This window comes from Pseudomonas sp. SBB6, assembly GCF_024213215.1.
In the GTDB taxonomy this organism is placed as follows: domain Bacteria; phylum Pseudomonadota; class Gammaproteobacteria; order Pseudomonadales; family Pseudomonadaceae; genus Aquipseudomonas; species Aquipseudomonas donghuensis.
The window spans coordinates 115,344-173,014 of the sequence record NZ_JANAVH010000010.1 but is presented as its reverse complement, the minus strand read 5'-3'; the positions used below and the strand labels follow the sequence as shown (position 1 = coordinate 173,014).

Below are 57,671 nucleotides of genomic sequence, written 5' to 3'. Positions count from 1 at the left end.
GACCATCGGCCAGGCGTTTGACCAGACCGTGTCGCGTTTTGCCACGCGGGAGGCACTGGTGGTGCGCCACCAGCACCAGCGTTACACCTGGCAGTCACTGGCCGCCAGCGTCGACCTGCATGCCCGGGCGCTGATGGCGCTGGGGCTGAAAACCGGCGATCGCTTAGGGATCTGGGCCCCCAACTGTGCGCAGTGGTGCATTGCCCAGTTCGCCAGTGCCAAGATCGGCGTGATCCTCGTCAACATCAACCCGGCCTACCGCACCAGCGAGCTTGAGTATGTACTCAAGCAGTCCGGCTGCCAGTGGTTGATCAGCGCCGGTGCCTTCAAAACCTCCGATTACCACGCCATGCTCGGTGAATTGCTGCCGGACCTGGCCCAACAAACACCAGGGCAACTGCGCAGTGAGCGCTTGCCGGAGCTGCGCGGGCTGATCAGCCTCGACCTGCAGCCGCCGGCAGGCTTTCTGCCCTGGGATCGTCTGGCCGGGCTTGCCAGCGAAACCGAGCCGGCCGAGTTCCAGGCCCGTCAGCAAAGCCTGCAATTCGACCAGCCGGTGAACATCCAGTACACCTCCGGCACCACCGGCTTCCCCAAGGGTGCCACGCTCAGCCACTACAACATCCTCAACAATGGCTACATGGTCGGCGAGAGCCTGGGCCTTGACGAGCACGACCGCATGGTGATCCCGGTGCCGCTGTACCATTGCTTCGGCATGGTCATGGGCAACCTCGGTTGCATCACCCATGGCAGCACCATGATCTACCCCAGCGACGCTTTCGATCCGCTGCTGACCCTCCGTTGCGTGGCTGAAGAGCAGGCCACCGCCCTGTACGGTGTGCCGACCATGTTCATCGCCATGCACGACCACCCGCAGCGGCCGGAGATGGATCTGTCGAGCCTGCGCACCGGGATCATGGCCGGCGCCACCTGCCCGATCGAGGTGATGCGCCGGGTGATCGGCGAGATGCACATGAGCGAGGTGCAGATCGCCTACGGCATGACCGAAACCAGCCCGGTGTCGATGCAGACCGGTCCCGATGACGACCTGGAACTGCGCGTGACCACGGTCGGGCGGACCCAGCCGCAACTGGAGAGCAAGATCATCGACGAACAGGGCTGCATTGTGCCGCGCGGGCAGATTGGCGAGCTGTGCACCCGCGGTTACAGCGTCATGCTCGGTTACTGGGGCAATCCGGCTGCCACCAGCGAAGCTATCGACCCGGCGGGCTGGATGCACACCGGCGACCTGGCGACCATGAACGAGGCGGGCTATGTGTGCATTGCCGGGCGCAACAAGGACATGATCATTCGCGGTGGCGAGAACATCTATCCGCGAGAGCTCGAGGAGTTCTTCTTCACTCACCCGGCGGTGGCGGATGTGCAGGTGATCGGTATTCCCGATGAGCGCTATGGTGAAGAGATCGTCGCCTGGATCAAGTTTCACCCCGGCCACAGCGCCAGCGAGATCGAACTGCAACAGTGGTGCAAGAGCCGCATTGCCCACTTCAAGACCCCGCGTTACTTCCGCTTTGTCGAGGAGTTCCCGATGACGGTGACGGGCAAGGTGCAGAAGTTTCGCATGCGTGAGATCAGCATTGCAGAGCTGATCACGCGCTGAGTCCGCGGGGCTGCGAGCGCTGGCAAGCCAGCTCCCAGAGGTGCAGCAGAGCCCTTGAGTGCTCTGAGAACCCTGTGGGCGCTGGCTTGCCCGCGATTGGCTACTACGCTTTCAGCGGTGTCGGCCGTGTCGGCTCGGGGTTTCGACCCTGGCCTTGGCCAATTGCTGTTTTTTTTTGAACCCCAAGCCGCCCCCCCGCTCGAACCTTTACCGTCACTTCATAACGGAGCAATGTTCGATGACCCGCGATGAGCCCTTCGAAACCGACCGCATGCCCTCGGCGAACGACCACCCGGACCAGGCCCTGAGCCTGTCCCAGGCCTTGCTCGAACCGCGGATTGTGATCGAGAACACCGTGCCGGTACTCGATGGCGGGCTGTTTGCGGTCAAGGCGGTGGTGGGCGAGCCGGTGCAGGTCAGCAGCAAGGTCTATGCCGATGGCCATGATGCCCTGGCGGTGATGCTCAACTGGCGCCAGGCCCATAGCCGGCGCTGGCATTGCGTGCCGATGCAGTTTGCCGGCAATGACCTGTGGCAGGCCGAATTCACCGTCAGCGAGCAGGGCCGCCACCTGTTCAGCATCGAGGCCTGGATCGACCCGTTCGCCACCTATTGCCATGACCTGGAGAAGAAGTTCAACGCCGGTGTCGCGGTGCCACTGGAGCTGCAGGAAGGGCAACTGCTGGTCGGGCACAATATCGGTCGCAGCAGCGGCCCCTTGCGCGACCAGCTGCAGGCCCTGCATCAGCAGCTGCCGGGCCTGCCCGCCGAGGAGCAAGTAGCCTTGCTGCTGCACCCGGACACCGCGCTGTTGATGGCCGAGGCCGAGCATCGTACCTACCTCAGTCGCAGCCCCGAATACCCGCTGGAGGTCGAACGCATCCAGGCGCAGTTCGCCAGTTGGTACGAGCTGTTTCCCCGTTCGATCACCGATGACCCTGAGCGACATGGCACCTTCAATGATGTGCACGAACGTCTGCCAATGCTCCGCGACATGGGCTTTGATGTGTTGTACTTCCCGCCCATTCACCCCATTGGCGTGCGTTACCGCAAGGGCCGCAACAACGCCTTGCAGGCCGAGCCGGATGACCCGGGCAGCCCTTATGCGATTGGCGGCGCCGAAGGCGGGCACGAGGCGATTCACCCGCAACTGGGCAGCCGCGAGGATTTTCGCCGGCTGGTGGCTGCCGCTGCCGAGCATGGCCTGGAAATCGCCCTGGACTTTGCCATCCAGTGCTCCCAGGACCATCCCTGGCTCAAGGAGCACCCGGGCTGGTTCTCCTGGCGCCCGGACGGCAGCATCCGCTACGCCGAGAACCCGCCGAAAAAATACCAGGACATTGTCAGCGTCGACTTCTACGCCGCCGATTCGGTACCGGCCTTGTGGCTGGCCCTGCGCGACGTGGTCGTGGGCTGGGTGAAGGAGGGGGTCAAGACCTTCCGGGTCGACAACCCGCACACCAAGCCCTTGCCGTTCTGGCACTGGCTGATCGCCAATGTGCGCAGCCAGTACCCGGAGGTGATCTTCCTCGCCGAAGCCTTCACCAAGCCTGCGATGATGGCGCGCCTGGGCAAGGTCGGCTATTCCCAGAGCTATAGCTACTTCACCTGGCGCAACACCAAGGCCGAGCTGCAAAGCTACTTCGAAGAGCTCAACCAGCCGCCGTGGCGCTACTGCTACCGGCCGAACTTCTTCGTCAACACGCCGGACATCAACCCGTACTTTCTGCATGAGTCCGGGCGCGCCGGGTTTCTCATCCGCGCCGCCCTGGCGACCATGGGCTCGGGCCTCTGGGGCATGTACTCGGGCTTCGAGCTGTGCGAGGCGACGCCGGTGCCGGGCAAGGAGGAGTACCTGGATTCGGAGAAATACCAGATCCGCCCGCGGGACTTCACCCAGCCCGGCAACATCATTGCCGAAATCGCCCAGCTCAACCGCATTCGCCGGCAGAACCCGGCCTTGCACACTCATCTGGGCGTGGCCTTTTATCACGCCTGGAACGACAACATCCTGTACTTCGGCAAGCGCACCGCCCAGCGCGACAACTTCATCCTCATCGCCGTCAGCCTCGACCCGCACAACGCCCAGGAAGCGCATTTCGAACTGCCGCTGTGGGAGCTGGGGCTGGACGACCATGCCGATACCTTCGGTGAAGACCTGATGAGCGGCCATCGCTGGACCTGGCACGGCAAGACCCAATGGATGCGCATCGAGCCCTGGCACCTGCCGTTTGGAATCTGGCGTATCGAAAAAGCCCACTAGAAAGGAGTCGAGCATGGCCAAGCGCACCCGCCCAGCCGCCTTTATCGATGATCCGCTGTGGTACAAGGACGCGATCATCTACCAGGTACATGTCAAATCCTTCTTCGATTCCAATAACGACGGCATCGGTGACTTCCCCGGCCTGATCGCCAAGCTCGACTACATCGCCGAGCTCGGGGTCAACACCCTGTGGCTGCTGCCGTTCTACCCCTCGCCACGCCGTGACGATGGCTACGACATCGCCGAGTACAAGGCGGTGCACCCCGACTACGGCACCCTGGCCGACGTCAAGCGCTTCATCGCCCAGGCGCACAAGCGCGGCTTGCGGGTGATCACGGAGCTGGTCATCAACCATACCTCCGACCAGCACCCGTGGTTTCAGAAGGCCCGGCACGCCAAGCCCGGGAGCAAGGCCCGGGACTTTTATGTGTGGTCCGACAGCGACCAGAAGTACGACGGCACGCGGATCATCTTCCTCGACAGCGAGAAATCCAACTGGACCTGGGACCCGGTGGCCGGCCAGTACTTCTGGCACCGCTTCTACTCGCACCAGCCGGACCTCAACTTCGACAACCCGCAGGTGCTCAAGGCGGTGCTTGGGGTGATGCGCTACTGGCTCGACCTGGGCGTCGACGGCCTGCGCCTGGACGCCATCCCGTACCTGATCGAGCGTGACGGCAGCAACAACGAGAACCTGCCCGAAACCCACCAGGTGCTGAAACAGATCCGCGCCGAAATCGACGCCAACTACCCCGACCGCATGCTCCTGGCCGAGGCCAATCAATGGCCGGAAGACACCCAGCTGTACTTTGGCCAAGGGCAGGGCGATGAATGCCATATGGCCTTTCACTTCCCGTTGATGCCGCGCATGTACATGGCCGTGGCCCAGGAAGACCGCTTTCCGATTACCGATATCCTGCGCCAGACCCCGGAGATTCCGAGCAACTGCCAGTGGGCGATCTTCTTGCGCAACCACGATGAGCTGACCCTGGAAATGGTCACCGACCGTGAGCGCGACTACCTGTGGAACTACTACGCCGAGGACCGCCGGGCGCGGATCAACCTCGGTATTCGCCGCCGCCTGGCGCCGCTGCTGCAACGCGACCGGCGCCGGGTCGAGCTGTTGTGCAGCCTGCTGCTGTCGATGCCCGGCACCCCGACCCTGTATTACGGCGACGAGATCGGCATGGGTGACAACATCTACCTGGGGGACCGCGACGGTGTGCGCACACCGATGCAGTGGTCGATCGACCGCAACGGCGGTTTCTCCCGCGCGGACCCGGCGCGTCTGGTGCTGCCGCCGATCATGGACCCGCTGTACGGCTTCCAGTCGGTCAACGTCGAAGCCCAGGCCCATGACCCGCACTCGCTGCTGAACTGGAACCGGCGCTTGCTGGCGGTGCGCAAGCAGCAGAAGGCCTTTGGCCGTGGCACGCTGAAGATGCTGTCGCCAAGCAACCGGCGGATTCTGGCCTATCTGCGCGAGTACACCGGCAGCGATGGCAAGACCGAGATCATCCTCTGCGTGGCCAACGTCTCGCGCGCTGCGCAGGCGGCGGAGCTTGAGCTGCAGCAGTACGCCGACAAGGTGCCGGTGGAAATGCTCGGTGGCAGTGCCTTCCCGCCAATCGGCCAGTTGCCGTTCCTGCTGACCCTGCCGCCCTATGGTTTTTACTGGTTCCTGCTGGCCGACAAGGACCAGATGCCCAGTTGGCATGTGGAACCGGCCCAGAGCCTGCCGGAGTTCACCACCCTGGTGCTGAAAAAACGCATGGAAGAGCTGCTGGAAGCGCCGTCACGGGCCACCTTGCAAGACACTGTGTTGCCGCAGTACCTGCCCAAGCGCCGTTGGTTCGCCGGCAAGGAAACCGTTATCGAGCACGTGCAGATCGCCTATGGCGTGCGCTTCGGCGCGCCCACCAGCCCGGTGTTGCTCAGCGAGATCGAGGTGCAGGGCGGCGGTCGGAGCAGTCGCTATCAACTGCCGTTCGGCCTGATTGCCGAAGAGCACCTCAACAGCCCGGCGCCGCAGCAACTGGCCCTGGCGCGGGTCCGCCGCGGTCGCCAGGTGGGCTTGATTACCGACGGTTTTGTCCTGGAAAGTTTCGTGCGCGCGGTGCTTGCCGGCTGCAAGGATGGCCTGCGCTTGCCGTGCGGCGAAGGTGAGCTGCGTTTCGAGGCCAGCGGGCAACTGGCGGCCTTGAACCTGGGTGAGGAGGCTCAAGTGCGCTACCTGAGCGCCGAGCAGTCCAACAGCTCGGTGGTGGTCGGTGGCAGCCTGGTGCTCAAGCTGATCCGCCGGGTCAACCCCGGGGTGCACCCGGAGCTGGAAATGAGCGCCTACTTGAGCGCCGCCGGCTTTGCCAACATTTCGCCGCTGCTGGCGTGGGTGAGCCGCGTGGATGATCAGGCGCAGCCGCACCTGCTGATGATCGCCCAGGGCTACCTGAGCAACCAGGGCGACGCCTGGGACTGGACCCAGAACAACCTGGAACGGGCCATTCGTGACGAGATGGAGCCTTCGAGCAAGGACCAGGACGTGCACACCGATGCCCTGCAGGACCTGGCCGATTTCGCCGCCTTGCTGGGGCAGCGCCTGGGTGAGATGCACCTGCTGCTGGCCGCGCCCAGCGCTGATCCCGCGTTCCAGCCGCGGGCCAGCAACCGGCGCGACAGCCGGGCCTGGAACAAGCACATCAGCGCCCAGCTGAGCCGCGCCCTGGACCTGCTGCAGGAACACCGCGCCAGCCTCGACAGCGACAGCCAGGCCCTGGTCGACGACCTGCAACAGCAGCGCAAGCGCCTGCTCGAGCAGATTGGCGAACTGAGCAAGCAGGTGCTGGGCGGGCTGCTGATGCGTGTGCACGGCGACCTGCACCTGGGCCAGGTGTTGGTGGTCCAGGGCGACGCCTACCTGATCGATTTCGAGGGTGAGCCGGCGCGGCCGCTGCAAGAGCGGCGGGCCAAACACAGCCCGTACAAGGATGTCAGCGGCGTGCTGCGTTCCTTCGACTATGCTGCAGCGATGGTGCTGCGCAGTGCTTCTGCTGTCGACCTTTCCGAGACTGCCCGTCAGGCCCGTCAACGCGTTGCCCGCCGTTACCTGCACCAGGCCCGGCATGCCTTCATCGAAGCCTATGGCCTGGCCAGCGCGGCCATGCCCCATGCCTGGGAGCACGGCGACGGCGAGCAGGCGGCGCTGGCGTTGTTCAGTCTCGAGAAGGCCGCCTATGAAATCCTCTACGAAGCCGAGAACCGTCCGCATTGGCTGGCCGTGCCTTTGCATGGCCTGCATGGTCTGATCAGTACCTGGGGAGAGCAGTAAATGACTCAACGCAAGCGCGAGGAAGGCGGGCTGGGGCAGCGTGATATCAACGCCCTGGTAAGCGCCGAACACGCCGACCCGTTCGCGGTGCTCGGTCCGCACCCGGATGGTGCCGGAGGCCAGTTTGTCCGCGCCTATTTGCCCAATGCCCTGAACGTGCGGGTGTTGGCTCGCGACGACAGTCGTGTCCTGGCTGTGCTGGAGCAGGGCCCGGTACCGGGGTTGTTCATCACCCATCTGGCGGAGCAACAGCCGTACCTGTTGCAAATCAACTGGGCCGGCGGTGAGCAGGTCACCGAAGACCCTTATAGTTTCGGGCCGGTGCTCGGCGACATGGACCTTTATCTGTTCGCCGAGGGCAATCATCGCGACCTGTCTGGGGCCATGGGCGCGCAACCGGTGAAGGTCGAAGGTGTCGACGGCGTGCGCTTTTCGGTGTGGGCACCGAATGCCCGGCGGGTGTCGGTGGTGGGTGATTTCAATAATTGGGACGGGCGCCGACACCCCATGCGCCTGCGCCACCCGTCCGGGGTTTGGGAGCTGTTCGTGCCGCGCCTGCAGGCCGGCGAAGCTTACAAGTATGAAGTGCTCGGGCGCGAAGGCATCCTGCCGCTCAAGGCCGACCCGCTGGCCCGCGCTACGGAACTGCCGCCAAGCACCGCCTCGAGGGTCGCAGGTCCCCTGGCCCACGACTGGCAGGACCAGGATTGGATGCAGCAGCGTGGCGAGCGCCAGGCCACCCATGCGCCGCTGTCGATCTACGAGCTGCACGCCGGCTCCTGGCAGTGCGAGCTGGACGACAACGGCGAAGTGGCGCGTTTTTACAACTGGCGTGAACTGGCCGAGCGCCTGGTGCCTTATATCCTGCAACTGGGTTTTACCCATATCGAGCTGATGCCGATCATGGAGCACCCTTTTGGCGGCTCCTGGGGCTATCAACCGCTGTCGATGTTCGCGCCCACCGCGCGCTATGGCACGGCCGAAGATTTTGCTGCCTTTATCGACGCCTGCCACCAGGCGCGCATCGGCGTGATCCTTGATTGGGTGCCGGCGCATTTCCCCACCGACAGCCACGGCCTGGTGCGTTTCGACGGCACTGCGCTGTACGAGTACGACAACCCGCTGGAGGGCTTCCATCAGGACTGGGATACCCTGATCTACAACCTCGGCCGCACCGAAGTGCACGGCTTCATGCTGGCTTCGGCGCTGCACTGGCTCAAGCACTTTCATATCGATGGCCTGCGGGTGGATGCCGTCGCCTCGATGCTCTACCGCGATTATTCACGCAAGGCCGGGGAGTGGGTGCCCAACCGCCATGGCGGGCGCGAGAACCTCGAAGCCATCGACTTTTTGCGTCACCTCAACGACGTGGTGGCGCTGGAGGCCCCCGGTGCGCTGCTGATCGCCGAAGAGTCCACGGCCTGGCCGGGCGTCAGCCAGCCGACCCAGCAGGGCGGCCTGGGCTTTGCCTACAAGTGGAACATGGGCTGGATGCACGACACCTTGCACTACATCCAGAACGACCCGATCCATCGCACCTATCACCACAACGAGATGAGCTTCGGCCTGATCTATGCCTATTCCGAGCATTTCATCCTGCCGATCTCCCATGACGAAGTGGTGCACGGCAAGCATTCGCTGATCGACAAGATGCCTGGCGATCGCTGGCAGAAGTTCGCCAACCTGCGCGCCTACCTGACCTTCATGTGGACCCATCCGGGCAAGAAGCTGCTGTTCATGGGCTGCGAGTTCGGCCAGTGGCGCGAGTGGAACCATGACAGCGAACTGGACTGGTACCTGCTCAAGTACCCCGAGCACCTGGGCGTGCAGCGCCTGGTCAGCGACCTCAACCGTTTGTACCGCGACGAGCGGGCCCTGCACGAGCAGGACTGCCTGCCGCAAGGCTTTCAGTGGCTGATCGGCGATGATGCGCACAACAGCGTCTATGCCTGGCTGCGCTGGAGCGCTGACGGCGAGCCGTTGCTGGTGGTGGCCAACTTCACCCCGGTGCCGCGCGAGGGGTATCGCATTGGTGTGCCGTTTGGCGAGCGCTGGGTCGAGGTGTTCAACAGCGATGCCGAGGGTTATGCCGGGTCCAACTACGGCAACCTTGGCGAGGTGGCCAGCCAGGCGTTGCCCAGCCATGGCCAGCCGTTGTCGCTGGGGTTGAACCTGCCGCCGCTGGGGGTGTTGATTTTGCGCCCGCAATGACGGCTTGAGCGTTCTGTACAAGCCCGGGGCCGGGTATCGGTGTCTACTGCGCTTCCAGTTTTTCATGGAAGCGCAGCCATGCCCTTGGTCTCCAGCCCACCACTCAACCGTCAGTACACACCGACCGAGTACCTTGTCAGCGAACAACGGCCGGCGGCGGTTGCGAATCTGCCCGGCACGAACCTGCAACGTGTTGCCCAGGCCCTGCGCACGGCCGCGGTTGAAGAAAACATTGCCATGACCCTGCTACCGGGGCTACTGGTGGCCAGTGGTGTGCTCGAACGCAACACCCTGGTGCTCGAGGGCGTGGATGGCCAGGTGCTGTACGGGGTCGACAGTGCCGACCCGGCTTGCCTCCTGGAACCTGGACAACTGGACGCTGTGCAGCTGGAGCAGGCTGCCAGGATCAGGCTGGAGCCTACGCGTATCGGTGCAGTAAGCCGCGGTGAATACCGTTCACTCGACCTTGAGGGCGATGCTTTCTTCAAGGTGGTGGTAGCCATGGTCAACGACTGTGATCCGCAGTTGATCACTGATCAGCAAGTAGCAGAGCTGCGCAATGAATTGGCCGAGCGGGTACTGATAGCGGATCCGCTGATGGCACGGATCTGGGCGCAGGCGCACCCCGCGGTTGAGGAGGTGAACCCGCAAGGCGCGCCGCTCAACCCGGCAAGCCTGGTGATGCGCGCTAGCGTCCTGGCTGCAATCCCCGCCAGTTTCGGGGTGTTCGGTGCCTTTGGCTTGCCGGTGGTGCTTGGCGCCTGGTATCTGGGGTTGCCGATGGTGGCAGCGGTGCAATTGGGTAACCAGTCACAGCGGGACACCCGCGAGGCGCTGGTGTTGACGCTCGCCAGGAAGCTGCCCGGGCTCGACGATGCTCAGTTGCACATCCTGCTGCAGGCACTTGACGGGAAGCTGGCCGATCTGGACCTTGAAGTCGTTGTCGACAACCTCAGGAGCCAGTTCGCACAGCGCGCCCCGAACATGACGGGCAATGAGCTGCTGGAGCGCATCAATCCCTGGGACTGGTTGCGCGATACCCGCGAAAAGGAACAGTCCAGACCCGACCAGAGCCTGAAGCCGACGCTCTTGGGGGCAGGGCTTGAGTTACTGGTAGGGCTGGGTGTGCCAGGCTTTATACCGGGTGAAAAATACTATGCCGGCAAGCCCCCTTTGAATTTGAAGCAGCTTACCCAGGTTGTTCGCGAGCAGGATGGCAGCGAGCGTGTCGTCACTCAAGCCAAGGATTCGGCAGTCGTGCATTTCCCAGCAGGATTATTCCCCGTAGCAAAGGGATATCCTCAACCTGCGGTCCAACTGCCCTGGCGTTCGGAGCCTTGGCAGGTGCCGCTGGTTGAGGCGCAAGGCAAAAGGCGACAAGCACGCGAAGCCCCCACCTCAACGTCTCAGGCCCAATTGCTAGCGGATATCCAGCGCTTGCAAAAGCACAATCAGCAATTGGAGCGTCAGGCCACGCGGCTACGCAAGCGCGCCGCAGCAGCGCCCGCCTATGCCAAGCAAGCGGTTCCTGACCTGTTGGGGTTGGTCCCGGTAAAATTCGTGCTACGGCTTAAGGCCGGAAAGTTGCAGCGCGAGGCGCTCAAGGAGGCGTTCACCATCAGCGAGCGCTACCGACAACTGCAGGGCTTGAAGCCGCCGCAGCCGAAAGACGCTGGCACGGTGGCGGGTCCCGCGCTGGACGCTTCCCAAACCACGGGGCTGGTCCTTGGCCAGGCGCAGCATATCGACGAGACCATCATCCGCTGTTTGCAACAGGATGCGCAGGCAGCAGGTATGGATCCGCGGTCCATCAACCTGGCGCTGCTGAACCAGACGCTGTCCTTTCAGCCGAAAACGCCGGTGACTTTCCTGGGCAGCGCCAGTCATTCACGCAAGGAAGTGTTCAGCGTCCGTCAGGTAGCCTTGGGTGAGCATCAACGCAACCTCGTAAACTACGTCGATCAATTGCCGTCAGCCTCACCTGGGCTACCCGCGCCGCTGCTGCCACGGGTCCTCGATGCTCAACTGCGTACTCGCGTGCAGGCCGCGGTGATGGAGGACTTTGTCCAGTTGGCGAGTGATGACGCGTTCAAGCAGCAATACCAGAGCTTTGCCCATCACCGTTTCAATGGCGTAATGACACGACTGCTGGCCACCACCAATGGCCCCTTGCGCCATGTTCTTGATCGTTGGGTTTCGGGTGATCTGGTTGCCGAGGTGGTAAAGGTCACGGACAAGGTAGTACCCAATCTACTGGCGGTGAGAGACAACGCTGGCGGCTTTCTGGTTTCACTGACCACTGGCAGTGTATATCCGTGGGTGGCCGACGATACCTCGGTTGCCCTGGAGCGGTTCATCCGCTCGCATCTGTCGGATTTTGACAACGGCGTGATCGAGCGCACCGCCATTATCGCCAAGCGCTCGCTCAGGCTGACCGATGTGACGTTTTATCAACCGCAGTTGACCTTTGGCGGTGGTGAGGTCATGCCACAGTTGCTTGCGGCTGATCTGGCGATGATCAAAAGCAACCTCAATAGCGCGGTCTTCACTGCCCAGGAAGAGAATCAGCAACGCTGGACGCAGGCTGCAGAACGCCTGATGCAGTTCGGCACGACCTTGGTCTCGATGGCGATAATGGTGCCATTCGAAGGCTTGGCGATGCCGATGGCACTTGCCTCGATGGACGTGGCACTGGCGGCGGGCACTCTGTATTTCGATGAGCGGATGCTGGACGTTGCTGATCGGGGCGATGTCTATCGCCAGGCCCAGGCGGATATTGCCCTGGGCAAGATGACGTTGGTTTTCGTCGGCGTTGGCGATCTGGCGGTCCTGGCCAGGCCTGTGGCTCGCGCGGCGTCGGCAGCGGCGCACGTGGCCGCCGACGTGCGCAACCTGGTTGCGCTGATTCGTTCATCTTCGCTAACCGAAGGCTACAGCAAGTCGCTGGACCTGTTGATCAGCCTGTCGCCGCGCCAGCGTACGCTGATGCTGGCGCAACTGAATTTGGTGCCGGCTGCCATCAGTGACGCTGCCGGCCCGCTGGAAGGCGTTCTGCATCTGCAGCAACGCGCTGGGGTGATTGATGCGCAGACGCTGCAACGGCTGGTGAGCCTGCCCGGGGCCGATGCTGTCGAGGGGTTTCTGGAGGGGAGTGGTCAACAGCTTTATTGCCTGGATGACATCAAGCGCCTGCCAGCCGGTTACCGCGTAGTGGTATTGGCAAAGGACAGCAACAAGGTGCTGCAGGCGGGTTTGAGCCTGGGCGAGGGTAAGGTCATCAGCCTCGATAACAGTGCGCTCACCTTGGGTGAATCGGTCAAAGGCTGGCATGAGCTGAACCTGGCTGATGCTCGGTGGCTGAGGTTCGAGCGACAGGCGGGCAGGCTGGCGGACGGCCGCGACGTACGGATTGTTGTCGAGCACGCTGCGCCCGAGTTCAGGGCCGAGGAGCTGCGCAGTGCACAAGCAGCCAGCCTCAGTGAGTCGCAAACATTGCTTGAGCAGGGCTTCCTCGCCGATTTGCGCAAGTATCCGAAAGTCTCGCGCTTGCTAGCCACCGGTAAGCAACGCCCAGGCCCGCTTTTGCGAACAGTCAGAGCCTACATGGCAAAGCACGGCTTCTTCGATATCAAGGTCAGGGTGGTGCACAGCTGGGACAAGGTCAACAAGGCCAGTAGCAGCCATTTCCTGTTGGTAGGTCGTCACCCGGAGCACGGTCACATGGCTTTCGACCTGATGGCTGCCCGGCGCACCCGCCTGGGCCTGGAGCCGATGGTTGTCCCCGAGCCGGTCTGGGCGGCCCGCTTTCAACAGGCTGGCGGCAACCGGCTGATGAAATACCAGGATTTCGTCGATCTACCCAGTGCCAGGACGTCGGCGCGGTTGGCACGCAGCACGGCAGCCACTGCGTATCAGGAACGGTCCGTCTTGTTGACGGCTCCGGATTTCTACAAAGTCGAGTCGGGGCGTGAATGGGTACGAACAGAAGAGCTGCACGGGGGAGGGAATTTTGCCCGTCACGAGCTCATGCCGGCAAAGGAGGTGGAGCAACGTTACGCCAAGCTGTGCAAGAACTGGCAAAACCTCAGCAACAAGAAGACGGCGTTTCAACAGGGGCTGCGGGATTACGGAATGCTTACCGTCCCCGGTGTGGAGCTGCGCGCCCGGCGTGATCTGGTGCATTTGAAACGGCTGTTCATACGTCCCGATTCGAACCTCACACCTCATCAACTTGGCGCACTGGCAGGCAGGATCAATCGCTTGGAGCTTGAGCAGCGCTGGCAGCAGGCCTTCGCCCGTGCCGGGGTTCATAGCAGAAAGCTGCGTCTGCATGGGGCGAGGAGTTACCGGCCGGCGCCGCAAATCCTGGTGACCCGCCCGGACAACGGCCGCTGTCTGCCATTGGCACGCACCATGGCTGTAGCGCTGGAAGGGGGCAGCGAAGACGCGCTGATGGACAGGATGTATCTGGTGGCGGCGGATGCCCAGAGCAGCGAAGCGGTTCTGTTCAGCAAAGCGCTTGGGGTGCTGCACGGTAGCGGTGGGGCAGCAGTGAGGGCCCTGCCAGGCAACCTTGAGCTGGAGGCAGTCATCAAGCGCCTGGCGGATGAGCGATACAACGCCTATCTGCAGATCGATGCCCCCAACCATTCCATGCTGATGGCCGTGCGTCAGGAACAAGGGCGCTCGGTATACCACTTCTATGACCCCAACATCGGCCTGATCTCGGCCGATTCCTTGTCGGGTTACAGCTCGGTACTTAAACACTACTTTTCCCAAAGACGCTTGCTCAGTGCTTATTGGCCTGCTGTGCCTGAGTCGCTGCCACATTTTCGCGTCGCGGTAATAGACCCGGCGGCCATGCAGGCGGTGCCGCTGAATCAGGGCCTGACGGTCAAGGACCTGAGTGCGGCACCGGCGCTGTACAGTCGCACGCGCTGGTAATAGCGCGCCTTTACCAGCGCACCCTGACCCCCAGGTTGCCGATCAGCCCGTTCAGATCATTGTCATCGATATTGCTGCTGTAATCGGCACTGACAAACAGCGCCACCTTTGGCGTTACCCGCGCCACCAGGCCCAAGCCCAATTCGACCGTGGCGGAATTGCGTCCGCTGCTGATCTTGTCGACCTTGTCCAGGCTCAGGGTGTCGGCGTTGGAGAAGTCATACCAGACGTTGGTGCGCACGAAGGGTTCGATTGGCATGCCGCGTACGTTGTAATGCGCAGACAACTTGGCACCGACCCGGCCGGTCCAGTTCGGTTGCTGGTCGAACGCCTCCTGGGTGTCGGTCTGGGTCTGGCTGCCCGGAAAGTACTGCTGGTTGATCAACTGTGCTTGCGGCTCGAGGGTCCAGTTGTTACCCAGGCTGATGGGGTAGCCACCTTCGACCGACAGGGTCAGGGCATGGCCGTTGCCATCCAGGCGCTGGCCGGTTTCGCTGCGGCCATTGATATCGAAGCGCGTGCCCATGGCCACGGCATCCAGGTGCCAGCCCTGATCGTGGGTCATGCTCCAGTACACACCCAGGCTTTGTCCGTCGAGGTTGAGGACGCTTTCCTTGTTGCCGACCTGGGGTTTGCGCAGGCCGTCAAAACCGCTTTGCAGGTTGCTGTGGCCGACGAAGAAACCGGCACGGTGAGTATTGCCGCCACTGGTTTCACGAATGAACAGGTCCGGGCTGATCTGCAGGCTCTGGTTCGATGTGCCGAGGTGGTCGACTTCCGGGCTCGGGGTGCGGACCGGGGTCGGGAAAAACTGCGCCCACTGGCTGGCGATAGGGTCGGTCGCGGCTGGGGTGTTGCGCTCGGCCAGGCGCTCGGAAAACGCGCCGAGGGTGCTCAGGCCCAGGCCGCTGGCGCTGACCGGGTTGAGCGAGAGTACAGGCTGAGCCTGCACCAGGTTGCTGAACAGGTCGTTATCCTCCAGGCCCAATGCATGGGTTTCCAACGGGGTTGCCAGTAGCAGCGACGTGGAAACCGCATAGAAAACATACTCAAAGCCCGTAGGATTCGGAGTTTTTTTCATAGCGGATATCCTCTGTTTTTATAGCCAGGGTTCTGGCCTGATGTCACGGGCTGTAAGGCAAAACCAGAGGGCGACCCAAACCAGCAAACCGGTCCCTGCCGCGCGCTGAAAAGCGCGCGCTAGAGGCTCGGGATGGAATCTGCAATTGCTGCATTACTTCTAGCTAAGGAGAGGAGCGGGCGGGCGTCAAGAAAGCGTGAAATAACCGTTATCAAGCTATTAGAGATTGCAATCTACTGAAATAAAACAAAAATTCACATTCGATAGCCGCAACTGCTCTTTCCAGCGTCGCGGCTATGCCGAATGATTGCTAAAGCTGCACTTCCACCGCCAATGGCAGATGATCGGAGAGGTGGCTCCAGGGCTTGTTGCCGAGGATTTGCGGGGCATGGCTATTGGCGTTGCGCAGGTAGATGCGGTCCAGGCGCAACAGCGGCAGGCGAGCGGGGTATGTGCGGGCGAGCAGGCCATGATGGCGCTCGAAGGCTTCGTGCAGGTCGCGGTGCAGGTTGAGGGTGCGATTGCCACGCAGTTGCCAATCGTTAAAGTCGCCGGCGATGATCACCGGGGCATCGGCCGGCAGCGAATCGAGCAGCCGGCGCAGCAACTGCAGCTGTTTTTGCCGATGGCTTTCGAGCAACGACAGGTGCACGCAAATGGCATGCACCTCGCTCTGCCCGGGTACATCCAGCACGCAATGGAGCAAACCGCGGCGCTCGGGGCCGGTAATCGACACGTCGAGATTACGGTGCTCGATGATCGGGTACTTGGACAACAGCGCATTGCCGTGATGGCCGTCCGGGTACACGGCGTTGCGACCGTAGGCGAAATCGCTCCACATACTGTCGGCCAGAAATTCGTACTGCGAAGTCGGCGGCCAACTGGCGTAGCGTGCGGCGTGCCGGTCGTGGGAACCGAGCACTTCCTGAAGAAACACAATGTCGGCGCGGGTACTGCGCACCGCTTCGCGCAGTTCGGGGAGGATGAAGCGGCGGTTAAAGGCGGTAAAACCCTTGTGGGTGTTGACGGTCAGCACCCGCAGGCGTTTGACCGCTGCAGCCTGGCGGGCGGTGGCTGTGTGGCGGGTGTCCGATTCAGCGCTCACGGTGACTCCTGTTCGACCCATCTATAGCATCGGACTTGCCGGGGTACGTCCAGTTCCCCGGCAGTCACGCATCGTCGTCACGGTACAGCTCGAGCAACACCAGCGAGCGACCGCTGACCTGAAACTCGCTGGCAAAGGCATGCTGCTCGCCTTTGCGCAGGTGCGGCCGGTCGGTGTCGATCAGGCAGTTCCAGTATTCGCCCTCCGGCACGTCGGGCAGGGTGAAGGCCACCGTGTCGTGATGAGCGTTGACGATCAGCAGCAAGGTGGCGTCGGCCCCCGGGCGCAGGATGCCACTGACCTGGGCGCGGCCATCCATGAGCATGCCCAGGCAGCGCCCGTGGGCGTCCTGCCATTGCTCGACGCTCATCTCGCTGGCGTCCGGCGCCAGCCACGTGACATCCTTGACCCCGATCGCCTCATTGTAGTCGCCGACCAGAAAACGCGAACGGCGCAGCACCGGGTAAGCCAGGCGCAACGTGGTCAGGCGCTTGACGAACTTGAGCAGCGCGGCGCCGTCGTCGTCCAGTTCCCAGTTGACCCAGCCGATCTCACTGTCCTGGCAATAGGCGTTGTTGTTGCCGTGCTGGGTGCGGCTGAATTCGTCACCGGCAACGATCATCGGCGTACCCTGGGCCAACAGCAGGGTGGCGAACAAGTTGCGCATCTGGCGCAGGCGCAGGGCCTTGATTTCGGGGTCGTCGGTGGGGCCCTCGACACCGTGGTTCCAGGACAGGTTGTTGTTGCTGCCATCCTGGTTGTCTTCGTCGTTGTCCTCATTGTGCTTGTCGTTGTACGACACCAGGTCGCGCAGGGTGAAACCGTCGTGGGCGGTGATGAAGTTGATCGACGCATAGGGCCTGCGTCCGCGGCGGTTGAACAGCTCGCCGGAGGCGGTCATGCGCGCGGCAAAGTCGGCCAACTGGCCTTCGTCGCCTTTCCAGAAGGCGCGCACGGTATCGCGAAAGCGGTCATTCCATTCCGCCCAGCCGGGAGCGAAGTTGCCCACCTGGTAACCGCCAGGGCCGCAATCCCAGGGCTCGGCAATCAGTTTCACCTGGCTGAGCAACGGGTCCTGACGGCAGGCGACAAGAAAGCTGTGGCGCTCGTCAAAGCCCTGGTGATAACGCCCGAGGATGGTCGCCAGGTCGAAGCGAAAGCCGTCCACGTGCATCTCCCCGGCCCAGTAGCGCAGCGAATCGGTCACCAGCTGCAGCACGCAGGGGTGGCTGAGGTCGAGGGTGTTGCCGGTGCCGGAGTCATTGACGTAGAAGCGCTTGTCGTCGGGCATCAGGCGGTAGTAGGAGGCATTGTCGATGCCGCGCATCGACAGGGTCGGGCCCAGCTCATTGCCCTCGGCCGTGTGGTTGTAGACCACGTCGAGGATCACCTCCAGGCCGGCGTCATGCAGGTGCGCGACCATCTCCTTGAATTCGGCGATCTTGCCGTTGGCCAGGTAACGCGGGTGCGGGGCAAAGAAGGCAATGCTGTTGTAGCCCCAATAATTGTTCAGGCCCTTTTGCAGCAGGTGCTGGTCGTTGACGAAGGCGTGAATCGGCAGCAATTCGATCGACGACACCCCCAGCTGTTTGATATGGCCGAGCAGTTCGTCGCACATCAGCCCGGCAAAGGTGCCGCGGTTGGCCTCGGGGACTGCCGGGTGGCGCATGCTGATGCCACGTACGTGGGCTTCGTAAAGGATCGTCCGCTCCCAGGGAACGCCTACGCGCTGGTCGCGGCCCCAGGTGTAGGCCGGGTCGATGACCTTGCACTTGGGCACGAACGGCGCGCTGTCGCGTTGATCGAAACTGAGGTCGCCATCGGGGTGGCCGATGGTGTAGCCGAACAGGGCTTCGGACCACTTCAGGCTGCCGACCAGCTGCTTGGCATAGGGGTCGATCAGCAGTTTGTTGGAGTTGAAGCGGTGGCCGTTTTCCGGGGCGTAGGGGCCGTGCACCCGGTAGCCGTAGATTTGCCCGGGGTGGGCGTCGGGCAGGTAGCCGTGGAAGATCTCGTCGGTGTATTGCGGCAGCTCGATGCGCTCGAGCTCGACCTCGCCGCTGGCATCGAACAGGCACAGCTCGACCTTGGTGGCATTGGCCGAGAACAGCGCGAAGTTGACCCCCAGCCCATCCCAGGTGGCGCCCAGGGGGAAGGGCAGGCCTTCACGGATGCGCGAGGGTTCGGGGTGAACTTCGGCGGCGGGCTTGGCTTTGCGGGTGGTCATGTGTGCTCCTTGATGAGACTGGGGCTGCTCTGCAACCCATCGCCGGCAAGCCGGCTCCCACAGGATTCGGTGCAAGCAGCCCCTGTGGGAGCTGGCTTGCCAGCGATGCTTTCAACGGCTTATGCCACCGGCGGCTTCTTGGCTGCCCTGGGCTTCTTCGGCGCCGCCGTAGCGCCGGCCGGCTTGGCCTTGCTGGTGCTGGCCGGCGGCGCCTTGGCGGGTTTGCGCGGCGTCACCTTGGGCGCCAGCGCTTCGGCTTCGGCGAGCTTGCGCGCCATGTCCCAATGGCGCTGCTCCTGGCCTTCGGGCCTGCCTTCCGATTCCCAGATCTGATAGGCGAATTCACGGATACGTTTTTCTTCGACACTCATCTCGACGCTCCTGAGGGCTTAATGATGTTCAATGAACAGATTGACCGGAAACTCCTTGAGTGCAGTGCTCAGCCACAGCTCCTGTGAGGCGGTGACTGCACCTGTGGCAAACAGTCCCGAGCAATTGGCAGGCGACAAGGCAAACGGCAGGATCAGCCGGGTATCGTCCCAGTTCTGTGCCGGGATCAGGGGGATTGGCGACTGTGCAAGCAAGCCCCAGGCCAGGCGCGGCACGACAACAATGGCGTGCTCGTCGGCGCTCACCCGGGCAAACGCCAGGACCCGCTCGGCGTGCCTGCCGCGCACTTCAACGGGCAGGTACTGACCGCGCAGGAACAACTGGGGGTACTGTTGACGCCACTCCAGCACCTGGTTGATCAGCGCCTGTTTGACCCGACCGCTGCGCCAGTCCTGCAGCAGCTGCGCCGTTGTGGTGCCGTCCCCCAGCGCCTGACGGCGGCGGGCAAAATCCACCGGCCGGCGGTTGTCCGGGTCGACCAGGCTCAAGTCCCAGAATTCGTTGCCCTGGTACAGGTCGGGCACCCCTGGCGCGGTCATGCGCAGCAGGCATTGGGCCAAACTGTTGAGGGCCCCCGGGCAGGCGATCGCTTGCGCCGCCTCGGCCAGGGAATGGCGCAACTGCTGACTGGCGCGCTCCAGCAGCAGGGTATCGATAAAGTCCAGGCAGGCCTGCTCGTAGGCCTCGTTCGGTGCGCTCCAGCTGCTGCGCAGCTTGGCTTCGCGCAGGGCTTTGCGCTGCCATTGGCGCAGGCGCTCGGCATAGGCCTCCAGGGCCAACGGGTCATTTTCGTCGAGCTCCAGCGGCCAGCTGCCGAGCAGGGTCTGATACAACAGCAGTTCATCACCGGCGCCAGGCGCCTCACCGTCGGCCAGGGTGCAACGCAAGGGGCTGGCAAGTTCGCGCCAGTGTTCGACCCGGCTGGCAAACCAGCTGCTGCGCTCGCTCAGCACCGCCAGGCGCGCGCGGGTGTCTTCGCCGCGTTTATGGTCATGGGTGGCGGTGGTGAGCAGGTTGTCCGGGAACTGTTCCAGGCGCTCGCTGCAGTGCTGATGGAAGTCCTCGATCGGGGCGCTGAAGCGCTCGGCATCAAAGCCGACATCGTTGCGCGACAGCAGCAGTGCCGAACGGTAAAACACGGTGTCTTCCACGGCCTTGGCGGCGGTGGGTGACGTCAGTTGCTGGAAGCGCACGCAGGCATGACGGCGGTGCTTGCGTGGCCGGCCTGGCGGCAACTGGCGCCAGGGTTCGCCACCGAGCCAGCGCTGCAGGTAATCGAGCACCGGCCAGTCGGCTTCGCTCAGGCACTGGCGGGCGCCACGCAGGGCCTGCTGGAAAAACGCTTCGTCTTCGCTAGGGCGCCCGCAGGCATTGATGTAGGTGCGGTACACCGGGTAGTGCTCGATCAGGGCCTGCACGGTGCGGCGAATGGCGCCGAAGGTCAGGTCGCGGCTCATCAGGTCGTCGCGGGCCACCTGCAACAATGCCTGGGCCACCGACTCGAAATCGCCGGCCAGGCTGCCATTGAGGATCTGCTGGCGGGCCAGGCGCACTTCCTCGGTAAAATCCGGGCGTTCGCTGAGTGCGCTCCACAGCGCGGCCAGTTCACCTTCGCCGTCCGGGTCATGCTGCAGCAGCGAGACCTGGTTCATGAACTCATAGCCGGTGCTGCCGTCGACGTGCCAATCGCGGTGCAATTGCTCGCCGGCGCCGAGGATCTTCTCGACATAGATCGGAAAATGCTCCAGTGCCGCCTCAACTGGGCGCTGGGCCAGCAGCCCGTCGACCCGGCGGCGCAGCTTGCGGCAGTAGCCTCGCGGGTCGGCCAGGCCGTCAATGTGGTCGATGCGCAATCCATCGACCAGCCCGCGGCCGATCAGCTCGAACACCTTGCTGTGGGTCGCTTCGAACACCGCTGCGCGCTCCACGCGCAAACCGCCCAGTTCGTTGACATCGAAGAAACGCCGCCAGTTGATGTCGTCGCCGGCGGTGCGCCAGCTGGCCAGGCGATAGGGCTGGCGCTCGAGCAGCGCGTGCAGGCGCTGCAAACCTTCTGGCGTGCGGCTGTCGAATGCACTGAGCAGAGCGTCCAGGGGCTGCTGCCTGGACAGCGCGGCCAGCTCGGCCAGCAGCGGCCGGGCGCGCACCGGCGCATCGGCAGCCGTGCGTAGGCTCGCCAAGCGAGTGCCCAGCGCCTGCAGGGCGGCGCCACCGTTGGCGAGAATCACCCCGTAGTCGGCCGGGCAGATCGGAAAGCGGTGGTGGTGATGCTGGATATGAAACTGGCCAGTAGCGGCATCGAACTGCAGAGGGATTTCGCCGCCTTGCAGCATCGCACCGTAGTCACTGGCCAGAAACGGCAGCAACAACTGGCCTTCGAGCAGCGGGTCGGGCGAGTGCCACTGGATGTCGAAGAATTCGGCATAGCGGCTGCGCCGGCCCCAGGCCAGCAGGTCCTGCCACCAGGGATTGTCGCTGCCGACCGCCATGTGGTTGGACACCATGTCGAGGATCAGGCCCATGCCGTGCAAGCGCAGCGCCGCCACCAGCCGCACCAGCGCCGCTTCGCCGCCGAGCTGCGGGCTGACCTGGCCGGGGTCGACCACATCGTAACCATGGCGCGAGCCGGGGCGGGCGCGCAGCAACGGCGAGGCATACAGGTGGCTGACCCCTAAGCGGGCGAAGTAGGGCACCAGCGCGGCGGCGTCGTCGAGGCTGAAGTCGGCATGAAACTGCAGACGCAGGGTGGCGCTCAGGGCTTTCATCGGTCACGCTCCCAGGCTTGTTCGCGGGCCTGCGCCAGCAGCTCCAGGCGCCGCGCCGCGTCCTCGTCGTCGAGCAGGGCAGTGGCCGGCAGGGCAAAGCGCCGGCGCCAGTTCGGGTGGCTGTTGGTGGTGCCCGGCAGGTTGGGTTGTTCATCGATGCCCAGCAGGTCTTCCAGCGGTACCAGCACCAGCGGCGCGTGGGTATGGCCGAGGTAGCGCATGCTGGCATCGATCAGGGCGTCGCTGTCTGCCAGGGGCTGGCCGTAGTTCTGTTCGAGGATGCGTCGCAGGCCCTGACGCTCGTGCTGGCGGGTTTCGCGCCAGTGGCGTTCGGTGATGCCGTCGATCAGGGCCAGGCGCTGGTTCCAGTCAATATCGCGGGCCTCTAGCCAGCCGGCCAGCGTCGGCAAGTCATGGGTGCTGGTGGTCGCCAGGGCGCTGTCGGGCCAGTCGAGGATGGGCTTGAAGTGGCCGGGCGGGTCCTGTTCGAACAGCAGCACGCGCATGCCGAGGATCGCCCGTGCGGCGAGTTTCTCGCGCAGCCCTTCCGGGACGGTGCCGAGGTCTTCGCCCAGCACGATTGCCTGGTGTCGCACTGACTCAAGGCTGAGCAGGCGCAGCAGGTCATCGAGCGGGTAGTGCAGGTAGGCACCCTCGGCCGGGCTTGCGCCTTGCGGGATCAGCCACAGGCGTTGCAGGCCCATGACATGATCGATGCGCAGGCCCCCGGCATGCGCGAAGTTGGCTCGCAGCATTTCGATAAAGGCGCGGTAGCCGTTGCGCCGCAGGCCTTCGGGCGAGAAGGCGCAGATGCCCCAGTTCTGCCCGGCGCGATTGAGGATGTCGGGCGGGGCACCGACGTTGAGGCCGGCCAGCAGCTCGTCCTGGCGGCTCCAGGCCTGGCTGCCGGCGCCGTCGGCCCCCACCGCCAGGTCGGCGATCAGGCCGATGCTCATGCCGTTGCTGCGCGCCGCATCCTGGGCGCGCTGCAGGCTGCGTTCGATCAGCCATTGGCAGAAGGCGTGAAATTCCACCTCCTCACTGTGCTGGCGGGCGAAGGCGCTCACCTGCGGGCTATGCGGGTCGTGCCAGGCGGCGGGCCAGCCGCGCCAGTCCTGGCCGATTTCGCGTTTGAGCGCATGTTCGAGCAGCACCTCGAAGCGACAGTGGCGCTCCAGTGCGGGCCCGGCGTGCTGGCGATAGCTGCTGAAATCGGCGAACAACGGGTGCTCAGCGGCAATGAAGTCGCGATACAGCGCGCGCAGCAGTCGCTGGCGAAACGATGCCGCCTGCGGCCAGTCGATCAGCGGCAATAGTTCCAGCTGCTCGAGCGGGTCGTGCAGCTGACAAGCCTCAATGGCCATGCGCACCGCGCGGTCCCCCAGCAGTGCTGCGGGGCTGGCATACAGGGCGTTGAGAAACAGCCGGCTGGACGGCGAGTAAGGGCTGTAGCGCTGGGTGTCGCTGGCGAACATGGCGTGCAGCGGGCTGATCGCCAGGGCATCGGCGCCACGTTCGGCGGCGCTGCGTACCAGGGCTTCGAGGGCCAGGCAGTCGCCATAGCCGCCGTCGTTGGGGCGACGCAGGCTGTACAACTGGGCGCTCAGCCCCCAGCAGCGCGGCGTTGGCGTGTCGAGGGCATCGGCAATGCTGTAGCAGCGTGCGGGCGCTACGGCCAGGGTGAAGTGCTGCTGATCGATCTGCACCTGGTGATAGCCGATAGGCAAGCCGCCGGCAAGCCTGGCCTGGTCATCCAGCTGCAGCTGTTGTTCGCTGCCATCCTCAAGCAGCACCCGGCACGGCATCGACGCCGGGAAATAGCCTGCCAGCTCCAGTGGCTGGTGTTGGTCAACGGTCAACAGCGGCGGCAGGTGGCGGGCATCGTGGGCACTGAGCAGGGCCTGGATGCTGGCTTCGATCGCCTCGACGCTATCGGCCGGATGACCAAGCCCGGCCAGCACCCGCTGCAGCGCCGGGTCGCTGACCCGCTGGGCGCGGCCGTTGGCGTCGATCCAGTCCACGGCCAGGCCCGCCAGCTCGGCCAGTTGCTGCAAGCGAGGGTCAGTCATGGGCAGGCTCCGCTGGAGTGGTCGGCATCAGGCTGACCAGGGTGGTGTAGGGCGGCAGGTGCGTGGTGCCGACGCAAGCCTCGCTGCAGGTGAACAGTCGCGCAGCGGTATCGGGCAGGTCGGCACGTTGTGAGGTCGGGCCAAGGTTCAGGTCGATACGCAGCTCGCCGCCGCTTTTCAGCTGCCAGCGCACACTCAGGGCCTGCGGCCCCAGCACCTGGGCACCGAGGGCGTGGATACCAGGCAAGTGCGGGACGATGTGCCGGGCGCGCAGGGCCAGCAGTTCACGGTATAACTGTAGCCAGGGTTGCTGGCGCGATTGGGGCGGGCGCGGCCTTGAGGCGTTGAAGGTGGTGACGGCGTTGGGGTCGGGAATCTGCGCCCGGGTCGTGGCGTCGGCAAAGGCGGCAAAACTGGCGAACTCGGCCCGCCGGCCTGCGCGCACGGCATCGGCGAGTTCGTCGTGATGATCGGTAAAAAAGACGAAAGGTTGCTCGCAGCCCCATTCATCGCCCATGAACAGCAGCGGGATCATCGGTGCCAGCAGCAACAGGGTGGTGGCGGCCCGCAAGGCGGGTAGCGGGCACAGCTGGTTGAGGCGCTCGCCGAATGCGCGATTGCCGATCTGGTCGTGGTTCTGCAGGAACAGTACAAAGGCGGTAGGCGCCAAGTGGCCGCTGGGCTCGCCGCGGGGCTGGCCGTTGCGGTCGGGCTGGCCCTGGAAGACGAAGCCCTGGCTCAGGCAGCGTGCCAGTTTGTCGATGGTCGATTCGCTGTAATCGGCGTAGTACGCCTCCTGCTCACCGGTCAGTAGCACGTGCAGGGCGTTATGGCCATCGTCGTTCCACTGCGCATCGAAGCCCTGTTCGAGCAGGTGTGACTGGTTATGTTCGTTCTCAAGGCTCAGCCACACCTGACGCCCGGGCGCGATGTCATTGCGCACCCGGCGTGCCAGCTCGGCGAGAAAATCCGGCTCATCGATGGCGTGCACGGCGTCCAGGCGCAGGCCGTCGACGCGGTAATCCTGCAGCCACATCAGTGCGTTTTCGATAAAGAAGTCGCGCACCTGGCGGCGGCGAAAATCGATCGCCGCGCCCCAGGGGGTCTGGCGATCTTCGCGGAAAAATCCGCTGGCATACTGGCCGAGATAATTGCCGTCCGGGCCGAAATGGTTGTAGACCACATCGAGCACGACCATCAGGCCATGGCCGTGGGCCTGGTCAATCAATTCGCGCAGTTGCTTCGGGGTGCCATAACTGTGCTGCGGGGCAAACGGCAGCACGCCGTCATAGCCCCAGTTGCGTTCGCCCGGAAACTGCCCGATCGGCATCAGCTCGATCGCGGTGATACCCAGTTCGGCCAGGGCCGGCAAGCGCTCGAGCACTCCGGCATAACCGCCGCACAGGCCGACGTGCAGCTCGTAGATGACCGCTTCGTGCCAGGGGCGTCCGTGCCAGTCCGGGTGCTGCCAGCGGTAGGCGGCAGGCTCCAGCAGCACGCTGGGGCCGTGCACGCCTTCGGGCTGGTAGCGCGACGCCGGGTCGGCGACGCTCAGCGTGCCGTCGATGCGATAGCGATAACGGCTACCGGCGCTACACGCGAGCCGGCCGATGAACCAACCGTCAGCCTGGGCCGGCAAAACCTCACGCCGCCCTGACGCGAACTCGACGTCTACCCGCTGCGCGTCCGGAGCCCAGAGGGCAAACCGGGCGCTGTTGCTGTCCAGCATCGCGGCCCCGTGAGTCGCGTGCTCCTGTGACCTCAAGGGCATACCTGCCACCTCGCGTTCAGCGTGGGGTTGCACGGGCGTTTTCGACCAGTTCCTCGTAGAGACGGGCATAAGGCTCGACAGCCTGGCACCAATTGAAGGGTTGGGTCATGGCCAGGCAACGCATGGCGTTGAGCAGCTTCTTTTTGCTGTACACGTAGAACGCCCGGCCCAGGGCTTCGCGGTAGCTGTCGACGGTGGACTCATCGAACAGAAAGCCGGTCACGCCATTTTCGATGGTGTCGGCCAGGCCGCCGGTATTCCGCGCCACCGGCAGTGAACCGAAACGCTGGGCGTACATCTGGCTCAGCCCGCAGGGTTCGTAGCGTGATGGCATCAAGAGGAAGTCGCTGCCGGCGAACATGCGTCGGGCATCGGTTTCATTGAAGCCAATACGCACGCCAATCTGCCCGGGATGACGCTGGGCAAGTTCGCGCATGGCCTGTTCTTCTTCCGGTTCGCCACGGCCGATGATCGCGATCTGGCCCCCTTGGCGCACGATGTATTCGGCCACCCCCAGGGTCAGGTCCAGGCCCTTTTGGTACACCAGGCGCGAAACCACGGCGAACAGCGGCCCGCTCGAAGGTTCAAGGTCGAACAGTTCGCGGACCTGCCGGGAGTTGGCGGCTTTGCCTTGCCAGTCGTTGAGGCTGAAGGGGTGGGTCAGGTGCGGATCGCTGGCCGAGTCCCAGCTTTCGTCAATGCCGTTGGGGATGCCGCTGAGCAGGCCTTGCTGGGCCTTGCTGGCAAGAAAGCCATCCAGCCCGCAGCCAAATGACGGCGTGGTGATTTCCCGGGCGTAGGTGGCGCTGACCGTGGTGATGTGGCTGGAGTAGGCGAGGCCGGCCTTGAGGAACGACAGCTTGCCATAGAACTCCATGCCTTCCTGTTGCAGGGCATGGTCGGGGATCGCCAGCTCCGGGCAGCAGGCGCGGCTGACCACGCCCTGGTAGGCCAGGTTGTGAATGGTGAACAGGGTCGGGGTCTGCAGGCCGCGCCAGTGCATATAGGCCGGGGCCAGGCCAGCTGGCCAGTCGTGGGCGTGGACCAGGTCGGGCTTCCAGTGGACCATGCCTTCACCGGCGGCGATTTCCGCGGCGGCCAGGCCCAGGCGGGCGAAGCGGATGTGGTTGTCGGGCCAGTCGCGACCGTTGTTGGCACCATAGGGTGTGCCTTCGCGCTGGTACAGCTCGGGGCAGATCAACACATAGATGACCAGGCCATCGGCCAGGTCCATGCGCCCGATCTTGCACGGCGGCAAGGCCGCATGGCCGCCCAGCTCGCCGACCAGGTGGATCGGGTTGTCGCTCTCCAGCACCTGCGGGTAACCGGGAATCAGCACCCGCACATCGTGCAAGTGGCGCATGGCCCGTGGCAGCGCCGCCGAGACATCGCCCAGGCCGCCAGTCTTGACCAGGTCGGCGATTTCCGAGGTAACGAACAACACTTTGCGTTTGTGCGATGAATGTCTGGGGTCAGCACCCAGTGCCTTGGCTGTCGGCGTGAAATCCGCTCCAAGCGACTCACGCGTATCCGGGGTGAAATGCTCTACATGAGGTTCGACAGCGGCACTGATCATACTTCTCTCCGTCCCTATGTTGTGCGAGCGTGGGCGCCCGTTGTTGTTTCTCTGCTGGTACTTCTCTCTATAAGTGGTCTTGCCTTGCATTCCATGCCCCGAAGCCAAGCGCACAAGCGCTACGCAAGCCGGCGTCCTGCCGACGGCGTGGTGACGATATGGGATGGGTGGGCCGCGTCCGTGGAAGCGGAATCGATGGCCTACTTAGTTCCTGACCTACCGCGATTCCAGAAGTTTCGACTAATTTCAGTCGAGTTTTCCGGGCGATGTCTGGCCGAATATCGAGTGTAGGAGAGATATCGTGAAATATGTGACCCGCTGGTCACTTTTGCTGGCGGGAAAACCTGCAGCACTTGTACCGCAGGTCATGGCGCAAATTCAGCCGCGCGGCAATAGCGAGGAATGGTGGCTGCTGATCAGCCACTGCTGGCCATCCCAACGATAGATGAAGGTATAGCGTGCTGCCACGCTTTCACCATTGCTGGCGAAGGTGAAGGTGTACAGACCGGAGAGCGAGGCACTGTTGCAGCCGAGCTCGACATGGTGGCTGTCCAGGCGGCTGCTGGGCTGCTTGCCCAGGAAGTACTCGAAGTAATGAATGCGCTCGGCAGTGGACAGCCGCGGGCGTTGTGACAGGGTGGGCAGCAAGATGGCGTCGCCGGTGTACAGCGCTGCAACCTGATGAGGGTCGCCGCTGCGCAGGCTGTGGTTCCAGCGCTCGAACTGCGCAACGATCTGTGCTTCGCTGGTGGCAGTGCAGGCGACTGGGGTGGCTTGGGCGGGCACCGAGGACAGCCCCAACAGGGGCACGAGTAGCGTCAGTAATTTCATGGCGGTCCTTGCGAATTGAAGACGCCTCAGGCGTCAGACGGCGCAGTCTAGAAAGGCGCCGTCAAGCAAGGGCAGAGGACAAGGCTTCCTCTGCAAGCCGCGCTGGTCGTCAGGCGCGAGCGGGCACCTGGCCATCCTGCGCTTGCTGCAGCAGCAGGTTGAGCCGGGCGACTTGTTGTTGCAGCTGGTCGCGTTCTTCTTTGAGGCGACGCAACTCGTCGCGGTGAACCGTCACGTAGAGGGTCTGGGCAGGCATTTTCGGCAGAAGGGTTCCCATTGCACACCTCGCATAGGGTGGATCGTTTTTCTAACAGCGTAGCTGCTTGATCGGCGGCGATTCTGAATTCTTTTGTCGGTCATGGGAACTTTTTTGTTTCTGGGTGTCTTGCCGTTCGTCGCTGAACCAAGTGGGCGATGGCTGGACTAACCTTGAAGGCCTGAACCGGCATTTTTCATTCCAGGGGAGCATCGCACATGCAATTGGGAATCGTGGGGCTGGGCCGCATGGGCGGCAATATTGCGCGGCGCTTGATGCGTGGCGGGCATCGCATGGTGGTGCATGACCGTGATCGCCAGGCGGTGGAAACCCTGGTCAAGGAAGGTGCCAATGGCGCCCACGACCTTGGCGCACTGGTGGGCAAGCTGGAGAAGCCACGGGCGGTGTGGGTGATGCTGCCGGCCGGTGAGTCGACCGAGCAGACCATTGCGCAACTGGCCGATCTGCTCGACGCCGACGACGTGATCATCGACGGCGGCAACACCTTCTACAAGGACGACATGCGCCGCGCCGCCGAGCTGAGCCAGCGCAACCTGCACTATATCGATGTCGGCACCTCGGGCGGGGTCTGGGGCCTGGAACGCGGCTACTGCATGATGATCGGAGGCGAAAAGGCGGTGGTCGAGCGTCTCGATCCATTGTTCGCTACCCTGGCTCCCGGGGTCGGTGACATCCCCCGTACCCGGGGCCGCCAGGGCCCGGCCGGGCGTGCCGAACAGGGCTATATCCATGCTGGGCCGGCAGGCGCCGGGCACTATGTGAAGATGATCCACAACGGCATCGAGTACGGCCTGATGCAGGCTTATGCCGAGGGCTTCGACCTGCTCAAGAGCAAAGGCAGCGATGCCTTGCCGGCCGAACAGCGCTTTGACCTGAACCTGGCCGAGATCGCCGAAGTGTGGCGCCGTGGCAGCGTGGTCACCTCCTGGCTGCTCGATCTCACCGCCGATGCCCTGGTGGCCGATCCGCAACTGGGCGGCTACAGCGGCTCGGTGGCCGACAGCGGCGAAGGACGCTGGACCATTGATGCGGCAGTCGAGCAGGCGGTGCCGGTGCCGGTGTTGTCCAGCGCCCTGTTCGCCCGCTTCCGCTCGCGCCAGCAGCAGGGCACCTACGCTGACCGCATGCTGTCGGCGATGCGCTTCGGCTTTGGTGGTCACGTCGAGAAGAACGCCGAATGAGCAAAACACAGATCGAAGCGGCCCCGCCTTGCAACCTGTTTCTGTTTGGCGCCAACGGCGACCTGGTCAAACGCCTGTTGATGCCGGCGCTGTACAACCTGAGCCGCGATGGCCTGCTCGACAAAGGCCTGCGGATCATCGGCGTCGACCACAACGCCGCCACCGACGGTGAGTTTGCCGCACGCCTGGAAGCCTTCATGCGTGAGCGTGACAAGGCCAGCCAAGGCGCCGGCAAGTGCCTGGATGACAAGCTCTGGGCGCGCCTGGCCAAGCGCATCGGCTACCTGACCGGCGACTTTCTCGACGAGGCCACCTACCAGGCCATCGCCGAGCGCATCCGCAGCAACCCTAGCGCCAACGCGGTGTTCTACCTGGCCACCTCGCCGCGTTTTTTCAGCGAAGTGGTGCAGCGCCTGGGCGCCGCCGGCCTGCTCGACGAAACCGATGGCTTTCGCCGGGTGGTGGTGGAAAAACCCTTCGGCTCGGACCTGGCCAGTGCCGAAGCGCTCAACGCCTGCCTGCTCAAGGTCATGAGCGAAAAGCAGATCTACCGTATCGACCACTACCTGGGCAAAGAGACGGTGCAGAACATCCTCGTCAGCCGCTTTTCCAACGGCCTGTTCGAAGCGTTCTGGAACAACCACTACATCGATCATGTGCAGATTACCGCTGCCGAAACCGTCGGCGTCGAAAGCCGCGGCGCCTTCTACGACAATACCGGCGCATTACGGGACATGGTGCCCAACCACTTGTTCCAGTTACTGGCCATGGTCGCCATGGAGCCGCCGGCAGCCTTTGGCGCCGATGCGGTCCGAAGCGAGAAAGCCAAGGTCATCGGCGCGATCCGGCCCTGGTCGAAAAACATGGCCCTGAAGCACTCGGTGCGCGGCCAGTACACGGCGGGCAAGCAGGGGCGCAAGAACGTGCCCGGTTACCGCGAAGAGCCGCGGGTCGAGCCCGACAGCCACACCGAAACCTTCGTCGCGCTCAAGGTGATGATCGACAACTGGCGCTGGGTCGGCGTGCCATTCTACCTGCGCACCGGCAAGCGCATGAGCGTGCGCGACACCGAGATTGCCATCTGCTTCAAGCCAGCGCCCTATGCCCAGTTTCGCGACACCGAGGTCGAGCGGCTCAAGCCCAACTACCTGAAGATCCAGATCCAGCCCAACGAAGGCATGTGGTTCGACCTGCAGGCCAAGCGCCCGGGCCCGGCCCTGGCCATGGAGAACGTCGAGTTGGGTTTTGCCTACAAGGACTTTTTCAAGATGCAGCCGTCGACTGGCTACGAGACGCTGATCTACGATTGCCTGACCGGCGACCAGACGTTGTTCCAGCGTGCCGACAACATCGAGAACGGCTGGCGCGCGGTGCAGCCGTTTCTCGATGCCTGGAAGGAGGGCGGCGAGGTGCAGCCCTATGCCGCCGGCGAAAATGGCCCGACGGCGGCGGATGAGTTGCTGGCCCGGGACCGGAGGGTCTGGCACCGCATCGGGTGAAACCCATCGCGGGACAAGCCCGCTCCTACAGCCAATACGTCACCGCCCACCAGCCCAGCCCACCCATGACCACGGTGTAGGGCAGCGCCATCCACACCATGCGCCCATAGGACAGGCGAATCAGCGGCGCGATCGCCGAGGTCAGCAGGAACAGGAACGCCGCCTGGCCATTGGGTGTGGCTACGCTGGGCAGGTTGGTACCGGTGTTGATCGCCACGGCGAGGTTTTCGAAGTGCTCGCGGCTCATGCCGCCGTTGACAAACGCCTGTTTCACCTCGGTGATATAGATGGTGGCGACGAACACGTTGTCGCTGATCGCCGACAACAGGCCGTTGGCGATAAACAGCATGCCCGGCTGCTGATCCGCCGGCAGCGCCAGCACCCACTGGATCAGCGGGGTAAACAGCTGCTGCTGGTGAATCACCGCCACCACGGCAAAGAACACCACCAACAGCGCGGTAAACGGCATGGCGTCCTGGAAGGCGCGGCCCAGGCGGTGTTCGTCGGTGATGCCGGTAAAGGCGGTGATCAACACGATCACCAGCAGGCCGATCAGGCCGACTTCGGCCACATGCAGGCCCAGGCCGATGATCAGGATCAGCGCCGCAAGGCCTTGCACCACTAATGCGGCACGTTGATGAGTCGTGCGCTGGGCGTCGTCTTCAGCGGCATAGGTGGCCAGCACCTGGCGCACGGTGTCCGGCAGCAGGGTGCCGTAGCCGAACCAGCGCAGTTTCTCCAGCAGGACACAGGTGACCAGCCCGGCCACCAGCACTGGCAGCGACACCGGCGCGACCTTGAGGAAGAACTCGGTGAAGTGCCAGCCCATTTCGTGGCCGATCAGCAGGTTCTGCGGCTCACCCACCAGGGTGCACACGCCGCCCAGGGCGGTACCGACAGCCCCATGCATCAGCAGGCTGCGCAAGAACGCGCGAAACTGCTGCAGGTCTTCGCGGTGCAGGTGAGCGATCTGCTGGTCGCTGTCCAGGTCGGACTCTTCCCGCGGGTTGCCGCCGGAAGCGACCCGGTGATACACGGAATAAAAGCCCACCGCCGCGCTGATGATCACCGCCGTGACCGTCAGGGCATCGAGAAACGCCGAGAGAAAGGCCGAGAGAAAGCAGAAGAGCAAGGCCAGCAGGGTCTTGGACTTTACCCCGAGCAGGATGCGCGAAAACACGAACAGCAGCAGGTCTTTCATGAAGTAGATGCCGGCGACCATGAACATCAGCAGCAGGATCACCGGAAAGTTGTGCTGCAGCTCTTCATACAGCGCTTGCGGCGTGGTCATGCCCAGCAGCAGGGCTTCGACCATCAGCAAGCCGCCGGGCATCAGGGGGTAGCACTTGAGCGCCATGCCGAGGGTAAAGATGAACTCGATCACCAGCACCCAGCCGGCCACCACCGGACCAAGGGTGAATAGCAGCAGGGGATTGAGCAGCAGGAACAGGCACAAGGTGGCCTTGTACCAGCGCGGCGACTGCCCGAGAAAATTGTGGGCCAGGGCGCCGGCCAGGGAGCGGGACATGAATATGTATCCTTATGATTCAACAGCTGGGCAAAGTGCCGCATGTCGAAAGCAAGATCAAGGGTAGTGTTCGTCAGGCAGACCTAGCATTTTTGTCAGTTTCGCTGTTTGCGCTTTTGTTGCCCAATAACTCCAGTGCGCCGGGTGGGCCGGTCGCTTCTCGTGCAATGCGTGGCTGGAGGTTCAAGATGACCGGTTTCGTTGCAACTGATCTGCTACCCCCTGAGTTGCCCCAGGCCCTGGGTGATGGCCTGTACCTGGACACCTTTCCCGATGATATCGCGGTGCTGGTGGTGCCCTGGCCGGGTATCGAGGAGGGGCAGAAGGTCTGGCTTCGCTGCCTAGGCCATGACCCTGACGGCGGGCCAGTGCAATGGCATGTCTGCGAAGCCGAGGCGGTTACCCGCCAACAGGTTCAATTCGGCCTGCGCCTGTTCATCGACCGGGCGCAACTGGAAGCGCTCGGTCACGAGAGCGTGCTCAGCCTGATCCTTGCGGTCAGTTTCGATGGCGCTGACGATGAAAGCGCGGCCACCGAATTTCCCCATTGCCAGGTCACCCTCTATCAGGCACTCGAAGAAGTGCCCGAGCCACGCGAGGTCAAGCCCCTGGCCCTGACCCAACTGCGTATCCCCAACCTGGCCCAACCGGTGGCCGGAGGTGATGGCGGGCTGAACATCGCCGCCCTTGAGGTCAGCGACTACGGGGTCATGGTGATCGTCGAGCCTTACCTGGGCATGGCCGGTGGCGATATCGTGGAGATTTTCTGGGACGACCCGCAGTTGCCGATCTACGTCTACCCGCTGGACCCGGATGACGCCGGCAACAACCTGTTCTTCTACTTGCCTCGCGCGCGTATCGAAGAGAACCCGGGCTGGATCACGGCGTTCTTTCGCATCACCGCCCTGGATAGCAACAGCGACGATTCGGCGCCCTTGCGGGTGCTGGTGAAACTGGACCGGCCAGGGGGCATTGATCCGCACCCCGGTGAGCCGGGGCATCAACGCCTGGAGCTGCTGATACTGCCCGAAGCGGTCATCGAGTTCGGCGTCGACGAAGCCCTGGCCGCTGAAGGTTTTGAAGCGCGGGTGCCGCCTTATGAGGGCAGGGTGGCGGGGGATTCGATTCGCGTCAGTTGGGGCGGGGTGGTCATCCGCCGACGGGTCGAGGAAGAGGACCTGGTCGATGACATCGTGGTGTTCATCGACCCCGACACCATCGCCCGCGCGGGAGACTCGGAGAACCTGCCGGTGCTGTACAAGATCGTCGACGAAGTGCACAACCACTCCGATGGCTGGTCGCCGCATTTGTCGATCAAGGTCGATACCCAGGGCTACTCCTTGGCGGCACCCACGGTGCTGGATGCCAGCGAGCAGGGGTACATCGACCTGGAGGTGCTGGGTTACGACGATGTGCGGGTGGCCATTGGCGCAGACGAGCAGTTTGCCGCTGGCGACAGCCTGGTCCTGGAGTGGATCGGCCGTACACCCGACGGACAACTGGTTGAACACCGAGAAACGGTGGCGCTGGAAGAAGATGGCGCCGGGGTGGAGTTGCGGGTGCCCAACAACAAGGTCCAGGCGATTGCCAGCGGCCTGGCGATCGTCTCCTATCAGCTCCTGCCCCAGGACGGCGAGCCGGTGCAATCCAGGCGTACTACCGTAGGCGTAATCGGCGAGCCCTTCGGCTTGCCGGCGCCGGTGATCAAGGAGCTGGACGAAGAGGGGCAGTTGATCATCGGCCTGCCGTTCGTGGTGGCCGAAATCCAGCCCTGGGTGGGCATGGTCAATGGCAGTTGGTTCCAGCTGGTGTGGCGCGGCACCACGGTGGACGGTAAGGCCTACCTGCACGAAGACACCTTTTACATCCTCGGCAGTCAGGTGGGGCGGCTATTGCGCAGGGTGGTGCGCAGCGAACATATCGACCTGCTCGATGGCGGTGAGGTGGAGGTCTCGTACCGGATCAAGACCGAGCGCGACCCGGACTCGCCGATCAAGGAATCCGAAAAGCTGCGGCTGTATGTTGGCCTGAGCCCGCAGGTGCTGCCGTCGGTGATTGTCGAGGACATCTACGAAGATGCCGAAGGGGCCTGGCTGGACCCGGACGAGATCACCGGTTACGCCACGGTGCTGCTGCCGGGCAAGAACGAAGCGGGCGAGAATGTGTTTCAGGAAGATGATGAAATTATCTTCGAGTGGATTGGCGAAACTGCTGCCGGGACCTGGACCGACACCTTGATCGTGCCGCCTGGGGCTGAGGGTGAGGACCTGCGTTTTGAGGTCTGGGACGACCGGATCATTCCGAGCAACAACAGTGTGGTGAAGATTGGTTACCGGGTGATTCGCGAAGGCACCCGTACGCGGTATTCCAAACCTTATGAATTGTGGATCAGCAATCAGCTGCGTTGGGATGACTTTGAAATCAATGGTTGGCGTACGCGCAACTTCGCTCCGCGAGGTGCGTTTGACGGCGTGTTCTTTGTTCGCCAGGTGCGTTATGCCGGCAACGTGAATTATGCCTCCGACCAGCCCGGGGTTGCTGTCGATCGCACGGGCAAAGTGACCTTTACCCGTGCCTGGCAGGGCACATTGACCATTACGGCGACGGCGGACAATGGAAAAAGTGGGAGTTACACCCTGGAACATCCGATTCGCTGGTTTGTGAAAAATGCGGGTTCCGGCGTTTATCTGGCGGCGTTGGCGTACTGCCGGGAGAATGGGCTGACGATGCCAACTAGCTCCACAATCGGTGGTGGCGGTCGTCGCAACGGTGGGTTATGGAGTGAGTGGGGGGACTTCCGAAATCATGGTTGGCCAACTGTAGGCAGAGATGGAATTTTCTATTATTCAGGAGAAACCCCGCGATGGAGAAATTACTTGATGTTGGCAACGGGGATACATCGCGGCATATTAGGTGATATTACAGCAGGGATCACGGGTCACACTGATAACAACTAAACACCACTCCCGCTCCGCAACCCTGAGCCAGATTGCCTCCAGCGATCTGGCTCAATTGCCTGGCAAGGCCACTTCATCCCTTTCTTTGGCAGCTCCACGGCGTCCTCCCTCCCCGACAGTCTTGCTATAGTCCCGCCATTCCCCACCGCAACCCGGAGTGTCGCTGTGACTGACTACCAAGCGTTCAAGGTCGAACTGATTCACCACATCGCCCACGTGCAGATCAATCGCCCGGAAAAGTACAACGCCATGAACGCGGCGTTCTGGAGCGAAATCGTCGAGATCTTCCAGTGGATCGATGAATCCGACGCGGTGCGCGTGGTGGTGATCAGTGGTGCAGGCAAGCATTTCTCCGCAGGCATCGACCTGATGCTGCTGGCTTCGGTGGCCAACGAGCTGGGCAAGGACGTCGGCCGCAACGCACGCTTGCTGCGCCGGACCATCCTGCGCATGCAGGCGTCGTTCAATGCCGTGGACAACTGCCGCAAGCCGGTGCTGGCGGCGATTCAGGGCTATTGCATCGGCGGCGCCATCGACCTGGTCTCGGCCTGTGACATGCGCTACTGCAGCAGCGATGCGCAGTTCTCGATCAAGGAGGTCGACATGGGCATGGCCGCCGACGTCGGCACCCTGCAGCGCCTGCCACGAATCATCGGCGACGGCATCATGCGCGAGCTGGCCTACACCGGGCGCAATGTCGCGGCTGACGAAGCCCTGCGCATCGGCCTGGTCAACCGGGTGTTCGACACGATTGAGGCGCTGCTTGACGGAGTCTTTGCCATTGCCGCTGAAATTGCGGGAAAATCACCGCTTGCCGTGGCCGGCACCAAGCACATGATCAGCTACATGCGCGATCACCGCATCGACGATGGCCTGGAGTACATCGCCACCTGGAACGCCGCCATGCTGCAATCCACCGATCTGCGGGTAGCGGTTGCCGCCCACATGAGCAAACAGAAACCCGAGTTCGCCGACTGACGCCCGGCGGCGAACCCCCGCAAGGAACCGCACGATGTCAGCGCGCTGGATCACCGCAGTACTGGATACGAACATCAGCGGCGGTTGGGCAGTAGCCCGCTGCAGCGAAGGGTTCCTGGTCGATGATAACGGCGCGCTGTTCCCGCGCGACTGGCTCAAGCGCCAGGAGCTGGACGTGCTGTGCGAGCACGGTATCGGCCATTTCGATGGCCAGCCGGTGTTCCTGCTCGAATTGCGCAGCCCGCAGGCGGTGCAGGGCTGCAGCTGGCGGGGGTTGCGCCAGTTCATGCTTGAAGGCGACTTCGATACCTACAAGGTCCTCGGCTACGCCGCGCAGATCGGCACCTGGGCCCGCGAGCACCGTTTCTGCGGCAGCTGCGGCCAACCCATGGCGCAGATCCACTGGGAGCGGGCCATGTACTGCGCGCCCTGCGAGCTGCGCAGCTACCCACGCATCTCGCCGAGCATGATCGTGCTGGTCACCCGTGGCGATGAAGTCCTCCTGGCCCGTTCTCCGCGCTTTGTCACCGGCGTGTACAGCACCTTGGCCGGCTTTGCCGAGCCGGGCGAGTCGGCTGAGGATTGCCTGGTGCGCGAGGTGCGCGAAGAGGTGGCGATCGAGGTGCAGAACATCCAGTACGTCGGTAGCCAGTGCTGGCCGTTCCCGCACTCGATGATGCTCGGCTTTCATGCCGAGTACGCCGGCGGCGAGATCATCATGCAGGCGGACGAGATCGAGGACGCCCAGTGGTTCCGGGTCGACGCGCTGCCGCCGTTGCCGGCGGGGCGCTCGATTGCCCGTTACCTGATCGACCTGTACGTGGCGCGGCGCTTGGGGTTGCAGGAGCCGGTACTGCTCAGCTGACACAAGCTGACAGGGAAAGTATTCCCTCTAGGTGCCTGGACCCTATCAGAAGAAACTGCCCGACTTTACTAACCAGCCGGGAAAGATCGTCGTGGAGTTGAATCCAGCAGCCAGCAGCTACAGTCATTCTGTTGACCTTCAGGCAGAGTCGCCGGGCGCTTATGAACTACGCGAGCAGCTGGAGCAGGCTTGCGTGGCGTTGGGCGAGGGTAGAGGTTCACGTCCCGAGGCCTATCAAAATCTATTGGCGTTTCTGGCGGCAAGTATCAGCGAAACGCAAATGTCGTCAGAGCAGCAGACGCTGGCTGAGCAGATACTGCATCAGGCAGGGCTCTCTGGCACTGACGCCAACCCCTTCGAACTGCTACCCCGACTTCTGCCCCGTAACGTGTCGGCACCTGCGCAGGAGGGGGCGCCTGAACATCAGCTTGGGGTGGCGGTATTTGAGGACAGCGATCTGGGGGCGTGCGTGTATTTCGATCGTACCGGCGGCGCGGACGCGTTCTCGGGTGCAGATGCCCTGTTGGAGAGCTTCCCCTGGGAGCTTGAAGTCCGCCCATCGCCACCGGGTAATCCATTCAGCGCACTGCTTGATATCCCGGTCCAGCGCCTGGAGCGGCGCAATGCGGTAATTATTGAAAGTGGCCGCCTTCTGCTGGGCCCTGATGAGGGGTGGGGAGCGATTGAGCGAAAAGGCCAGGACAACATGCTTGCTGAGCTGACGCAGCTTGCGCAGGCTTTCAGAATGGACGAGCGACAACTCAAGGCCGCTGTGCCGGAGTTTCTGCTTGATGCACAAAGCGAGTGGCAAGGGTTCTTCAGAGAGGAGCATCCCACGCGTTTTCGCGAGCATGACGCAGTCTTCAACGAACGCTTTGAAGACCTTGAAGCAGCCCAGCCCCATCTGGAGGACGGGCTGTACCGCTTTTATATCGAGCAGTTGAGCTGTGACAAGGCCAAAGACGAGATCGACGTGTTCAAACAGTTGGTGATCGATCATTTCGCCGGTGTCGAAATTACCCGCCTTTGATCCAGCGCCTGCCTATTGCATTCAATGGGCGGGCGCAGGGCTTACACCTGCCCGAACCAATGCTGCCACGCTAGACGCACGGTCAACGCCAGCACCACGGTGATGAACACCGGGCGGATGAACTTGCTGCCGCCGCTGATGGCGGTGCGCGCACCGAAAAATGCGCCGACCATCAGCGCCGAGCCCATCGACAGGCCCACCAGCCAGTCGACCTGGCCGGAGAAAATGAACACCGACAGGGCCGCGGCGTTGCTGACGAAGTTCATGCTGCGCGCCACGCCGCTGGCCTTGACCAGGTCGATGGGGTAGAGCAGCAGGGTGCTGACGGTCCAGAACGCCCCGGTACCGGGACCGGCCACGCCGTCATAGAAGCCCAGGGTGAAGCCCTGGGGGATCTGCCACTTCTTTTTCACCGGCGCGTCGGCGTCCAGCGGCGCCTTGGGCGTGCCGCCGAACAGCAGGTACACGCCACAAAGGAAGACGATCACCGGCAACATCTTGTTCAGCCACTCGGCCGGCAGGTAATGGGCCACCACCGCGCCGATCAAGGCGCCGACAAAGGTGCCGACCAGGGCGTGACGCCACTGCGCCGGGTGAAACAGTTTGCGCCGGTAGTAGGTGAAACCGGCGGTGGCCGAGCCGAAGGTCGAGCTGAGCTTGTTGGTGCCCAGCACCAGGTGCGGTGGCATGCCGGCGGTGAGCAGGGCGGGGGTGGTGAGCAGGCCGCCGCCTCCGGCAATGGCATCGATGAAGCCGGCAACGAAAGCGACGGCGGCAAGAATCGCGAGGGTGGTGAGGTCTACGCTGAGTTCGAAAGGCATGGCGTGGGCTTAATCGACTGGGCGCAGAAGGGCTGCGCCGAAGGGTCGATATGGTAATGGAGATCGAGGCCGTCTGTCAGGGCCTCATCGCGGGGCAAGCCCGCTCCTACAGGTAGGAGCGGGCTTGCCCCGCGATGCTTTCATCAGGACAAAAACCCACCATCCACATTCAACGCCACGCCGGTGGTATAGCTCGACGCGTCACTGGCCAGGTACAGCACCGCCCCGGCCATCTCCTTCGGATCGGCCACGCGCTTGAGCGGTATCTGCTGCAGGGCGGTGTTGAGGATCGCGTCGTTGTTGACCAGCGCCGAGGCGAACTTGGTGTCGGTCAGGCCCGGCAACAGGGCGTTGCAGCGGATGCCGAACGGCGCGCACTCCTTGGCGAACACCTTGGTCATGTTGATCACCGCTGCCTTGGTCACCGAGTAGATGCCCTGGAAGATCCCCGGCGATACGCCGTTGATCGAGGCGACGTTGATGATGCTGCCGCCGCCGTTGTCGCGCATCAGCTTGCCGGCTTCCACCGACATGAAGAAGTAGCCGCGGATATTGACGTCGACAGTCTTCTGGAAGGCGCCAAGGTCGGTGTCCAGCACGTTGCAGAACTGCGGGTTGGTGGCGGCGTTGTTGACCAAAATGTCCAGGCGCCCGAATTGTTCGCGAATGCCGGCGAAAACCTGACTGATCTGCTCCATCTCGCCGATATGGCAGGCAACCGCAGTGGCCTTGCCGCCGGCGGCAATGATCGCATCGGCGACCTGCTGGCAGCCCTCGAGCTTGCGGCTGGAGACGATCACATGGGCGCCTTGCTGGGCCAGCAGGTGGGCGATGGCTTCGCCGATGCCGCGACTGGCGCCGGAAACGAAGGCGACTTTACCGTCGAGGTCGAACAGGTGGGTCTTGGACATGGTCTTTTCCTTGTTGTAGTCGTCAGAGGCTGGACGTGGCGATGACCTGCAGGCTCATGTGCTCCAGCAGCCTGTTCATGTGAATGAACTGGGCGAAGCGCTTGTCCTGGGTCTGGCCGTGGAAGAACCGGTAGTAGATCTGCTGGACGATGCCGGCCAGGCGGAACAGGCCGTAGGTGTAGTAGAAGTCATAGTTGTCGATTTTGATGCCGGCGCGTTCAGCGTAGTAGTCGACAAACTGCTGGCGGGTCAGCATGCCCGGGGCATTGCTCGGCTGGCGGCGCATCAGTTGCACCGGCGCCGGGTCGTCGGCTTGAATCCAGTAGGCCAGGGTGTTGCCCAGGTCCATCAGCGGGTCGCCGAGGGTGGTCATTTCCCAGTCGAGCACACCGATGATGCGCATGGGGTTGTCGGCATCGAGGATGACGTTGTCGAAGCGATAGTCGTTGTGCACGATCGCAGGCTTGGGGTGATCGGCGGGCATCTTCTCGCGCAGCCAGGCGATGACCTTTTCCCAGCGTGGCGCATCCGCGGTCAGGGCTTTTTCGTAGCGGCTGGCCCAGCCCTCGATCTGGCGTTGCACATAGCCTTCGGGTTTACCCAGGTCGCCCAGGCCGCAGGCGTTGTAGTCCACCTGGTGCAGTTCGACCATGCGCTCGATGAAGCTCTTGCACAGCGCCTCGGTACGCTGCGCATCCAGGCCCAGCTCCGGCGGCAGGTCCGAGCGCAGGATAATGCCCTTGACCCGGTCCATGACGTAGAACTCACCGCCGATCAGCGCCTCGTCGGTGCAGTGCACGTAAGCCTTGGGGCAGTAGGGGAAACCGCTGTTGAGCTGGTTGAGGATGCGAAACTCGCGGCCCATGTCATGGGCAGATTTGGCCTTGTGGCCAAACGGTGGCCGACGCAGCACGAACTCGCGCCCGGGGTACTGCACCAGGTAGGTCAGGTTCGAGGCGCCGCCGGGGAACTGGCTGATGCTCGGTGAGCCGCTCAGGCCCGGGATGTGCGCCTTCAGATAAGGGTCGATCACCGCAGCGTCGAGTTCTTCGCCGGGGCGGACCTGGGTGGACTGGTCGGTGAGCGTCATGCGTTTCCCTTATGATCAAAGCCAGAGATTATTGGCCAATCTAATTCCTGCGGCGGATGCTCACAAGCACACCCGGGCGTTATAGGTGAGCGTGTTGCAGCGCAATCAGCAGGCTTGATCGGCTGAGCTCGCTGCGGGTTCGCCACCCAGTGCATATATAACTACATCCTTCTCCCCGCGTGTCTTTGCTTGACTGCTGCCTCACGCCATCCATGAGGCAGCGACAATGACCAACGACGCACTGATGCTATTCAAGGCCCACGACCGTTACTTCAAACAGCAGATCCCCACTTGGCTGAGCCACGCCAGTACCCATGCCATCAAAGAGCTGCACCAACGTCAATTACCCCCTGCCCAGGTTGCCGTCGATACCGCGCCGCAGCTGCGCCAGGCCTTGCGTGACAGCCTGCGGCGCAGCCAGGTGTCCAATGCTGGCGCCGCCAGGATTCTGGGCAAGCTCAAGGGTATCAGCGAGTTCGCCGAGCCGCTGCTGCGAGCCGAACTGAAGACACGTTTCTCGCTGGATATCAGCGTGACCGCCAATGAGCTGGTGCACATGCGCCATGATGCCTCCTGGCGCGAAGATCGCCTGGCCTCGGTGCTGATTTCACGGCAACCGCTGCTGCAAGCGGCCTTGCAGAACTTCAGCGCAGGCGACGTCGAGATCTTTCGCAGCGATGCCTACAGTGCGGTGACGGCGTCCGGGGCCTTGCAGCCTTTTCCTCAGACGGTTGACCCTGACCGGCGCGCGCATCAATCCATTCGCTACGCCAGCACATTGTCGATCAGCCCCCATCAATTCGCGACAATGTGCCGGGAGCTGGATATCGGTCAACAGTACCAGGACCATCTTCAGTCGATTCTCGACGCCCCGGACACCCGCGACGCCGTGCGACGGGCGCTGGTCTCGGCAGCCAGGGACCGATGTGAAAGCAACGTTCACGCGGCGCGTATTGCCGGGCACATCAGCGAGCCGGCCTATCGCATGCTCAAACAGTTGCTCAGGCAGTCGGCAAGCGGCCCAGCGTCCCGGACCTTGAGAGTCGACAAGGTGTATGAGCGTGGCAGCAGCGCGTTCGACGGCTCGCGCTGCTATCTGCTCAACCTGTTCGGTAGCACCCTGGGCGGCGGCTTTCTGTTGCTCGGCCCGGATCCTGCTGGCCAGCAGTTGCCAGTGGTGGTGGTGATGCCGGGCGATGCCAGGCCTGTGCAGGAGTATGACTCTTATGCAGACTTTTACCGCAGCCTGAAGGAGCGCTTGCAGGACCCGGACTTTCAGCGCTTTTTCAGTCGATTCGTTGGGCGGCGCGGGCAATCCAGCGTGTTCAGTCAGTTGACCTCACTCAGCAACTGGCAAGCGCAAAAGCCCAAGGTCCAGGTAGTGCGAGGCGAGTGTTTCGACTACCTGCACACCGCGATGTTGGCCAGGGCCAGGGATGACGCCAGAACCCTGGCGGTGCCGACCGCTGATGTCGACCGCGAAGCCTGGCTGCAGGAATTGGACCATTACCTGGGGTTGGGCTTGAGCATGCTCAACGTTGCCGCCTTCTTTGTACCGGGCCTGGGGGAAGTGATGATGGTGGCCCTGGGCGCACAGTTGCTCGGCGACCTGTTCCATGGCCTGCAAGCCTGGGAGGCCAATGACAAGGAACAGGCAATCACCTATTTGCAATCCTTCGGTATCAATCTGGCCCTTACCGCCGGGCTGGGTGTAGCGGGCGGTGCCGTGGGCGCAGCGTTGAGTCAGCCCTTGGCGATCGACGCACTGGAAGTCGTCGAGCTGCCGGGTGGCGAGGTCCGCTTGTGGCGGCCAGATCTTGGCCCGTACCAGCACAGTGCAGACGTGCTGGAGGGACGCTTCGCGGATGCGCAGGGCATTTATCGGGTCGCTGACAGGCGCTACATCCGCATCGAGGGCAAGCCATTCGAGATCACCCAGGATTCGAACCTGGGCAAATGGCGTATCGAGCATCCTGACGATCCCCAGGCCTACCGGCCTGTGCTTGAGCATAACGGGCAGGGCGCCTGGCATCATTCGCTGGAGCGTGTGGACAGCTGGTCACGCCAGACGCTGGTGCGCAGATTGGGGCAGGATTTCGAAGGCTGGCCCGACGCGACGCTTGAGCGCATGGCCGACATCAGCGGCGTCAGTGATGCTGAACTGCGTCGGGCTTATAGTGATGATCAACCTACCCCGGCAGCGTTGCTCGATACACTGCAACGGTTTGAGTACGATCGCCTGATCACCTCGCAGATCGACAACGTCAGGACGGGGCAGGGGTTGCAAGCAGGGTTTGACCTCCCCGTATCATTGCTGCCGGAGCTGGCACAGTGGCCGATGGGTAAATCCATAGAACTGTATTTAAGTGCCGAGCTGTGGGGGGCACGCATGGTGCATGGCAGTCCGCAGCCAGGCGTGGAGCCCATCAAGCTATCGCGCAGTGATTTGGTGTCGGGTCGCTTGGCCGGCAAAGTGGTTGAAGGCTTGAGCCTGGCGGAGCGTCGCCTCTGGTTTGGCAACGACTACCTGGCGCGAGACATTGAAACTGAGCTCGGCCAGCAACTGGCTGAGCAGATGGTTGCGTCAAGGTCGCGGATGTTCGATAGCCTGTACGCAGACCGGGCAACGGTTGACGATAAGCTGCAACTGGCCCTGCAGCGCGATTTCCAGGGCTTGTCGCGGCCGCTCGCCAAAGCCTTGGCCGAGGCTGCCAGTGAAGTTGAGCGTAATCGTTGGCAGGCCACGGGGCGGGTGCCGCTGACGCTTGCCAAACGGGCCCGCGAGGCTTCGCGCCAGGTACGCCTGTCGCGCGCCTGCGAAGGCCTGGAGGTAAGCTACCTGGCCAATGACGACACCTACCGGCTAGCCCTTCATTTGTTGCCGGAACTACCCGGCTGGAGCGACACGGTTCATGTGAGTGTTCGCAGCGCCAGTGTTTCCGGCACCGAGCTCGACAGCATCGGCAGCGCTGGCGCGACGTCGGGTAAAACGCTGGTCAAAACCGCCCGGGGATGGCGCGCTTTCGACGAAGGCAACGAGGCGCTGGGCGGGCTCAACAGCGCAGACCACGGCTTCTTCACCAGCCTGCTGCAGGCATTGCCAGACAGTGAACGCGTGGCGCTTGGCGTGAATATCGGCGACAGCGACTCCCTGCGCCACGCCCTGCTGACACAGGCAGCACGCCAGCCTGCCAAGGCACGGCTGGCGCTGGGCATGGCGGTGGACCATGGCGGCTTCAGGCCTCCTCTGCCCGTAGGCGCCGGGCGCCGTGGTTACCCGTTGGGCGGTGTGATCGGGCGCTTGTTGCCCCGCACGTATGAGCAGCGCCTCAGAAGCCTGTTTCCAGACTATACCGATGGGCAGTTGCGCAATCTTTTGCATAACGCGAGTGTGCAGGGCGAAAACCTGGAAAATCTGATCAGCGATCTGGAGCGGGAGCTTGAGACCGAACGACAAGGCTTGTCAGCCTGGGTAGAGCAAGGGGCTTCGGCCACTGCCCGCGAACGGCGCAGGCAACTGGCGCTGCAGTTGCTGGATGTCTGGCAGCAGCGTAGAAGGGCGCCGCTGGAGGACAGCGAGTACCTGGTGGACGGGGCATCGGGCTACATACTGACACTAAACTCCCCCGAGGTTGATGCGCTGCCGCCGCTGGCGAGCGCAAACGACCAGATCCTGGAGCTCGAGCTGCACAGCATGACGGCCATCACCGAATTGCCCGCAGATTTCCTGCGCGCCTTTCCCAACCTGCGCCGGTTGAGCCTGCGTTACACGCCGATCACTGAAATCCCGGAGTACTTGGGGCAATTGAGCCATTTACGGGTACTGGATTTCACCCGCACCGAAGTAGGTTTAGCCAACCTTTCACGCCTGAGCGGGCTGCGACGCTTGCGGCACCTGGACCTGGAGCACGTCTCGCCGGGACCGGTCACCTTGACTGCCGAGCAACTTGCCCCCTTGGGGCAGCTGTACCAGTTGCGCTTCTTGTCACTGATGGAGAACGAGGCCAGCTTCGGCCCGGGTGTGTTTGCCGAGTTGGCCGAGCTCGAGGACCTGCGCGCGTTGTACCTGAACCGCAATCGCATCACGCTGACCGAGGCCGATGTCAGTGAACTGGCGGGCATGTCCGCCTTGCGTGAACTGTCCATGGGGATGAACCCGCTGATGCGCGCCCCGGACATCCGTCAGATGCAGGCGTTGCGGCTCCTGGCGTTGCCGGACGCGCAGATCACCACCTGGCCGGTAGGGCTTGAAACCACCTCACGCATGGAAGTTCGGCTCGAAGGCAACGCCATCACCGAGGTGCCCGTTGGCGCCGGGCTGATGCCGGGACTGTCGTTCGGTTTTCAGGGCATGAGTGAGGCGCTGACTACCCGGTTGATTCGTGAGCGCATGCAAGTGCAAGCCAACCCGGGCGCGGACGTACGTATCGAGGAGGTGCTGGATGAGGGCGCGGACGGTGACCTCAGTGCCTATCACCAGCTGACTGAAGAGCAGGCGCAAACCGCGCGGGAGCTGTTCAGCCTGCCCGAGTCGTGCTCCTTCAGGCGCCTGCTGTCCCGGTTGCTGAGAAACAGGCAAGTGGCGGAGGCTCAGGCCGTGCAGTTGATCGAGGCGGCAGCGGCGGACCCTGAAGGGCTGGGCAGGCAACTGTTTGCTCAGGCCGTTGATGCCGATACCTGTGAAGACCGCGACATCGTGGTGTTCAGTGATATCCAGGGGCTTCGGGAGGCAGACCAGGCACTCGGCCAGGTTGCGCTTGCACAGGGTGACGAGGCCAGTCGCCAACTGCTTGATCTTGGGATCAGCCGTTGGCGCCTTGAGCGCCTGCGTACCTATGTGGCGGAGCAGATCCGCGGCTGGCAGGCCGATCCGCAGTTCGTGCATTTCATCGATGCCATAGAAGTGGAACTGTATTTCCGGATTCACCTGGCTGAACGCCTGGGCTTGCGTAATCAGCCGAGAGAGATGGTACATGGGCATACGGTGTTGTGGGTTACCAGTGACATGCTGGACGAGGCGGAGCGGGTTATCCGCCAGGACCAGGGTGGCTTGCTGGTGCAATGGATGACCCGGGAAGTTTACTGGCAGGTTTACCTCAAGCGTGTGTACAGCGCACGCTATGAGGCGCTACAGGTTGAACTGGCCGAAGTATTCGACCCTGCGATCGATTTCATGGAGGACCTGCAACGGCTACGGGGGACGCAAGCGGACCTGGCAACGCCGCTGCCCGCGGTACAGGGTGAGACGGCTAGTCAACTGGCCTTGGCATTTGGGGTCGCACACAGCGAGCTGCCGCAGTTGGCTTATGATGAGTCCGTATGGAATCAGGCTTACAGGACACTGCAGGATGCCAGGGAGGCAAAGGAGAATGAGCTTCCAGGGATCCTGACAAAAGAGGAAATTGGGCGCAGTCTCTGGCCGTTACTTATCGGCCGTTGAAACAGCAAAAAAAACCGAAGCCCAGGCTTCGGTTTTTTTATTGCTGCAAGCCGATCAGGCCGGGAACAGCTCGCTCAGTTTCATCGACAGCATCATGTCGCCTTCAACGCGCAGCTTGCCGCCCATGAAAGCCTGCATGCCGTCGGTGTCGCCGCTGACGATACCTTTGAGGGTTTCGCTGTCCAGCACCAGGGTGCAGTTGGCGTCGGCGTTTTCGCCTTCCTGGATTTCGCAGGTGCCATCCTTGACGATGAGGGCGTAGTGCTTGTCTTCGTCAGTGATGTTGAAACCGAAAACCAGGTCCAGGCCGGCGGCAGCGGCTGGGTTGAATTTGGCTTTCATCGCTTCGACGGCTTTTGCTACATCGCTCATGGTGTGTTCCTTATTAAGTGATTTGCGTGACGGTTGAGGTCACAACGAGCCGGGGTTCATCGGTAGGTGATGAGCTCCGGCGCCTTCAACAGCTGCACATGCGCCTGGCTGTTGAAGGAAGCCAGGGCCACCTCGCGGCCACGAAACTTCAATTGGCTGAGCGAGGTGTTGATGATCTGCCAGTTCAGCTCGAAAGCCTGGCCGGCAGTGATACGGGTCACCAGGTGGAGCAGGGCGGCGATGGTGCCGCCCGAGGTAAAAATGGCAATGTTGTCGCCGTTGCCGGCCTGCTGCAACACCCGCTGCAGGCCGCCGTCGACACGCTGGACAAACCCCTGCCAGCTCTCGGCGCCTTCGCAGGCATGTTCGCCAGCGTGCCAGCGCTGTACCAGCAAGGCGAACAGGCGCTGGAATTCGTTGCGGTTCTGGGTGGCGTTGCGCAGCACATGCAAGGCTTCGGGCTCGTCCGGCAGCAGGCCGGGCAGCAGGCCGCGGATCACGCCATCGGCGTCGAATTCGTTGAAGGCGTTGTCGGTTTCCAGCGCAGCTACTTCACAGCCGGCGTTGTGCATGACGGCCAAGGCCAGGCGCGCGGTATCCTGCTGGCGGCGCAGGTCGCCGGCCAGGCAGCGGTCCAGGCGCAGGCCCAGTTGCGCCAAGTGCTCGCCGAGGGCCTCGCTCTGGCGCATGCCCACGGGCGAGAGGACATCATAGTCGTCTGCACCAAATGAAGCCTGGCCATGTCGAATCAGGTAGATACTGCCCACGTCGTCCGCCTGCACTTAAGGATGAGCCGAGGTTAGGTTGCCACTGTCGGGCTGTCAACGAAAAAACATACAAGCGTTTGAAAAGAGCGTTTGAACTGCATTGCCGAAGATTTCCTACGCTGGCAGGGTCAAGGCCGCCTCGGTATGCTTGACTATCGGTTCGCGCCGTACGGGCGCCGGCATGTTAAGGAGTTACTGTGGAGTTTCTTGCAGAGTACGCAAGCTTTCTCGCCAAGACCGCGACCCTGGTGATCGCGATTCTGATTGTCCTCTCGGCGATTGCCGGTTTGCGCGGCAAGGGCCGGCGCAAGGGCGGCGGGCAGTTGCAGGTCAACAAGCTCAACGAGTTCTACAAGGACTTGCGCGAGCGCCTGGAAAGCAGCCTGCTGGACAAGGCCCAGCTCAAGGCCCTGCGCAAGCAGCAGGCCAAGGCCGAAAAACAGCAGAAGAAAAAGCCTGAAGAAAAAAGCCGGGTGTTCGTCCTCGACTTTGATGGCGACATCAAGGCCTCGGCCACCGAGAGCCTGCGCCATGAAATCAGCGCCGTCCTGAGCCTGGCCACGGCCCAGGACGAGGTGGTGCTGCGCCTGGAAAGCGGCGGCGGCATGGTTCACAGCTATGGCCTGGCGGCCTCGCAACTGGCGCGTATCCGCCAGGCTGGCGTGCCGTTGACGGTGTGCATCGACAAGGTCGCCGCCAGTGGTGGTTACATGATGGCCTGCATCGGTGACAAGATCGTCAGTGCGCCGTTTGCCATCCTCGGCTCGATCGGCGTGGTGGCGCAGCTGCCCAATGTCAACCGCCTGCTGAAAAAGCACGATGTCGACTTCGAGGTATTCACTGCCGGGGAATACAAGCGCACCGTGACCGTGTTTGGCGAGAACACCGAGAAGGGCCGGGAGAAGTTCCAGGAAGACCTGGACGTCACCCACCAGTTGTTCAAGGATTTTGTCTCGCGCTATCGCCCGCAGTTGCACATTGATGATGTGGCTACCGGTGAAGTCTGGCTCGGCGTTGCGGCGCTGAACAAGCAACTGGTCGACCAGTTGATGACCAGCGATGAGTACCTGAGCCAGCGCGCCCGTGAGGCCAACCTCTATCACCTGCACTTTGCCGAACGCAAAAGCCTGCAGGAGCGCGTCGGCCTGGCGGCCAGTGGTTCGCTCGAGCACCTGGCGGTCAAGCTCTGGAGCCGTCTCAGTGGGCGTCTTTGGTAACCGGCAACCCCCGCGGCGCGCAATGCGCAAGCATTAATTAGCACCCAGGTGGTGCTGCCGGCAGGTCTCCTAGGCGTTCAAGCCAACAGGAGACTTGCCATGACCACCCCCCCTCCAGTATCTGTTCCCGGCCTGCATGGCCCCTTCATCTTGCAACGCCTGCCCGCCTGGATCAGGCATGCCAGGCCCGACAACTTCGACCAGATGGGTGCTCACCTGCTGCCGGAACAGCACGGTCGCGACCAGGGCGACTGGTTTACGGCCGTCAGCGAGGTTGAAAAAAAGCTATTGGCCGATTACCAGATGCGCAGCCGCCGTTCCGGGCAACGCCTGGCCCGTGAGCTGAAGGACTTCAAGGGCATTGGCGCGTTTTGCGAACCCTTGCTCAAGGCCCGCCTCAAGGCTGACCTCGGTGCCGAGCCTGATATCGACAACGATGAGTTCGTGCGTATCGAGCGCGAATCGGTGTTGCTGGAGTCAATGCTCAAGACCATCCCGCGCCGCCAGCGCCTGATGCAGGCCGCGTTGCAGAACTTTGCCGCCGACAGCGAGTTTGAAGACGGTACCGCACTGGCCCCCAAGGATGCGTTCTTCCTTGAACTGGTGCCGGGTAGCGAGCAGGGCTACCCGCGCTTTCGCTATCGCTACTCGCAAAAGCTCGATATCGCTCCCCAGGCATTTGCCCACTTGTGCCATGACCTGGATCTGGGTGGGCAGTACCAGCGCCACCTGAACGAGGTGTTCGAGCATCCGCGCAGCAGCGCCAGGCGCCGTACCCTGGCCATCGAACTGTACAAGGACCTGCTGCGGGTCCGTCTGCAGGTCGCTTTTCTCAAACAGCAGATCAGCGAGCAGGCTCGCGCGGTGCTGCTGGAGCTGGTCCAGGGCGCGCAGGCACCACGCTGGGGTGGCAAGCCGGTGCGCTGCAGTCAGCTGAGCATGTTTGGCGTGCCGTTGTCCGAGGTGCTGGTGATCGGGCCCGAGCGTGACGACACTGGCGTCGAACCCGTGATCCTTTACCTGCCAGGGGCGCCCGACGCGCCGCTCAAGGAGTACCCGTCGGTGCGCGCGGCCAGGGACGACCTCAAGGTCAGATTACGCCAACCCGCTTACCAGGCACTGCTGCGCAGCTATGTGCCGCACTCGTCGCAAGAACATGTGCTGTCGCGGCTGCAGGATACTTTGTACCACCTGGTCAATGATGGCGATGGCCTGTACTGGCGGCGGCCGAACCCGGGCGCCAACCTGCATGTGCGCGAGACGTTTATCGACCAGGAGCTGTTTGGCTATTTGCAGGATCGCCATGTGCAGAAGATCAAGGATGACGCCCGCGCCCTGGCGGTGCCGAGTGCCGACGCCGACGACCAGGCCTGGCGCGCCCGTCTCGCTTACTGGGAGTCGATCGGTTTCAACCTGCTCAATGCCGCCGCGTTCTTTGTTCCTTCGCTCGGTGTGGTGATGGCTGCAGTGGCTGCGGCGCAACTGATCGGCGAGGTGGTAGAAGGGGCCCACGCCTGGGAGGCTGGCGATCTGGACGAAGCCTGGGCGCACCTCAAATCGGTCGGCCTCAACATCGCCGTCGTCGCCGGGTTGGGCGTCGCCGGCAGGGCGCTCGAGCCGGTCGCGGCCAGCGAGGTGTTCAATGGCCTGGTCAAGGTCAGGTTGCCAGACGGTCAGCAGCGGTTATGGCAGCCTGCGCTGGGCGATTACGCCCGTGCAGTGGACCTGGAGGGGATCGAAGCTGATGCCAAAGGTCATTACCTGGCAGATGGAAAGCGCTACATCCGCCTGGGTAGCGACAGCTTTGAGGTTGCCCAGGCAGGCGACGGCCAGTGGCAGGTCTTGCATCCATCTGACCCAACGGCCTACCGGCCCTTGCTCGATCACAACAACGAGGGTGCCTGGCTGGCCCATGGCGAGCAGCCGTTGAGCTGGAGCCGTTTGCAGTTGCTGCGCCGACTAGGGCACGCCACCGAGGGGCTCAGTGACGTCGATTTGCTCCAGGCGGGCGATATCAGTGGTATCGGTGATGATACCTTGCGCGCGGTCCATGCTGGCCAGCGGGCACTGCCACCGCTGCTGGCCGATACCCTGCAGCGTTTGCGCCTGGATCGCCAGCTCGATACCTGGATCGGCAAGCTGCGCAGCGGCTCGCCAGGAGGTATTGGCCACGGATTCAGTGCGGTACTGGCGACAGAGCTGCCAGGCTGGCTGAGCCTGCCGATCGAGGTATTTCGAGGCGCCGGGTTATCGGGCGATTCAGTTATCTACGGCCTCGATCGGTGGCCCGATACCGAGACGTTCAAGGTGTTGATGAGTGAGCTGCACGACAACCGCTTGCCGGAAGTGATTCTGCAGCGTCTGGATGAGCAGGCCATCAAGCGCCTGGTGGGTGTCCATGTGCCGCGAAGCGAACGATTGCAGGTGCTGCGCGACGCCTTGGCGACCCGTGCTGAACAACGGCGCGTGGCCATTTTCGACAGTATCTATGCCACCCCTGGCCAGCAGGCCAGCGCTGAAGCGCGCCTGCTGCAGCGAAGCTTCCCCTCGCTGCCACTACACGCCGCCGAAGAGCTGGTTGGCCATGCGACCCCGGCTGAGCGGGAGCAAATGCGCCAAGTACTTGCCCGGGTTCCCCTGCGCCTGGCTGAAGAAGCCCGGCTGTACCAGCGCCAGGTTCGCCTGAACCGCGCCATGGAAGGGATGTTCGAACCCAGGCTGGCGAGCCTGGACAGTGACCGGCTGATGGTCCGTCTGCTGGAACACTTGCCCGGCTGGAGCGGCCAGGTGCGCCTGCAGGTGCATGAAGGCACGTCTGATGGCCAGTTGCTTATGGCCGCTGGAGAGCCTGACGCAACACTGAAGACCTTGCTGCGCAAAGACGGCCGTTACAGCGCCTATGATGCCGAAGGTAACGAGTTGACGGTCAACGACGATATGGCCGGCGCACTGCTCAAGGCCCTGCCTGACAGTGAGCGCCAGGCGCTGGGGCTGCAGCTTTACCAGCCCATGCGCCTGCGTACGCAATTGACGGCACTGGCGAGCGGTGACCGGCTTCGGGCCGCGAAACTAATCGGCCAGCAACCTGTACGCCCCTGGCTGCGTACGCCCATGCGCCTGGCCGATGGCCGTATCGGCTATCCGCTCAGCGGTCGCGGTGCTGGCGACCGCCGTTTCGACAGTGGCTTGCTCAATCAGCTGCGCAGCCTCTACCCGATCATGGAGCCGGAGCAGGCTGAACGCTTCCTTGAAGAGCTGGGGCTGACCGATGCCGAAAGGCTCGAAGCACTGGAGCGTCGTCGCAGTGAATACAGGCAGTTGACCGATACCTTGAATCAGTGGGTCGAGCGTGGGCAATACACGGATGCAGGCAACGATCGCATCCAAGTTGTCCATGAACGGGTGCTGCGCCAGGTTGCCGAGAAAATCAAGAAAGCCTGGCGCCGGGAAACGGCCCGCGTCCGCTCCGCCGACGGGCGCTTTGTCGGCTACCGCCTGGACCTGGGCGGCCTGCGCCTGGGGGCGTTGCCGGTAGTGTCCGCAGACTTCAGTCACATCGCCGACCTGAGCCTCACGCTCATGGATCTGCAGGCGGTGCCGGCAGGCTTCCTGCGAGCTTTCAGCAGACTGCGCTGGCTCGACCTCAGAGGTAATCGACTGACCGGGCTTGACGACGCCATCGGCGAGCTGCAAGGGGTGACCCGACTGGACCTGCGCGATAACCGCGTGCTGATGAACGAGACGACAACGGCGGTGCTCGGGCGACTCACGCAATTGAAACTCCTGTATCTGGATAACAATCCGCTTGGCCGGCCACCTGCTGTCGGAACATTGCGGGAGCTGATCAATCTGTCCTTGAAAAACACCGGCATCCGCACCTGGCCTGAAGGCGTGCTCGAGCTTGAGAGGCTGGCCGTGCTGGATCTGCGCGACAACCTGATCACCCGTATACCCGACGCGGTACTGGCGCCGAGGGCAGGCGCGCAGCGGGTTCAGCGGATCAATGGCATCACCACCCTGCATGGCAATCCTCTGGACGCCTTCAGCCTTGGGCAGCTGGAGGCTTACCGCCAGCGCACGGGGGTGACGCTGGGGGTGTTGGAGACGGTACGCGAACCCCATGTCGACGCACCTTCATCAACAGCTCAGGCTTCGGCCCTCTGGCTGACTGGCGCCGACGCTGCCAGGGCGGCGCAGATAAAAGGTTACTGGCAAGCCTTGTCTGAGGATCCGGGCAGTGGCGAGTTTTTCCGTTTGCTCAACGATCTGCGCGGCACGGCCGATTTTCGCCGTGACTACGCGGGGTTGCGCGAGCGCGTCTGGGGGATGCTCACGGCCGCCCACGACTATGACCGGGTGCGCCAGAAACTGTTCGCCTTCGTCGATCGCCTGGATACCTGCGCCGACGGCGTCATACTCGTGTTCAGCCAGATGGAGGTGCTGGTGTTGGTGGAGCGGGCGAAGGAGGCCGGCACTGTAGTGGGTGCCGAGTATGCCCTGATCGATCTGGCCCGTGGCTTGAGCCGCCTGGATACGGTGGAGGCAATTGCCTTGCGTGATATTGCTGCCCGACGTGCGGCAGGGCTCAGGGTTGACGACGTCGAAGTGCGCCTGGCTTACCGTGTAGGGCTGGCTGAGCGTCTGGGGTTGCCAGGTCAGGCAAAAGGCATGCTGTTCGAACACATGGCCAATGTCACCGCAGCGCAACTGGACAGCGCCGCAACCGAGGTGCTGGAGGGGGAGACGCCGGAATCCTTGAAGGCGGGTATTTCGGGGCGGGACTTCTGGATCGACTTTCTCAAAATGCGCTATGCGGCGCGTTTCGATGAGGCCAACAAGCCTTACTTTGCCCGGCTGGAAGCACTGGACGCCGACAAGCAGACGATGAGCGACCAGGCGTACCGCACACGCTCGGAAACCATTGGGCAACGGCGCACGTTGGACGAGCAGCGCTTGATCGAGACGCTGACGACGGATATCTGGAATAGCGTGCCGGATCAGGTTACCCGTTTGTAACCCTGTTGGCAGTGCAACTGGCGCCCGTACCGAGTGAGGCACGGGCGCCGTTTTGCATCAGCGACGACGGAACAGCGGTTGCGGTTCGTCAGTGGCGGCCTGGTAGGTCACCGAAAAGTCCTGCAGGCTTTGCAGCGCTTCGACCGGGTCCTTGTCGGCACGCAGGGCAAAGGCGTCGAAGCCGCAACGCTTCATGTAGAACAACTGGTCACGCAGTACGTCGCCAATGGCGCGCAGCTCGCCGGTGAACTTGTAGCGGTCACGCAACAGACGCGCATTGGAGTAGTTGCGCCCGTCGGTGAAGGCCGGGAAGTTCAGGGCAATGACCTGGAACTGGTTGGCGACTTCGCCGATCTCTTCTGCTTCTTCATCGGCGTCCAGCCACACGCCCAGGCCGCCGTCGCGGGCCATGAGCATATGGCCGTGTTCACGCCACAGCTGCAGTGGAACAATGTAGTCGTCGCAGTTGGTCACTTCGTCGATGCTGAAGTCCTTGGGCAGCAGGTGCCAGGTTTCGTCGACGATCTGATTGTTCTTAATGATTCGCTGCATAGACGCGTTCCTTGAATGGGTCGATGCCAATACGTTGGTAGGTGTCGATGAAGCGCTCGTCTTCGGTACGTTTTTCAACGTAGACGTCGATCAGCTTCTCGATCACATCCGGCATGTCGTCCTGGGCAAAGGAAGGGCCGAGGATCTTGCCCAGGCTGGCGTCGCGGCTGGCGCTGCCACCCAGGGAGACCTGGTAGAACTCTTCGCCTTTCTTGTCCACCCCGAGGATGCCGATATGGCCGACGTGGTGGTGACCACAGGCGTTCATGCAACCGGAGATGTTCAGGTCCAGCTCACCGATGTCGAACAGGTAGTCGAGGTCGTCGAAACGGCGCTGGATGGATTCGGCGATCGGGATCGACTTGGCGTTGGCCAGGGAGCAGAAGTCACCGCCCGGGCAGCAGATGATGTCGGTCAGCAGGCCGATGTTCGGCGTGGCGAAGCCGTTTTCGCGCAGCTCCAGCCACAAGGCGTGCAACTGGCGCTGCTCGACGTCGGCGAGGATGATGTTCTGCTCGTGGGAGGTGCGCAGCTGGCCGAAGCTGTAGCGCTCGGCGAGGTCGGCGACGGCATCCAGTTGCTTGTCGGTCAGGTCGCCCGGGGCCACGCCGGTGGGCTTGAGCGACAGGGTCACGGCCACGTAGCCGGGCTTTTTATGCGCCAGCACGTTGCGCGTGCGCCAGCGGGCAAAGCCTGGGTGCTGTTGTTCGAGTTCGCTGAAGTCGAGGTTGTCCAGCGCCTTGTAGTCTGGGTCGACGAAGTGCTTGGCCACACGGTGCACTTCGGCTTCGGTCAGGGTGCTGCTGCCGCCGCGCAGGTGGACCATCTCGGCCTCGACCTTCTCGGCAAACACTTCAGGGGTGAGCGCCTTGACCAGTATCTTGATCCGGGCCTTGTACTTGTTGTCGCGACGGCCGTAGCGGTTGTACACGCGCAGGATCGCGTCCAGGTAGCTGAGCAGGTCCTGCCAGGGCAGGAACTCGTTGATGAAGGCGCCGACCACCGGGGTACGGCCCAGGCCGCCACCGACCAGTACGCGGAAACCCAGTTCGCCGGCTGCGTTGTACACCGGCTCCAGGCCGATATCGTGCACTTCGATGGCCGCGCGGTCGCTGCTCGAGCCGTTGATGGCGATCTTGAACTTGCGCGGCAGGTAGGCGAATTCGGGGTGGAAGGTGGTCCACTGGCGAACGATCTCGCACCACGGGCGCGGGTCGATCACTTCATCGGCAGCGACACCGGCGAACTGGTCGGTGGTGACGTTGCGCAGGCAGTTGCCGCTGGTCTGGATCGCGTGCATCTGCACGGTGGCAAGCTCGGCCAGAATCTCCGGGATGTCTTCCAGGGCAGGCCAGTTGTATTGCACGTTCTGCCGGGTACTGATGTGGGCGTAGCCCTTGTCGTAGTCGCGCGCGATCTTCGCCAGCATCCGTGTCTGACGCGACGTCAGCTGGCCATAAGGCACGGCGACCCGCAACATCGGGGCAAAACGTTGAATATAGAGGCCATTTTGCAGGCGCAGGGGGCGGAACTCTTCTTCGCTCAGTTCACCGGCCAGGTAGCGGCGGGTCTGATCTCGGAACTGCTTGACGCGGTCCTCGATGATCCGCTGATCGTACTCGTCGTATACGTACATAGGGGTCCTGTTCTCAAGCTGCTTGCAGCTAATCGCGCGCACGGCCGCGCACTCCGATGCGGAGCCGAAGAAAGATAGCAGTTTGCGTTTATGCGCAAAAGTGAAGTTTTTGCATATGAAAAGAACCATTTGGACTAAGTGAGACTGACTGGCGTTTAGCCAATGTGCCACTACGGGCGGTTATAATCGGTGGTTTGAATAGCGGGAGCGTTAACGCATGCTCAAGGCCTTGTGCCAAAGCCTTTGCCTGAGCCTGCCAGTGGTGGCTGGCGCACAGGCGGCTTCAGTGGTGTTTCTCAATCCGGGCTATTCCAACGAGACCTTCTGGGTCAGTTATTCGCGTTTCATGCAGGCCGCCGCCGACGACCTGGGCATGCAGCTGAGTATCCAGTACAGCGAACGCCGGCCGGAGCTGGCGCTGACCCAGGCCCGGGAAGTGCTCGAAGGTCAGCGGCGCCCGGACTACCTGGTGCTGGTCAACGAGCAGTACATCGCCCCGGAGATCATCCGACTGTCCCGTGACAGCGGGGTCAAACTGTTTCTAGTCAATAACGGCCTGACCCCGAACCAGGCCGAACTGATCGACAGCCACCCGGACAAATACCCGCCGTTGCTCGGCACCCTGGTGGGCAACGACGAGCAGGCTGGCTACCAGATGCTCAAGCAATTGATCGCCCTGCGCGCGCAGCCGGGCCTGACCCGGCCGCTGGAACTGCTGGCGTTTTCCGGGCTCAAGACCACCCCGGCCTCGCAATTGCGCGAGCAGGGTATGCGCCGCGCCCTGGCCGAGCACCCTGAAGTGCGCCTGCGCCAGGTGGTGTATGGCGGCTGGGGCAGGGAGCGCGCCTATGAGCAGGCCAAGCAATTGATACAGCGCTACCCGAAGATCGAGCTGGTGTGGTCGGCCAATGACGAGATGGCCTTTGGTGCCATGCAGGCGGTTGTCGAGGCTGGACATGTGCCGGGCAAGGACGTGCTGTTCAGTGCCGTCAACAGTTCGTCGGCGGCGCTGCAGGCGCGCATTGACGGGCGCCTGAGCGTGCTCATGGGCGGGCACTTTTCCCTGGGCGGCTGGGCCATGGTGTTACTGCACGATGATGCGTTGAAACTGCCAATTGATCGGGACGGGCGCCGTGAACATCAGGTGCCGGTGTTGCAAATGATCGACCCGCTGCGAGCGCGGCGCTGGCTGAACCTGCAGGAGCAGGCCGACTACGGCCTGGATTTCAACCGTTTTAGCGCCCAAGGGCACCCGGGCGACTACCGTTATCCGTTCCTCAAGGCCCCCGTCGAATATTGAAATGCCCCTGCTTGAGCAATGGCCATTGCTGGACTTAACTGCAACGGGTTACATG

At 63.0% G+C, this 57,671-nt stretch carries 33 protein-coding genes (1 of these 33 only partly in view); 15 read left to right on the top strand and 18 right to left on the bottom strand.

Features of this window, described 5'->3' with window-relative positions; all coding sequences use genetic code 11:
• From NLX68_RS19580 to NLX68_RS19560, 5 genes are all read left to right on the top strand, one after another.
• On the top strand, positions 1 to 1,621 hold the 3' portion of the coding sequence (locus NLX68_RS19580; protein ID WP_254285434.1) for an AMP-binding protein. The gene continues 53 nt to the left of window position 1, outside the view; the window shows 1,621 of its 1,674 coding nt (coding positions 54-1,674); its start codon lies beyond the left edge, outside the window; its stop codon occupies positions 1,619 to 1,621.
• A gap of 238 nt (positions 1,622 to 1,859) precedes the next feature.
• Complete coding sequence (locus tag NLX68_RS19575) at positions 1,860 to 3,884, top strand: alpha-1,4-glucan--maltose-1-phosphate maltosyltransferase (RefSeq protein WP_254285433.1); 2,025 nt, start codon at positions 1,860 to 1,862, stop codon at positions 3,882 to 3,884.
• A gap of 13 nt (positions 3,885 to 3,897) precedes the next feature.
• A complete protein-coding gene (gene treS, locus NLX68_RS19570; protein WP_254285432.1) occupies positions 3,898 to 7,209 on the top strand; it encodes a maltose alpha-D-glucosyltransferase in 3,312 nt (1,103 codons plus the stop codon).
• Entirely contained in the window at positions 7,210 to 9,420 is a 2,211-nt protein-coding gene (gene glgB, locus NLX68_RS19565; RefSeq protein WP_254285431.1) for a 1,4-alpha-glucan branching protein GlgB, read from the top strand.
• 78 nt (positions 9,421 to 9,498) lie between these two features.
• Positions 9,499 to 14,364 carry a hypothetical protein gene (locus tag NLX68_RS19560; protein ID WP_254285430.1) on the top strand — a complete coding sequence of 1,622 codons (4,866 nt, stop codon included), beginning with the start codon at positions 9,499 to 9,501 and terminating at the stop codon, positions 14,362 to 14,364.
• Positions 14,365 to 14,374: 10 nt separating this feature from the next.
• Here the strand turns inward: NLX68_RS19560 and NLX68_RS19555 are convergent, their stop codons facing one another.
• The 10 genes from NLX68_RS19555 to NLX68_RS19510 form a co-directional block, all read right to left on the bottom strand.
• Positions 14,375 to 15,445: an autotransporter outer membrane beta-barrel domain-containing protein gene (locus NLX68_RS19555; protein ID WP_254285429.1), complete on the bottom strand. Its 1,071-nt coding sequence runs from the start codon at positions 15,443 to 15,445 to the stop codon at positions 14,375 to 14,377.
• Positions 15,446 to 15,755: 310 nt separating this feature from the next.
• Positions 15,756 to 16,550, bottom strand: coding sequence for an endonuclease/exonuclease/phosphatase family protein (locus NLX68_RS19550; protein WP_254285428.1), 795 nt, complete (start codon positions 16,548 to 16,550; stop codon positions 15,756 to 15,758).
• A gap of 64 nt (positions 16,551 to 16,614) precedes the next feature.
• Entirely contained in the window at positions 16,615 to 18,777 is a 2,163-nt protein-coding gene (glgX, locus tag NLX68_RS19545) for a glycogen debranching protein GlgX (protein WP_254285427.1), read from the bottom strand.
• 119 nt (positions 18,778 to 18,896) lie between these two features.
• The gene (locus NLX68_RS19540; protein WP_254285426.1) at positions 18,897 to 19,148 is read right to left on the bottom strand and encodes a DUF2934 domain-containing protein; all 252 of its coding nucleotides are present in this window, start codon (positions 19,146 to 19,148) and stop codon (positions 18,897 to 18,899) included.
• A gap of 18 nt (positions 19,149 to 19,166) precedes the next feature.
• Positions 19,167 to 21,932, bottom strand: coding sequence for a malto-oligosyltrehalose synthase (locus tag NLX68_RS19535; protein ID WP_254285425.1), 2,766 nt, complete (start codon positions 21,930 to 21,932; stop codon positions 19,167 to 19,169).
• Complete coding sequence (gene malQ, locus NLX68_RS19530) at positions 21,929 to 24,001, bottom strand: 4-alpha-glucanotransferase (protein ID WP_254285424.1); 2,073 nt, start codon at positions 23,999 to 24,001, stop codon at positions 21,929 to 21,931. The genes NLX68_RS19535 and malQ overlap by 4 nt, the downstream gene beginning before the upstream one ends.
• Positions 23,994 to 25,772: a malto-oligosyltrehalose trehalohydrolase gene (treZ, locus tag NLX68_RS19525; protein WP_254285423.1), complete on the bottom strand. Its 1,779-nt coding sequence runs from the start codon at positions 25,770 to 25,772 to the stop codon at positions 23,994 to 23,996. Before treZ ends, malQ begins: the two co-directional genes overlap by 8 nt.
• A gap of 16 nt (positions 25,773 to 25,788) precedes the next feature.
• Entirely contained in the window at positions 25,789 to 27,348 is a 1,560-nt protein-coding gene (gene glgA, locus NLX68_RS19520; protein WP_254285422.1) for a glycogen synthase GlgA, read from the bottom strand.
• A 378-nt stretch (positions 27,349 to 27,726) separates the two neighbouring features.
• Positions 27,727 to 28,179 carry a DUF4440 domain-containing protein gene (locus NLX68_RS19515; RefSeq protein ID WP_254285421.1) on the bottom strand — a complete coding sequence of 151 codons (453 nt, stop codon included), beginning with the start codon at positions 28,177 to 28,179 and terminating at the stop codon, positions 27,727 to 27,729.
• 109 nt (positions 28,180 to 28,288) lie between these two features.
• Positions 28,289 to 28,456: a DUF6026 family protein gene (locus NLX68_RS19510; protein ID WP_166675757.1), complete on the bottom strand. Its 168-nt coding sequence runs from the start codon at positions 28,454 to 28,456 to the stop codon at positions 28,289 to 28,291.
• Positions 28,457 to 28,626: 170 nt separating this feature from the next.
• Between NLX68_RS19510 and gnd the strand changes: the two genes are divergently transcribed.
• Together gnd and zwf are read left to right on the top strand one after the other, a co-directional pair.
• A complete protein-coding gene (gene gnd, locus NLX68_RS19505; protein WP_367949541.1) occupies positions 28,627 to 29,637 on the top strand; it encodes a phosphogluconate dehydrogenase (NAD(+)-dependent, decarboxylating) in 1,011 nt (336 codons plus the stop codon).
• Positions 29,634 to 31,136: a glucose-6-phosphate dehydrogenase gene (gene zwf, locus NLX68_RS19500; RefSeq protein WP_254285419.1), complete on the top strand. Its 1,503-nt coding sequence runs from the start codon at positions 29,634 to 29,636 to the stop codon at positions 31,134 to 31,136. Before gnd ends, zwf begins: the two co-directional genes overlap by 4 nt.
• 25 nt (positions 31,137 to 31,161) lie before the next feature.
• Here zwf and nhaB read toward each other — a convergent pair whose 3' ends face one another.
• Positions 31,162 to 32,664, bottom strand: coding sequence for a sodium/proton antiporter NhaB (gene nhaB, locus NLX68_RS19495; protein ID WP_254285418.1), 1,503 nt, complete (start codon positions 32,662 to 32,664; stop codon positions 31,162 to 31,164).
• A 188-nt stretch (positions 32,665 to 32,852) separates the two neighbouring features.
• Between nhaB and NLX68_RS19490 the strand changes: the two genes are divergently transcribed.
• The 4 genes from NLX68_RS19490 to NLX68_RS19475 all read left to right on the top strand — a co-directional run bounded on the left by NLX68_RS19490 (position 32,853) and on the right by NLX68_RS19475 (position 38,494).
• Positions 32,853 to 35,621 (top strand): Ig-like domain-containing protein, encoded by a 2,769-nt coding sequence (locus tag NLX68_RS19490; protein ID WP_254285417.1) that lies wholly within the window; start codon positions 32,853 to 32,855, stop codon positions 35,619 to 35,621.
• 165 nt (positions 35,622 to 35,786) lie between these two features.
• Positions 35,787 to 36,599, top strand: a complete 813-nt coding sequence (locus NLX68_RS19485; RefSeq protein ID WP_254285416.1) for a crotonase/enoyl-CoA hydratase family protein — start codon at positions 35,787 to 35,789, stop codon at positions 36,597 to 36,599.
• 34 nt (positions 36,600 to 36,633) lie between these two features.
• Positions 36,634 to 37,464 (top strand): NAD(+) diphosphatase, encoded by an 831-nt coding sequence (gene nudC, locus NLX68_RS19480; protein WP_254285415.1) that lies wholly within the window; start codon positions 36,634 to 36,636, stop codon positions 37,462 to 37,464.
• A 31-nt stretch (positions 37,465 to 37,495) separates the two neighbouring features.
• A complete protein-coding gene (locus NLX68_RS19475; protein ID WP_254285414.1) occupies positions 37,496 to 38,494 on the top strand; it encodes a hypothetical protein in 999 nt (332 codons plus the stop codon).
• Positions 38,495 to 38,535: 41 nt separating this feature from the next.
• On the opposite strand, the gene NLX68_RS19470 is transcribed toward NLX68_RS19475, so the two are convergent.
• The 3 genes from NLX68_RS19470 to NLX68_RS19460 form a co-directional block, all read right to left on the bottom strand.
• Positions 38,536 to 39,315, bottom strand: coding sequence for a TSUP family transporter (locus NLX68_RS19470; protein WP_254285413.1), 780 nt, complete (start codon positions 39,313 to 39,315; stop codon positions 38,536 to 38,538).
• 143 nt (positions 39,316 to 39,458) lie between these two features.
• The gene (locus tag NLX68_RS19465) at positions 39,459 to 40,226 is read right to left on the bottom strand and encodes an SDR family oxidoreductase (protein WP_254285412.1); all 768 of its coding nucleotides are present in this window, start codon (positions 40,224 to 40,226) and stop codon (positions 39,459 to 39,461) included.
• Between the two features lie 22 nt (positions 40,227 to 40,248).
• Positions 40,249 to 41,316: a phosphotransferase family protein gene (locus NLX68_RS19460; protein ID WP_254285411.1), complete on the bottom strand. Its 1,068-nt coding sequence runs from the start codon at positions 41,314 to 41,316 to the stop codon at positions 40,249 to 40,251.
• A gap of 226 nt (positions 41,317 to 41,542) precedes the next feature.
• Between NLX68_RS19460 and NLX68_RS19455 the strand changes: the two genes are divergently transcribed.
• The gene (locus tag NLX68_RS19455) at positions 41,543 to 46,756 is read left to right on the top strand and encodes a DUF6543 domain-containing protein (protein ID WP_254285410.1); all 5,214 of its coding nucleotides are present in this window, start codon (positions 41,543 to 41,545) and stop codon (positions 46,754 to 46,756) included.
• A gap of 54 nt (positions 46,757 to 46,810) precedes the next feature.
• Here the strand turns inward: NLX68_RS19455 and NLX68_RS19450 are convergent, their stop codons facing one another.
• Positions 46,811 to 47,128 (bottom strand): SCP2 sterol-binding domain-containing protein, encoded by a 318-nt coding sequence (locus tag NLX68_RS19450; protein ID WP_028941938.1) that lies wholly within the window; start codon positions 47,126 to 47,128, stop codon positions 46,811 to 46,813.
• A gap of 56 nt (positions 47,129 to 47,184) precedes the next feature.
• Complete coding sequence (locus NLX68_RS19445) at positions 47,185 to 47,895, bottom strand: histidine phosphatase family protein (protein WP_254285409.1); 711 nt, start codon at positions 47,893 to 47,895, stop codon at positions 47,185 to 47,187.
• 197 nt (positions 47,896 to 48,092) lie between these two features.
• Here NLX68_RS19445 and sohB point away from each other — a divergent pair, with 197 nt between their 5' ends.
• Together sohB and NLX68_RS19435 are read left to right on the top strand one after the other, a co-directional pair.
• Positions 48,093 to 49,112, top strand: a complete 1,020-nt coding sequence (gene sohB / locus NLX68_RS19440) for a protease SohB (protein ID WP_254285408.1) — start codon at positions 48,093 to 48,095, stop codon at positions 49,110 to 49,112.
• Between the two features lie 99 nt (positions 49,113 to 49,211).
• Positions 49,212 to 54,128 carry a DUF6543 domain-containing protein gene (locus NLX68_RS19435; protein ID WP_254285405.1) on the top strand — a complete coding sequence of 1,639 codons (4,917 nt, stop codon included), beginning with the start codon at positions 49,212 to 49,214 and terminating at the stop codon, positions 54,126 to 54,128.
• Positions 54,129 to 54,185: 57 nt separating this feature from the next.
• Here NLX68_RS19435 and NLX68_RS19430 read toward each other — a convergent pair whose 3' ends face one another.
• On the bottom strand, positions 54,186 to 54,680 hold the full coding sequence (locus NLX68_RS19430) for a DUF934 domain-containing protein (protein WP_010223700.1): 495 nt from the start codon (positions 54,678 to 54,680) through the stop codon (positions 54,186 to 54,188).
• A complete protein-coding gene (locus NLX68_RS19425) occupies positions 54,664 to 56,316 on the bottom strand; it encodes a nitrite/sulfite reductase (protein ID WP_254285402.1) in 1,653 nt (550 codons plus the stop codon). The genes NLX68_RS19430 and NLX68_RS19425 overlap by 17 nt, the downstream gene beginning before the upstream one ends.
• Before the next feature lie 217 nt (positions 56,317 to 56,533).
• Here NLX68_RS19425 and NLX68_RS19420 point away from each other — a divergent pair, with 217 nt between their 5' ends.
• On the top strand, positions 56,534 to 57,616 hold the full coding sequence (locus NLX68_RS19420) for an ABC transporter substrate-binding protein (RefSeq protein ID WP_036995183.1): 1,083 nt from the start codon (positions 56,534 to 56,536) through the stop codon (positions 57,614 to 57,616).
• The last annotated feature ends 55 nt before the right edge of the window (positions 57,617 to 57,671 follow it).

Bases quoted from the DNA above. Each gene is read 5' to 3' on its own strand.
- NLX68_RS19575 (WP_254285433.1), top strand. From the start codon at position 1,860: ATGACCCGCGATGAGCCCTTCGAAACCGACCGCATGCCCTCGGCGAAC.
- treS (WP_254285432.1), top strand. From the start codon at position 3,898: ATGGCCAAGCGCACCCGCCCAGCCGCCTTTATCGATGATCCGCTGTGG.
- glgB (WP_254285431.1), top strand. From the start codon at position 7,210: ATGACTCAACGCAAGCGCGAGGAAGGCGGGCTGGGGCAGCGTGATATC.
- NLX68_RS19560 (WP_254285430.1), top strand. From the start codon at position 9,499: ATGCCCTTGGTCTCCAGCCCACCACTCAACCGTCAGTACACACCGACC.
- NLX68_RS19555 (WP_254285429.1), bottom strand. From the start codon at position 15,445: ATGAAAAAAACTCCGAATCCTACGGGCTTTGAGTATGTTTTCTATGCG.
- glgX (WP_254285427.1), bottom strand. From the start codon at position 18,777: ATGACCACCCGCAAAGCCAAGCCCGCCGCCGAAGTTCACCCCGAACCC.
- NLX68_RS19540 (WP_254285426.1), bottom strand. From the start codon at position 19,148: ATGAGTGTCGAAGAAAAACGTATCCGTGAATTCGCCTATCAGATCTGG.
- NLX68_RS19535 (WP_254285425.1), bottom strand. From the start codon at position 21,932: ATGAAAGCCCTGAGCGCCACCCTGCGTCTGCAGTTTCATGCCGACTTC.
- malQ (WP_254285424.1), bottom strand. From the start codon at position 24,001: ATGACTGACCCTCGCTTGCAGCAACTGGCCGAGCTGGCGGGCCTGGCC.
- treZ (WP_254285423.1), bottom strand. From the start codon at position 25,772: ATGCCCTTGAGGTCACAGGAGCACGCGACTCACGGGGCCGCGATGCTG.
- glgA (WP_254285422.1), bottom strand. From the start codon at position 27,348: ATGATCAGTGCCGCTGTCGAACCTCATGTAGAGCATTTCACCCCGGAT.
- NLX68_RS19515 (WP_254285421.1), bottom strand. From the start codon at position 28,179: ATGAAATTACTGACGCTACTCGTGCCCCTGTTGGGGCTGTCCTCGGTG.
- NLX68_RS19510 (WP_166675757.1), bottom strand. From the start codon at position 28,456: ATGGGAACCCTTCTGCCGAAAATGCCTGCCCAGACCCTCTACGTGACG.
- zwf (WP_254285419.1), top strand. From the start codon at position 29,634: ATGAGCAAAACACAGATCGAAGCGGCCCCGCCTTGCAACCTGTTTCTG.
- nhaB (WP_254285418.1), bottom strand. From the start codon at position 32,664: ATGTCCCGCTCCCTGGCCGGCGCCCTGGCCCACAATTTTCTCGGGCAG.
- NLX68_RS19490 (WP_254285417.1), top strand. From the start codon at position 32,853: ATGACCGGTTTCGTTGCAACTGATCTGCTACCCCCTGAGTTGCCCCAG.
- nudC (WP_254285415.1), top strand. From the start codon at position 36,634: ATGTCAGCGCGCTGGATCACCGCAGTACTGGATACGAACATCAGCGGC.
- NLX68_RS19470 (WP_254285413.1), bottom strand. From the start codon at position 39,315: ATGCCTTTCGAACTCAGCGTAGACCTCACCACCCTCGCGATTCTTGCC.
- NLX68_RS19465 (WP_254285412.1), bottom strand. From the start codon at position 40,226: ATGTCCAAGACCCACCTGTTCGACCTCGACGGTAAAGTCGCCTTCGTT.
- NLX68_RS19460 (WP_254285411.1), bottom strand. From the start codon at position 41,316: ATGACGCTCACCGACCAGTCCACCCAGGTCCGCCCCGGCGAAGAACTC.
- NLX68_RS19455 (WP_254285410.1), top strand. From the start codon at position 41,543: ATGACCAACGACGCACTGATGCTATTCAAGGCCCACGACCGTTACTTC.
- NLX68_RS19450 (WP_028941938.1), bottom strand. From the start codon at position 47,128: ATGAGCGATGTAGCAAAAGCCGTCGAAGCGATGAAAGCCAAATTCAAC.
- NLX68_RS19435 (WP_254285405.1), top strand. From the start codon at position 49,212: ATGACCACCCCCCCTCCAGTATCTGTTCCCGGCCTGCATGGCCCCTTC.
- NLX68_RS19430 (WP_010223700.1), bottom strand. From the start codon at position 54,680: ATGCAGCGAATCATTAAGAACAATCAGATCGTCGACGAAACCTGGCAC.
- NLX68_RS19425 (WP_254285402.1), bottom strand. From the start codon at position 56,316: ATGTACGTATACGACGAGTACGATCAGCGGATCATCGAGGACCGCGTC.
- NLX68_RS19420 (WP_036995183.1), top strand. From the start codon at position 56,534: ATGCTCAAGGCCTTGTGCCAAAGCCTTTGCCTGAGCCTGCCAGTGGTG.